Raw genomic sequence first — 57,671 nt, 5'->3', positions numbered from 1 at the left:
CCTGCACAACGTGCAGAACATCCGCCGGCGCCTGTCGCCGGACCTGCCGAAGAACCTCGAAACCGCCGAACAGCTGGGCATTGAACTCGACACGGTCAACCGCTACCTGCAGGGCCGAGAAGTCCCGAAATTGCTCGATGGCATTCAGCAGGCCGGCGCCCGGGCGGCGAAAATCGTCACCCACATGCTCAGCTTCAGCCGTCGTAGCACCCGGCAACTGGCCCCGTGTGATTTGCCGGCGCTGATTGATCAAGCGGTGGAAATCGCTGGCAACGACTTCGATCTGGCCATCGGTTTTGACTTCAAGGGACAGGCGATCATCCGTCAGTTCGACCCTGCGCTCGGCCCGGTTCCAGGCACGGCCAACGAACTGGAACAAGTCCTGCTCAACCTGCTGAAAAACGCCGCGCAAGCGATTCACCAACGCGAAGACGACAGCGAACCGGGGCGAATCACTTTGCGTACCAGGCTCAATCCACCGTGGGCCGAGATTCAGGTCGAGGACAACGGCATCGGCATGAGCGAGAACGTGCGTAAACGCATTTTCGAACCGTTCTTTACCACCAAGGAAGTCGGCCAGGGCACAGGCCTTGGGTTGTCGGTGTCGTACTTCATCATCACCAATAACCACAAAGGGCAGATGGAGGTGCAATCGGCGCCGGGCCAGGACACCTGCTTCACCCTGCGCCTTCCGCTGGCCCAACCTGCGCCCGTTGCGGCTCAAACCCATCAACTATCGAGGTAACCCATGGGCTTTCGCCTGTCGAAGATTTACACCCGCACCGGTGACACTGGCGAAACCGGCCTGGGCGATGGCCGCCGCGTGCCGAAGGATCACCCACGCATCGAGGCGATTGGCGAAGTCGATACGCTGAACAGCCAGGTCGGCGTATTGCTGGCCGGCCTGATTGCCGAGCGCGAGGCCTATCCGAGCCTGAGTGAACTGATCGAGGTATTGGCGCCTTGTCAGCATCGGCTGTTCGACTTGGGTGGCGAGTTGGCAATGCCGGAATATCAGGCGCTCAACGCAGCGGAAATCGAACGGCTGGAAACGGCGATTGATGTGTGGAATGAGGAGTTGGGGCCGCTGGAGAATTTCATTCTGCCGGGCGGTTCGATGCTGATCGCTCAGGCCCATGCGTGCCGAAGCCTGGCCAGGAGTGCCGAGCGACGCTGTCAGCATTTGAACGCCATTGAGCCGTTGGCCGGGGTTGGGCTGGCATATATCAATCGGCTGTCGGATTTGTTGTTTGTCGCGGCGCGGCTGATTGCGCGGCGGCAGGGGGTGGCGGAGATTCTTTGGCAGCCTGCTGCAAAACCTTCAGGACAGTAGCGCCTGAGCGGACGCCTTCGCGAGCAAGCCCCCAGTTGATTGCATTCCAATTAAAGGAACCCGATCAACTGTGGGAGCGGGCTTGCTCGCGAAGAGGCCAGCAGCATCACCACATATTTCAGCTCTCTGGCCAGAACGCCCGAATCCCCGCCACACCCTGAGCACCAACCCCCCAAGCCTTCTCCCGCTCCGCCGGACCAACGCCGCCGAGCAGGAACACCGGTTTGCTGCAACCTTCGATCAACGCTGAAGCCTGCTCCCAGCCCAGCGGCGTCGCATCCGGGTGAGTCAACGTCGGCTGCACCGGCGACAGGGTCACGAAATCCACCCCCATCTGCTCGGCCAGAGCCAACTCTTCTGCGCTATGGCAAGACGCCGCCAACCAACGCTGCGCCGGCAACGGGCGACCCGCCGCGGCGTATTTGCGCAACTGCGCAGAAGTGATATGCCAACCCGCAGACGGGAAATCACCGAGCCATTCGAACGGCCCTTTGATCATCAACTGCGCTTTACCGGCACACAGACCGGCGGCGTCTACTGCCAGATCGCGGTACTTCGGGTCATAGCCATTGGGCGCGCGCAACTGGATCAGCTTGATCCCGCCAGCAATCGCCTTCTGGATGCCGCGCAACAACGCCGCAGTTTCCAGGTCTTGCGGGGTGATCAGGTACTCAGCAGGTAACCGCGCCGCCGCAACGATCGGCTGGTTGGCGGCCGGGAACTCATAATTCGCCAGTTCCTTGGCGCTCACCCAGACCAATGGCTGGCCTTCGGCGCCATGGGGGGCGCCGCTGAAGCTCGAGACTTCCCAGACATCCAGCAGCACCTGCTTGTCCGGATAGTCATGGAGCACTTTGATCAATGGCCGGGCAGCGCCAACGACGATACCCAACTCTTCCTGCAGCTCACGGGCCAGCGCGCTTTCAACGGATTCGCCAGCCTCGACCTTGCCACCGGGGAATTCCCACAAGCCCCCCTGATGCTGGGTATCGGCACGGCGGGCAATGAGAATCTTGCCACTGTCGTCACGGATGACGGCAGCAGCGACGTGTACACGCTTCACGGGTTCAATTCCTCCAGTCCAGCCTTCTGCCAGGCCTTGAAGGCCGGCCATTGGTAGACGGTTTCAACATAGGCTTCGTCAGCCGCGGGCAGCTTCACCTGATAGGTGCGCAGACGCACGGCAATCGGAGCGAAGAACGCATCGGCCAGGCTCACGCGGCCAAACAGGTACGGCCCTTCTTCTGTGGCGACAGCACGGCATTCGGCCCACAACGCGAGCATGCGTTCGATATCGACCTTCACCTCCGGCGGCACCGGGTTCAGCGGCGCATCGTGGCTGAGGTTGAACGGCATGTGGTTACGCATGGCGAAGAAGCCGCTGTGCATTTGTGCACAGGCGGATCGGGCCTGGGCGCGGGCCGCGATGTCAGTCGGCCAGAGTGACTCGGACGGGAACTGCTCAGCGAGGTATTCGGCAATCGCCAGCGAATCGGCGATGGTACCGCGCGCGGTTTTCAGCAGCGGCACCTTGGCCGTCGGTGAATGCTTGAGCAGTTGCTCACGGGTGTCGGGCGTGCCGAGTTTGATCAGTTCTTCGCTGTAAGGCGCGCCGGTCAGCTCAACAGCCAGCGCAGCACGTAGCGACCATGAGGAAAGCAGTTTGTCGCCGATGATCAGGTGCAGGGACATGGTTTTGGCGCCTTTTCGTCAGAGGAAAAGCTTTGGGACTTGTGGTGTCTGGACTGCCGTCTTCGCGGGCAGCTCATACCCGGCCTGTGGATCAGGTCCGGTATTCGGCGTTGATCTTCACGTATTCATGCGACAGGTCGGTGGTCCAGATCGTTTCGCTGCAATCGCCGCGACCCAGCTCGATACGGATCGTGATCTCTTCCTGCTGCATCACCGCCGAGCCTTGCGCTTCAGTGTAGGTCTCAGCACGAGCGCCACGGCTGGCGATGCACACATCACCAAGGAACACGTCGATCTTGCTCACATCCAGTTCCGGCACGCCGGCACGGCCGACAGCGGCCAGGATGCGACCCCAGTTCGGATCGGAGGCGAACAGTGCGGTCTTGATCAGCGGCGAGTGTGCCACGGTGTAACCGACGTCCAGACACTCCTGATGATTGCCGCCGCCGTTGACTTCAACGGTCACAAACTTGGTCGCGCCTTCGCCGTCACGCACGATGGCCTGGGCCACGTCCATGCACACTTCGAACACCGCTTGCTTGAGTTTGGCAAACAGTTCGCCTTCGGCACGGGTAATTTCCGGCAGAGCCGCCTGGCCGGTGGCAATCAGCATGCAGCAATCGTTGGTCGAGGTGTCGCCGTCGATGGTGATGCGGTTGAACGACTTGTTGGCGCCGTCGAGCATCAGATTTTGCAGCACGTCGCGGGCGACTTTGGCGTCTGTCGCGATGTATCCGAGCATGGTCGCCATGTTCGGGCGAATCATGCCTGCGCCTTTGCTGATGCCGGTCACCGTGAGGGTCACGCCGTCATGCTGGAACTGGCGGCTGGCACCCTTGGGCAGGGTGTCGGTGGTCATGATGCCGGTGGCGGCCGCTTCCCAGTTGTTTTCCGACAGATCATCCAGCGCGGCTTGCAGCGCACCTTCGATTTTCTCGACCGGCAGTGGCTCGCCGATGACACCGGTGGAGTACGGCAGAATCTGATTGGCGTCGACGCCAGTCAGCTCAGCCAATCTGGCGCAAGTGCGCTCAGCCGCGGCCAGGCCTGGCTCGCCGGTGCCTGCGTTGGCATTGCCGGTGTTGGTCAGCAAGTAGCGCACAGCGTTCTGCACGCGTTGTTTCGCCAGGATCACAGGCGCAGCACAAAAAGCGTTCAACGTGAACACGCCCGCCACGGTCGAACCCTCAGCGCAGCGCATCACCACAACATCTTTGCGCCCGGGGCGCTTGATGCCGGCCGAGGCGATACCGAGTTCAAAACCGGCAACCGGGTGCAACGTTGGCAAAGGACCAAGACCAACAGCCATGAATGCGCTCCTTACTCAATGATGTCAGCACCGCCCATCGTTGGGACGGTGGCTTGAATGGCAAAACGCCGCGACGGCAGAAGCCGGTCGCGGCGCGGGTATTTCAGCCGTTGTAACGGGTTTTACTGGATCTGCCCGTGGCAATGCTTGAATTTCTTGCCCGAACCGCAGTAGCACAGTTCGTTGCGGCCCAGCTTCTGCTCGTTGCGCACCGGAGCGGTGGCGAGGGCCACATCGACCTCTTCACCCAACGCGTCCGGTTGATCCAGACCAGGAGCTTCGGCATGTTCGAACTGCAAGCGGGCAGCCAGTGCCTCAGCTTCCTCACGCAGGCGTTGCTCTTCGGCTTCCGGATCTTCGCGGCGCACCTGAACGTGCGACAGCACGCGGATCGAGTCGCGCTTGATCGAATCGAGCAGCTCGGAGAACAGCGTGAACGACTCGCGCTTGTATTCCTGCTTCGGGTTCTTCTGGGCGTAGCCACGCAGGTGGATGCCGTGACGCAGGTGATCCATGGTCGACAGGTGATCTTTCCACAGATCGTCCAGCACGCGCAGAACGATTTGCTTCTCGAAGGAGCGCAGTGCTTCGGCACCGGCCTGATCTTCTTTCTCGTTGTACGCAGCGATCAGCTCGTTCATCAGCTTCTCGCGCAGGGTTTCTTCGTACAGGTGATCGTCTTCATCGAGCCATTGCTGGATCGGCAGTTTCACCCCGAAGTCGCTGGCAAGCGCTGCTTCCAGACCGGCCACATCCCACTGCTCTGGCAGGGACTGCGGCGCAATATGGGCGCTGATGGTCGCGTTGAGCACGTCCTGACGGAAATCGGCGATGGTTTCACCGATGTTGTCGGCGGCCAGCAACGTGTTACGCATGTGATAAATCACTTTACGCTGTTCGTTGTTGACGTCATCGAACTCGAGCAGTTGCTTACGAATGTCGAAGTTACGCCCTTCAACCTTGCGCTGCGCCTTCTCGATCGCGTTGGTCACCATGCGGTGCTCGATCGCTTCGCCCGGCTGCATGCCCAGGGCTTTCATGAAGTTCTTCACCCGGTCAGAGGCGAAGATGCGCATCAGGCTGTCTTCCAGCGACAGGTAGAAGCGGCTGGAACCGGCATCACCCTGACGGCCGGCACGACCACGCAACTGGTTGTCGATACGGCGGGATTCGTGACGCTCGGAGGCGATGACCTGCAAGCCGCCGGACTCCAGCACTTGCTGGTGACGCTTTTGCCAGTCGGCCTTGATCTGGGCAATTTGCTCAGGGGTCGGGTTTTCCAGCGAAGCGACTTCAACTTCCCAGTTACCGCCCAACAGGATGTCGGTACCACGACCGGCCATGTTGGTGGCGATGGTCAGTGCGCCCGGACGACCGGCCTGCGCGATGATCTCGGCTTCTTTTTCGTGGAACTTGGCGTTCAGAACCTTGTGTTCGATGCCTTCCTTCACGAGCAGTGCGGACATGTGCTCGGAGGTTTCGATGGTGGCAGTACCCACCAGCACCGGACGGCCAGCGGCCATGCTTTCCTTGATGTCCGCCACGATCGCCGTGTATTTCTCTTCGGCGGTGAGGAATACCAGGTCGTTGTAGTCTTTACGCGCCAACGGTTTGTTCGGCGGAATGACCATGACTTCCAGACCATAGATCTGGTGGAATTCGAACGCTTCGGTGTCGGCGGTACCGGTCATGCCGGACAGCTTGGTGTACAGACGGAAGTAGTTCTGGAACGTGGTCGAGGCCAGGGTCTGGCTCTCGGCCTGAATATTCAGGTTTTCCTTGGCTTCGATGGCCTGGTGCAGGCCTTCGGACAAACGACGGCCCGGCATGGTACGGCCGGTGTGTTCGTCGACCAGTACGACCTGGCCGTCCTGCACGATGTATTCAATGTTGCGATTGAACAGCTTGTGCGCACGCAGACCGGCATAGACGTGGGTCAGCAGGCCCAGGTTATGTGCCGAATACAGGCTCTCGCCTTCAGCCAGCAGGCCAACGCGGGTAAGCATGTCTTCAATGAACTGGTGACCGGCTTCGTTGAGTTCGACCTGACGGGTCTTCTCATCGACGGTGTAATGGCCGGCCTTGGTGACTTCGCCTTCGACTTCTTCAACGTGCAGTTCCAGCTGCGGGATCAGTTTGTTGATCTCGATGTACAGCTTGGAGCTGTCCTCGGCCTGACCCGAAATGATCAGCGGGGTACGCGCTTCGTCGATAAGGATGGAGTCGACTTCGTCGATCACGGCAAAGTTGAGTTCGCGCTGGAATTTTTCTTCCATGCTGAACGCCATGTTGTCGCGCAGGTAGTCGAAACCGAATTCGTTGTTGGTGCCGTAAGTAATGTCGGCAGCGTAAGCCGTGCGTTTTTCTTCCGGCGGCTGGAACGGCGTCACGACGCCGACAGTCAGGCCGAGGAACTCATACAGCGGACGCATCCAGTTGGCGTCACGGCGGGCCAGGTAGTCGTTCACGGTCACAACGTGCACGCCCTTGCCGGACAGTGCGTTGAGGTAAACACCCAGGGTAGCCACGAGGGTTTTACCCTCACCGGTACGCATTTCGGCGATCTTGCCTTCATGCAAGGTCATGCCACCGACGAGTTGTACGTCGAAGTGGCGCATGCCCATGATGCGCTTGCCGGCTTCACGGGCGACCGCGAAGGCTTCTGGCAACAGCTTGTCGAGGGTTTCCCCTTTGGCGATGCGGGCCTTGAACTCATCGGTCTTGGCGCGCAATTGATCGTCCGAAAGGGCCACCATTTGCTCTTCGAAGGCATTGACGAGCTGCACCGTCTTGAGCATGCGTTTGACTTCACGCTCGTTCTTGCTTCCAAAAAGTTTCTTTAACAAAGGCGCAAACATATCGGCAGGATCTTCCACACTAAAGGGATGGAGGGCGGCCCCGTGAGTCGCCCGTGCAGCCCTCATGGCCGCATGCGAACGAGCATTCTACCCGGAAACGGTGGTGAGGAAAGTGGCGATGTTCCACGATGCTGGCACTGCGCTTTGACGGGGCTCACTTGAAATAGGGGCGTTTTGCTCAACTTCAAGTCATGCAGAAAAGAAGTTAGTGGTTGATTTAATGGGCAAAGCAGGGGCAAAAGCAATGGGCGAGTGATCTCGCTGCTTTCTGCTACCATGGCGCTTCTGTTACTTCAGGTGTTCGATCATGGCATTTCGCCCTCTTACGGCCAGAGCACCCGCCGTTCTACTGCGCGAAGCCAAGCCGCTCAAAGCCATCCTCGGCCATGCCCAGCGTTTGGGTCATTTGCAGCGTCTACTTGAAAGCCAACTGCAACCCGCTGCCCGCGAACACTGCCATGTCGCTTCGTGGCGTGAAGGCAGTCTGTTGCTGATTGTCACCGACGGCCACTGGGCCACACGCCTGCGTTATCAGCAAAAGCGTCTGCAACGGCAATTACAAATGTTCGACGAGTTCGCCAGCCTGACGCGGATTCTGTTCAAGGTGCAACCGCCAACGGTTCAGCGTGGCGCGAGCGGGCATACCATGGACCTGTCGACGGATGCAGCGGCGACGATTCAGGCGACGGCGGACGGGATCACTGATCCGGGTTTGCGCGCAGCGCTGGAGCGCCTTGCCGCGCACGCCAAAGCCAAGACCTGACATCGATCTGACGGGGAGCGAGCAAGCCCGCTCCCACCGGTTGATCAGCGGCGTTTGCTGCCGCCGAGCAGGGAGCCCATCAGGCCGCGTACCAGTTGCTTGCCCAGGTTGTTGGCAGCCTGGCGCATGGCCGATTTCAGCGCCTGCCCTGCCGCCGTACCAAGAAACTCCCCTGCCCTGTCGGCCAGACCAGGCTCTGGTACTGCTGGCTTGCCCGCCGGTGTTTCAGGCTCCGGCGCCAGGTTTTTGCGTCCCATGAGAATTTCATAAGCCGACTCCCGGTCAATCGGTTTGTCATACCGGCCCTTGAACGGTGAGCCGGCTATCAGCATCGTGCGCTCGGTTTGCGACAACGGCCCGATTCGTGACTGCGGCGGCGCGACCAGCACGCGCTCAACCATTTGCGGCGTGCCCTTGTCCGCGAGTGTGCCGACCAGCGCCTCGCCGATACCCAACTCAGTCAGCACCGACAAACTGTTGAACGCAGGGTTGGGCCGGAACCCGTCCGCCACTGCGCGCAGGGATTTCTGCTCTTTGGTGGTGAAGGCGCGCAACCCGTGCTGGATGCGCAAACCAAGCTGCGCCAGCACATCGTCCGGCAAGTCAGCCGGTGATTGGGTGACGAAATACACACCGACACCTTTGGACCGAATCAACCGCACCACCTGTTCCAGGCGCTCTTGCAAGGCTTTGGGTGTGTCGCCGAACAACAAATGCGCCTCATCGAAAAACAGCGCCAGCAGCGGTTTATCCGCGTCACCGCGCTCTGGCAGTTGTTCGAACAACTCGGCCAGCAGCCACAGCAAGAACGTCGCGTAGACCTTCGGCGCCTCATGCACCAGACGGCTGGCGTCAAGCAGATGAATGCGCCCACGGCCATCGGCGGCCGGTTGCAGGATGTCTTCAAGTTGCAGTGCCGGCTCGCCAAACAAGGCTTCTGCGCCCTGCTGTTCCAGGGTTGCCAGCCGACGCAATAGCGCCTGACTGGAACCGGTGGTCATCAGCGCGGCGTCGTCTCCCAACATTTGCGGATTGTCTTTGAGGTGATTGAGCAGCGCTTTCAGGTCCTTCAGATCCAGCAACAACAGCCCCTCACGATCCGCGACTTTGAACGCGGCATACAGCGCCGCTTGCTGGCTGTCGGTGAGTTCCAGCAGGCTGCCGATCAGCAGCGGGCCCATCTCACTTAACGTGGTGCGCAGCGGATGGCCCGACTCGCCGTGGATGTCCCACAACGTCACCGGATAAGCCTGCGGTTTGTAGTTGAGCCAAGGCATCCCGGCAATGCGCTCGGCGACTTTGCCCTGGGGGGTGCCGGCAGCACCAAGGCCGCACAGATCACCCTTGATGTCGGCAGCGAATACCGCCACGCCCGCGTCGCTGAAGGCTTCGGCCAGACGCTGCAAGGTGACGGTTTTACCCGTACCGGTCGCGCCGGCGACCAGCCCGTGTCGATTCGCCAGACGCATGGCCTGGGCGATCGGTTGCCCCGCGAGATCGGCGCCGATTACGAGTTGCGATGAGTCAGGCATTTTGTCACCCGTTGGTTAATCTTTGATTCTGCATGGCCGATAAAGAAAGGTGAGAGCCCGACCAAAAGTCAGGACAGACATTTCCCTAAGGAGAGACGGAAATATCAGCTTACTTTCATCCTTGCCCATTGCGCATGTTTCTATAAAAGCACGCCCTGGACATTAAGACCTTAGCGGAACCCCAAGCCATGAACAAAAATCTGCGCTTCAGCCATAAAATCTTGCTTGCCGCCGCCCTCATCGTCATTGCTGCCTTCGCCTCGTTCACGCTGTATAACGACTGGCTCCAGCGCAATGCGATTCGAGATGACCTGAACAACTACCTCAACGAAATGGGCGAAGTCACCGCCGGCAATATTCAGACGTGGCTCAGCGGCCGCATTCTGCTGGTCGAGAACGCCGCCCAAAACATCGCCATCAACCCCGAACCCGCCAATGTCGCCAGTCTGCTGGACCAGAAGGCCCTGACCTCGACGTTCATGGCCACCTACCTGGGCGATGCCACCGGTCATTTCACCATCCGCCCGGACGTGAAGATGCCGGACGGTTTCGATCCACGGGTTCGCCCTTGGTACAAAGGTGCCGAGAGCAGCAGTACCCCGACCCTGACCGAGCCCTACATCGACGCGGCCACCGGCCAACTGATCATTTCCATTGCCACCGCCTCGAAAAAGGCCGGCCAGAGCGTCGGCGTGGTTGGCGGCGACTTGAGCCTGCAATCGCTGGTCGACACCCTCGCCGCCCGGGACTTCGACGGCATGGGTTATGTGTTCCTGGTCAGCGCCGACGGCAAGATCCTCGTGCACCCGGACAAAGCGCTGGTGATGAAATCGCTGAAAGAAGCGTATCCGCAGGACACCCCGCGCATCAGCAGCGACTTCAGTGAAATCACCGTCGATGGCAAAACCCGCATCGTCACTTTTGCCCCGATCAAAGGCCTGCCGTCGGTGAACTGGTACATCGGCCTGTCGGTGGACAAGGACAAAGCCTTCGCGATGCTCAGCCAATTCCGCGCCTCGGCAGTGATTGCGACGGTTATCGCGGTAGCCATCATCATTGCCCTGCTCGGCATGCTGATCCGTATCCTCATCCAGCCACTGCACGTCATGACCCGCGCCATGGAAGACATCGCCGATGGTGAAGGCGACCTGACCAAACGCCTGACCATCGTCAATAACGATGAGTTCGGCACCCTCGGCACCGCGTTCAACCGCTTCGTCGAGCGCATCCACCGCTCGATCCGCGAAGTGTCGTCGGCCACAGGGCAAGTCAACGAAGTCGCGCTGCGCGTGGTCGCCGCGTCGAACTCGTCGATGTACAACTCCGATCAGCAAGCTTCGCGCACCAGCAGTGTCGCCGCCGCGATCAATGAGCTAGGTGCCGCGGCTCAGGAAATCGCCCGCAATGCCGCGCAAGCCTCGAATCAGGCCAGCGATGCCCGCGGCCTCGCTGAGGACGGCCAGCAAGTGGTGGATCGCAGCATCAAGGCGATGAATCAACTGTCGAGCATGCTCAGCGCATCGAGCAGCAACATTGAGTCGCTGAACAGCAAAACCGTGAACATCGGCCAGATTCTCGAAGTGATCACCAGCATTTCCCAGCAAACCAACCTGCTGGCACTCAACGCTGCGATCGAAGCGGCGCGTGCCGGCGAGGCCGGTCGTGGTTTTGCCGTGGTGGCGGATGAAGTGCGTAACCTGGCACACCGCACCCAGGAATCAGCGCAACAGGTGCAGACCATGATCGAGGAGTTGCAAGTCGGCGCCCGTGAGTCGGTGAGCACCATGAGTGACAGCCAGCGTCACAGCCAGGACAGCGTGGAGATTGCCAACCTCGCGGGTGAGCGTTTGAACAGTGTGACCCAGCGCATTGGCGAGATCGACGGGATGAACCAGTCGGTGGCCACCGCGACCGAAGAGCAAACGGCCGTGGTCGAGTCGATCAACGTGGACATCACCGAAATCAACACGCTGAATCAGGAAGGCGTTGAGAACCTGCAGGCGACGTTGCGTGCCTGTTCGGATCTGGAGCAGCAGGCTTCGCGGTTGACGCAGTTGGTGGGCAGTTTCCGCATTTAAGATCAAAAACCTCCCCCCTCACCCCAAGGTGTGAGGGAAAAGGGCGCCGATCTTCAAGCGTTTCAAACCTGAGTTGGGCTCAAACTCTCAGGTCGATGTATCAAGCCCAAACACTTCGCGCAGCCCTCTCCTTCCGGGAGAGGGCTGCGCTTCGTTGCACCGCACAAATCCCGACCGAACATCTATTGTGGATAAAGGTCAACCAAAGGAGAGCAACGCTGCGGAGGGACGATCACTGTGCACATCGCCGATATCACCATGTTCTATGCCCCGGCCAGCGGTGGCGTACGCACTTATCTTGACGCCAAACACCGCCGGTTGGGCGTCAAACCCGGGACTCGTCACAGTCTGCTGATCCCGGGCGCGCATTTCGGCGAAAACGATGGTGTTTATACGGTTCCCGCTCCCGCCCTGCCCTTTGGCAAGGGATACCGCTTCCCCGTGCGTTTGGCCCCTTGGCGAAACGTCCTGCAGGACTTGCAGCCCGATCTGATTGAAGTGGGCGACCCGTACCTCACCGCATGGGCCGCACTGGATGCCCGGCGCCAACTGGATGTACCGGTGATCGGTTTTTACCATTCCGACCTGCCGCTGCTGGCCAGTAACCGCATGGGACATTGGGTTACGCCCAACGTCGAGGCCTATGTCACCAAGCTCTACGGCAACTTTGATCGGGTACTGGCGCCGAGCCAGGTTATGGCTGACAAGCTGACGGGCCTGGGGGTGCGCAACGTCTTCGTGCAACCGCTGGGCGTTGACCTGCAAAACTTCCACCCGGGCGCCGCTGATCCAGGCTTGCGCGCCCAACTGGGGATCGCCGAAGACACGCGCCTGCTTATCTTCGCCGGGCGCGGCTCGAAAGAGAAAAACCTGCCGGTCCTGCTCAAATGCATGCAACGCCTCGGCCCGCGCTATCACCTGCTGCTGGTGGGTTCATCGATGCCCGCCGTGGTGCCGGACAACGTCAGCGTCATCAATCAATTCTGCCCGGCACCGACCATTGCCCGACTGATGGCCAGTGCCGATGCCTTGGTGCATGCCGGCGATCAGGAAACCTTCGGTCTGGTGATCCTCGAAGCCATGGCCTGCGGTATTCCGGTTGTGGCGGTGGCGGCCGGGGCTTTTCAAGAGATCGTGCCAGAATCCTGCGGCCTGCTGTGCGCACCGAACAACCCACAAACCATGGCCAACGCCGTGCACGAGTTGTTCAGTCGCGACAGCGCAAGACTTGGCCAACAGGCGCGCCAACATGTCGAACGGCATTACGCCTGGGACACCGTGGTCGACAGTTTGCTGAGCCACTACCACGCCGTCCTCGGCCATGTGACACGGAAGGTGGCCAATGGCTGATTCCCTGAATCGCCCCGCCGTACTGCTGACGCTGCACGACGTGGCCCCCTCTACCTGGGCGGATTACCGACCTTTTGTAGAAACAGTCGATGCTTTAGGCAACGTGCCGATGACCTGGCTGGTGGTACCGGATTTTCATCGCCGTGATGCCCTTGACGCTCACCCGGACTTTCGTCGACTGCTGAGTACCCGCCTCGCACGCGGCGATGAACTGGCTTTGCACGGTTATTTTCATGATGACCAGGAACCTGACCCGACCACGCCACGCGATTGGTTCATGCGCCGTTTCTATACCCATGAAGGCGAGTTCTATCGTTTATCCCACAACGCCGCGCTCGCCCGCCTGCGCACCGGCATTGAACTGTTCCAGCGCTACGATTGGCCGCTGCACGGCTTCGTTGCTCCAGCCTGGTTGATGAGCGAAGGCACGCGACAAGCTCTGCGCCAATTACCGCTGCGCTACACCAGCGATCCTCAGCACCTTTATCGTCTGCCGGACTTCACCCCTGTCGATGCGCCGGGGCTGGTATGGAGTGCGCGCAGCGCCTGGCGTCGTGGTCTGTCGAAGATGGTCAGCGATCAGCGCGAACACCGCTGGCGTCACGCCCCAGTGATTCGTCTAGGCTTGCACCCGGTGGACATGCGTCATGGCTACTCCCGCGATTACTGGCTCAATACCCTCCTGCGGCTGCTGGCGTCAGGACGAGTGCCGATGACCAAGGTGAACTGGCTTGCACAACAGCGCGGTCAACGGGAACGTGCCACATGAGTCGCGGCCTTGTGTTGTTGCTTGGTCTGTTCGCAGCCGTGCTGATCCCGCTGCTGCTCGGCGGCAGCGGAATCTGGGCGCGCTTGCAAAACTTTCCGCTGCAATGGCTGCTGATCATGTTCGCCATGATTCTGCTTTGCTGGGGCATCAACACCCTGCGTCTGCGCTTATTGCTCGGCGATCAGCGTAATCGCATCACGCCGATGAAGAGCCTGGGCGTGGTCATGGCCGTTGAATTCGCCTACTGCGCGACACCGGGCGGCAGTGGCGGCCCCCTGACGATCATGGCCCTACTGGGCCGCTGCGGCGTGCGCCCGTCCCGCAGCAGCGCCGTGTTTGCCATGGATCAGTTGAGTGACCTGCTGTTCTTTCTGTGCGCCTTGAGTGGCATTCTGATTTACGCCGTGTTCCGGCACCTGAGTGATCGTCTCGAATGGCTTTTAATCGTCAGCGCCGTATCGTTGTTCGGCGGGCTGTTCAGTTGCGTACTGCTGGCGCGATACCACCGCCCACTGATTCGCCTGAGCGGACGGCTACTGGCCAGAATGAACGTGCCCGCGAGCACGCGCCGTCGCTGGACGCGCAAGGTGCTGCACTTTCTCGCCGACTTCATCAATGCTCTGAAGTTGCCCTGGCAGACGTTGAGCAAAGTGTTCGCCCTCACCTGCGTGCATTGGCTGCTGCGCTACAGCGTGCTGTATCTGGCGTTGCGTGGACTGGGCGCGGACTTGCAGTGGGCCTGGAGTTTTCTGGTGCAGATGCTCTCGCTGGGCGCCGGACAGCTCAGTCTGTTACCCGGTGGCGCGGGCGCTGCGGAGTTGACCTCGGCGGCACTGTTGGCGCCAATGGTGGGAAAATCCACCGCGGCGGCGGCCATTCTGATCTGGCGGGTGGTGACGTACTACTTCTATCTACTGGTCGGCGGCCCGGTGTTCCTGTTGATGCTAGGCAGACCACTGCTCAAGAAGCTGATGAAGGCGCGGCAGGCTTCTTAGGCCCATCCTGCTCTTCTTTTATTTGCTCCCACAACTCGGCGGCGCCGGGAAACTCCGTCCCATCCTCCTCCCTCATGTCATCCGGGTCATAACGGCTCAAACAACCTTCCCCCAAGGTGGCAGGCGCTTTGGAAGTGGCTTTGTCCAGTGGATCGCTCATGGCATTTCCTCAAGGGCTGAAACGGCGAAGGGCCTGGAGCGATTGAACGCCCAGGCCCTTCGATATTCAAGCATGCGTGAGTTCGATCAGAACACCACGGTCTTGTTGCCGTGCACCAGCACCCGGTCTTCCAGGTGATAACGCAAGCCGCGAGCCAATACCATTTTCTCGACGTCACGACCGAAACGCACCATGTCTTCGATGCTGTCGCTGTGGCTGACGCGGACAACGTCCTGCTCGATGATGGGACCGGCGTCCAGCTCTTCGGTCACGTAGTGGCAGGTCGCACCGATCAGCTTCACGCCGCGCAGAGAGGCCTGGTGATACGGTTTGGCGCCCACGAACGACGGCAGGAAGCTGTGGTGAATGTTGATGACCTTGTGTGCGTATTCACGGCACAGTTCCGGCGGCAGGATTTGCATGTAGCGCGCCAGCACCACCACTTCAGCGTCGTGCTGTTTGACCAGACGCGACACTTCGGCGAACGCCGGTTGCTTGTCCTGTGGATTGACCGGGACATGGTAATAAGGAATGCCGTGCCACTCGACCATACTGCGCAGGTCGTCGTGGTTGGAGATGACGCAGGAGATTTCGCAGTCCAGTTCGTCGCTGTGCCAACGGTGCAACAAGTCAGCCAGGCAATGGGATTCGCGGCTGGCCATCAGCACAACGCGCTTCTTCTGCTCGGTGTCAGTGATGCGCCAGTCCATCGAGAACTCTTCGGCGATCGGCGCAAACTTCTCGCGCAATACGTCGATACCGAACGGCAGCGAATCGGCACGAATCTCGTGACGCATGAAGAACCAGCCGACCTGATTATCCGAGTGGTGGCTTGCTTCAGTGATCCAGCCATTGTGGGCTGCCAGAAAATTACTGACTTTGGCAACAATGCCAACGCGGTCCGGGCAAGAAATCACCAGCCGAAAAGTGCGCATGAGGGGGAACTCCAGAACTTCGCAAAGGCCGCCATTCTAGCGACTGCGCAGGAAAACTGCAGTATTGATGAACGCAGGCATCGAGGCGGCCCCTGACGCACATTTTTGTGCGCAGGGCGATCATTGTTTGATCAGATAACTGTGAATATCCGTGATGACTGCATCACATTATTTAACTGAACATTCAATCTGCAGCTAAATCCCGTAACTAATTTAAATAAAAACGCCGGTTAAATGTTTACTTGATGAAACAGCCTGACTATTATTGCGGCACTGTCCCTGCCATTCAGCACTTTACTAAGGTAGTAATCATGTCCTTGATCAACGAATATCGCGCCACCGAAGAAGCTATCAAAGAGCTGCAAGCCCGTTTGAAGAACCTGTCCGAAGACGACAAACTGCAAGCCGAGCTGGAATTCGAAGGCAAGCTGCGCACCCTGATGGGCGAATACTCCAAATCCCTGCGTGACATCATCGCGCTGCTGGATCCGGATTCGAAAACCAAAGCCCCACGCGGCGGCGCAGTAAAAACTACCGGCACCAAGCGTGCTCGCAAAGTTAAACAATACAAAAACCCGCACAACGGCGAAGTCATCGAAACCAAAGGTGGCAACCACAAGACTCTGAAAGAGTGGAAACTCAAGTGGGGCGGTGACGTGGTTGAAGGCTGGGCTACCCTGCTGGGCTAAGCCGCAGCGCCTTCGCAGAGCAATCCGCGAAAAAAGAAACGCCAGCCAATGCTGGCGTTTTTTTATGCCTGGGATTTAGACCCGGTCATGTTCGATTTCAAAGATTCAATCGTTTGCGTAATGCCTGGACATGATTCTGCCATTCATTGAGAACCACTCTCTGCTCCGGCGTGGCATTAAGCGTCCATTGCTCTGCGCTCTCTGTAAAAGATTGAAAGGTATTCGGTGCGCCCCATTCCGGCTCGGACAACCGTTGCTGACAAAATATTCTCCAGCGCTCTTGCTCTTCAAAAGTCAACGTTTCAGGAAAGTTGCGTGCTCGATAGCGAAAGAGTAATTCAGGCAAACGTTCATCATCGAAAGGCCATTGCTCTTGCGCTAATTGAGCAGGATCGGCCGCTCTCACTTGCTCACATAGACGCCGGTCGCGGTCACCGATAAATCCGTCGTACAACTGTTGTTCCGGATCCTCGCTCGGGGTGAAATCTTCGCTGGCATAAATTGCCGCCACTTTATCTTTCCAAACTTGTTGTGCGTCAGTTAGCCGCAGCGCTCGCGCCTGATAAAGCGCCATGTCCAACCCCAACCGTTGCTGATCCTGTGCACGCAATACCGACAGTGGCGCCACCACCGGGCAACGGTTGATATGAATCAGCTTGAGCGGCACTGGTAACTCACCTTCCAGCAAATCGTCACGACGGGTGTACAGACGCTGCCGCAAGGCGTGTGCATCCAGGTCGAGCAGGCCCTGCGGATCAAGGTGCAGGTCGCAGACGATCAAGGCGTTGCGGTTTTTCGGGTGCCAGGCCAGCGGCAGTACCACACCGACATAACTGCGCGCCGCCGAGAATCGCCCGCTAATGTGCACCAAAGGCTGCAACAGGCGAATCTGATCCATGACTTTTTGCTTGCTGCGTAACTGGAACAGCCAGTCATACAGTTTTGGCTGTTTCTCGCGGATCAACCGCGCCAGGGCGATGGTCGCGCGCACGTCCGACAACGCTTCATGGGCATTGCCATGATCAATATTGTTGGCGGCCGTCAGACGTTCGAGCTTGAGCGTTACCCGCCCCTCTTCATCGGTCGGCCAGACCAGGCCTTCCGGGCGCAGCGCACAGGCGGCACGTACCACGTCGATCAGATCCCAGCGACTGTTGCCGCCCTGCCATTCACGGGCGTAAGGATCGAAGAAATTGCGATACAAGCTGTAGCGCGTCATCTCGTCGTCGAAGCGCAAGGTGTTGTAACCCGCACCGCAAGTGCCAGGGGCGGCCAGTTGCGCGTGCACCCGGGTCATGAAATCGGCTTCGCTCAAACCCTTTTCGGCGAGTTGGCCTGGGGTGATGCCAGTGATCACGCACGCCGCCGGGTGCGGCAGGATGTCTTCGCTGGGTTGGCAGTAGAGGTTGACCGGCTCATCGATTTCGTTGAGGTCGTGGTCGGTGCGAATCCCCGCAACCTGCAGCGGACGGTCGCAACGGGGATTGATGCCAGTGGTTTCGTAGTCGTACCAGAAGATGGAAGTCACGGGCGGTTCCTGAACTGAAGATCGGCAAAGTCTAGGCGTTCAACCGCGGTGGCGGCCAGCCTTGCGTCATTCAAGCACTTCGCGCCACACGCGGTGCAATACATAGTTATGTCGTTTTCCCCCGAGAGGCTGCTAGCATCGGGTTCACTTGCACCCCGAACAGGCGAACATCAGGTAGCCCATGCTCGAACCCACAGCACCGCCAAGGAAAGCATCGCTGGCCCCGCCGCTGGATACGCGGCATCAGGTCGAAACACCGGAAGGCATCGACTTGCCCTTGCGTCCGGCCGGGTTGATGGTGCGGTCCATCGCCTTCGCGATTGATCTGGGCCTCCGCGGCGTGCTCATGGGCGTGCTGTTTATCGTGCTGGCATTTCTCGGCAAGCTCGGCATGGGCCTCGGCTCGCTTTTGCTGTTCGCGATCAGTTGGTGGTACATGGTGCTCTTTGAAGTGCTGCGTCAGGGACGTTCGCCGGGCAAACAATGGATGGGGCTTCGCGTGGTGCACGATGACGGCACCCCCATCGGCTGGTCGGCCTCCCTGCTGCGCAACCTGCTGCGCTTTGTCGATCTGCTGCCATTCGGTTACTTCCTCGGCGCCATCAGTTGCCTGCAACACCCGACCTTCAAACGTCTGGGCGACATCGCAGCCGGCACATTGGTGGTCTACAGCGAACGCCCGCTCAGTCGTCCGCAACTGTCTGATGCCGAACCTCGACGCTCACCGGTGCCCCTGACACTCGCCGAACAACGCGCCGTGCTGGGCTTTGCCGAGCGCCAAGGAGAGTTATCGCCTGCACGGGTCAATGAACTGGCGGCCCTGCTCGCCCAGCCATTGCACATTCCAGCGCCCAAGGCTGTGGCTGAACTCAATGGCATCGCTCGCGGCTTGTTGGGCCCGACATGAAACAAAGCCTTTTCGAAACGCGGCACAAGGCCGAATGGGAGCGTTTTGCACTGGCCCTTGAACGCCTTGAGCGCGGCAAGGAGACTTCGCAAGTCGCCGGTTTCCCCAAAGCCTACCGCCGGCTTTGCCAGCATCTGGCGTTGGCGCAGGAACGCGGCTACAGCAGTTTCCTCATTGATTCGCTGCAACAACAAGTGCTGCGTGGGCATCAACAGCTTTACCGTCACCGCAGTCGACTCGGCGCCAATCTGCTGAGTTTCATCCTCGCCGACTTCCCCCGCCTGGTCCGTGCCGAATGGCCCTTTGTGCTGGTCGCCAGCCTGCTGTTCTTCGGCAGCCTGATGGGCGTCGGCGTGTTGGTCTATTTCTTTCCCGAACTGGTGTACAACCTGATCCCCGCCGATCAGGTGCGCGAGATGCAAGGCATGTACGACCCGGTCGCCGGACACCTCGGGCGCCCCGCCGAACGCGCGGCCAGCGAAGACTGGGTGATGTTCGGTTACTACGTGATGCACAACATCGGCATTGCCTTTCAGACTTTCGCCAGTGGCTTGTTGCTAGGCGTCGGCAGTGCGTTCTTTCTTTTTTACAACGGCATGGTCATCGGCGCGGTGGCCGGGCACCTCAGCGAGATCGGTTTCGGCCAGACCTTCTGGTCATTCGTCATCGCCCATGGCGCCTTTGAACTCAGTGCCATCGCCCTCGCCGGGGCCGCCGGCCTGGAACTCGGCTGGGCATTGATCGCGCCCGGGCGGCTGACCCGCAGCGAAGCGCTGAAACGCGCCGCACGCAAAAGCGTGTTGCTGGTCTGCGGCGTGATGTTGTTCCTGTTGATTGCCGCGTTTATCGAAGCTTATTGGTCGTCGAAAACCAGCGTCACACCACTGACCAAGTATCTGGTCGGCGCCGCGCTTTGGGCTCTGGTCGCGGTCTATCTGTTGTTCGCCGGAAGGACCCGCCATGCGCCTGAGTGACGCCACTGTGGTGATTCGCCCGCGCACGACCTGGGAAGCCATGGACCTGGGCGTGCTGATGAGCCAGCAACATCGGCGTCTGCTGATGACCAGTTGGGCGATTGTCACCCTGCCGCTGTTCGCCTTGCTCAGTCTGTTGCTGTGGAATTCGCCGTCACTGGCGGTGTTTATCTTCTGGTGGCTGAAACCGGCGTATGAACGCCTGCCGCTGTATATCCTGTCGAAAGCGCTGTTTGGCGAAACGCCGACACTCAAGCAAGCCCTGCGCGAATGGCCGCGCCTGCTCAAACCGCAACTGCTGGCCAGCCTGACCTGGCGCCGTCTGAGTTTCAGCCGCAGCTTCCTGCTGCCGGTGGTACAACTCGAGGGCCTCGACGGCAGCGCCAGACAACAGCGTCTGCACGTGCTCCTGCAACGCAACGCAGGTAAAGCGCAGTGGTTGACCATCATCGGCGTGCACCTGGAAACCGCGTTGTGGATCGGCCTGATGGTGCTGTTCTACATGCTGCTGCCGCAGCAAATCGAAACGGACTGGAGCTGGCAGTCGCTGATACTCGCGGCGGATCAAGACTGGCGCTGGCTCGAACACCTGACCAATGCCTTCTACGCGCTGGTGCTGGTGGTGTGGGAGCCGATCTATGTCGCCTGCGGCTTCAGTCTTTATCTGAACCGGCGCACACAACTGGAAGCCTGGGATATCGAACTGGTGTTTCGTCGCTTGCGACAGCGCCTGAACAACGGTGTATTGGGAGTGCTGCTGGCAGTTTTTCTGGTGCTGCCGAATGTGCCTTCGACCTGGGCTGATGAACCGGATGACAGTCCACAGGCACCGCGACTGTTGAATCAGCCTCTGACCAGTCAGGCCTCACGGGACAGCATCAAGGCACTGCTTGAGCAACCGCCGTTCAAGAACAAGGAATCCGTCACCCGCTATCGCTTTAGCGACGACCCGGCGAAACCTGCCCAAGCGCAAACACCGGGTGAAGCGCCGCAGTGGCTGAAAACCCTTTTGGGCTGGCTCGACGGGCAACACTTGAATGGACTGGCGAAGATTATTGAAGTGCTGTTGTGGGGCACGGTGATTGCTGCGTTCGGCTGGCTGATCTGGCGTTATCGCGACTATCTGCAAGCGTTCGTCAGCCGCCGCCCCAGACTGTCTGCCAAACCGAAACGCGCGCTGCCGCAACAAGCCTTCGGCCTGGATTTGAACCGCGACACCTTGCCTGACGACATTGCAGGCAGCGCCGAACAACTCTGGCCAAGCCAACCCCGTGCAGCGCTGGGCCTGCTGTATCGAGGGCTGCTCAGCCATCTGCTCCACGACTTCGATATGACCCTGAAACCCGCCGATACCGAACTTCAGGTACTCGCGCACGTTGAACAATTGCAACGCCCGGAACTGCTCGCCTTCAGCCGCAGCCTGACTACCCATTGGCAGAACATGGCCTATGGGCATCGCGTCCCGGCAGCCCCCTTGAAGCAGGAGCTGTGCGATGGCTGGCGTGCCTTGTTTGGTCCCGGAGCCGCCCGTTGAATCGCCGGACACTGTGGTGGGTGGCTGCGTTGATCGCCCTGTTGATCGGCACGCTGAGCGTGTTCCTCTACCTCAACGCCACGCCTTATCAGGAAGAAGTCGATCACGGCCCCTCTCCCGCCGCGCAAGCGAATCCGTATCTGGCTGCCGAGCTGTTTTTACGTGAACGCGGGCTCAACGTCAGCCATGCCGAAAGCCTCGCGGCACTCCCCGATATCGATCCACGCCGCCACACGTTGCTGTTGTTCAACGACCGCTCACGCATGACCCCGCGTCAGGTTGACCAAGTGTTGAACTGGACCCGGGCCGGTGGGCGACTGGTGTTCGTCGCCGAGTCGCTGTGGGATGAGCAGAGCAAACAAAGCAACGATCTGTTGCTCGATCGCGTGCAACTGCATCAATCCCTGAGCAAGGATCTGAAAGACGTACCCGCAGACGCTGAACCAGAGCGCTTCCCGAAACTGACCAAACTCTATCTGGAAGACGAAAACGCACCGGCCTACGCCGGCTTCGACACCGACTTCCACCTCGACGACCCGAAGAACCTCGCGCAAGCCTGGGCCAACAGCGCCAAGGCCACGCACATGATGCAACTGCCCTATAGCCTTGGCACGATCACCGTGGTCACCGACGCCGAGTTGTGGAAGAACAAGACCATCAGCCAATACGACAATGCCTGGCTGCTCTGGTATCTGAGCGCTGACACCGATGTCACGCTGATCTACAACACCGAGCACGATGGCCTGCTGAGCTTGCTCTGGCGCTACTTCCCGCAAGCCATTGTCGCCTTGCTCGCGTTGATCGGTCTGTGGCTCTGGCATGTCGGCGTGCGTCACGGCCCACTGCAATTACCCGCCCCGAGTGGACGCCGGCAATTGCAGGAACACCTGCGCGCCAGCGCCGATTTTCTGTTGCGCCACAACGGCCAGCAGGCGCTGCTGCAAGCACTGCAACAGGATGTGCTGCGCCGCGCCCGTCGCCGTCACCCCGGCTTTGATCAATTGAACGTTGCCGAACAATGGCTGGCGTTGTCGCGCCTGACCCGACAACCCACCCGCGCCATCAGCCAGGCCCTGAGCCCGGTGTCGGATCGGCGCTTATCCAGTGCCGATTTCTGCCGCCAGGTCGCCCACCTGCAAACCTTGAGGAACACGCTATGACTGAACAGATCGAGCCCGGCAGCGCCAGCCACGCCGCCCAGCAACGCCAGCGCGCCAGTCAATTGGCTCAAGCGGTGCGCGGCGAATTGCACAAAGCCGTGATCGGCCAGAACGCGGTGATCGACGACGTGCTGACCGCGCTGATCGCCGGCGGCCATGTGTTGCTTGAAGGCGTTCCCGGTCTGGGCAAAACCCTGCTGGTGCGTGCCTTGGCCCGGTGTTTCGGCGGTGAGTTCGCGCGCATTCAGTTCACCCCGGACCTGATGCCCAGCGACGTCACCGGCCACGCCGTGTACGACCTGCACACCGAGCAGTTCAAGCTGCGCAAAGGCCCGTTGTTCACCAACCTGTTACTGGCCGACGAAATCAACCGCGCCCCGGCGAAAACCCAGGCGGCACTGCTCGAAGCCATGCAGGAGCGTCAGGTCACACTCGAAGGTCGTGCCCTGCCCATCGCGCAACCGTTCATGGTTCTCGCCACGCAAAACCCGATCGAACAGGAAGGCACTTACCCACTGCCCGAAGCCGAGCTTGATCGCTTCATGCTCAAGGTGCGCATGGACTACCCCGACGCCGATCAGGAGCTGAACATGGTGCGTCAGGTCAGCCGCTCGACCCGCGCCGACATGCTCGATGTGCAGCCGCTGCGCACGGTGTTGCAAGCCAAGGACGTGCAGGCCTTGCAGCGTATTGCCAGCGATTTGCCGCTGGACGATCAGGTGCTCGATTACGCCGTGCGTCTGGCGCGCAGCACGCGCACCTGGCCGGGGCTGACCCTTGGCGCCGGGCCACGCGCCTCGATTGCGCTGGTGCGTTGCGCCCGTGCCCGCGCTTTGTTGCGCGGCGGCGAATTCGTGATTCCCGATGACATCAAGGGCTGCGCACTGGCCGTGCTGCGCCACCGCGTGCGCATCGCGCCAGAACTGGACATAGAAGGTTTGCAAGTCGATCAGGTACTGCTGCAACTGCTCGACCAAGTTCCGGCGCCGCGCCTGTGAAACCCTCGCGCCTGCTGCTGATCTGGCTGGCTCTGCTGCTGCTCATCGGCACACTGCTGGGCACCTTGCAGGCATTGCAGATCGACCTCCCGGCCAGCCTGATTTCAATCAACTGGGGATTGCTGCTGGCACTGCTGGCATTGGCGACGCTCGACGCCCTGCGCCTCAAGCGTCTGCCGGCATTGCGCATCACACGGCAGATGCCCGGCAGTCTGGCGCTCGGGCGCTGGGGTGAGGTGCAACTCAAGGTTGCACATGACTTTGCCATGCCACTGAACATTGAGCTGTTCGACCATGTGCCGGATGGCCTGAGTTTTGAAAACCTGCCACTGAACGTCGAGCTGCAGCCCGGTCAAACCAGCCAGATCAGCTATCGCCTGCGCCCGTTGCAACGCGGCCATTTCAGCTTCGAGCATTGCGAAGTGAACCTGCCGAGCCCGTTGGGATTATGGTCAGGCAAGCGCTTGCTCGACGTGATCGACAACACCCGCGTCTATCCGGATTTCGCCAGACTTTATGGCGGCGAACTGCTGGCGGTGGACAATTGGCTCAGCCAGCTCGGCGTGCGCCAGCGGCAACGTCGCGGTCAGGGCCTGGAATTTCACCAACTGCGCGAATTTCGTGAAGGCGACAGCCTGCGCCAGATCGACTGGAAAGCCACCGCACGCCAACGCTCACCGATTGCCCGTGAATATCAGGACGAGCGCGATCAGCAGATTATCCTCATGCTCGACTGTGGCCGACGCATGCGCAGCCAGGACGATGAACTGTCGCACTTCGACCACGCGCTCAATGCCTGCCTGTTGCTCAGTTATGTGGCCTTGCGTCAGGGCGATGCGGTGGGTTTGAGTACCTTCGCTAGCGATCACCCACGCCATCTCGCGCCGGTCAAAGGCAGCGCGCAACTGAACGTACTGCTGAACACGGTTTATGACCTCGACAGCACGCAGCGCCCTGCCGACTATCAGGCCGCCGCCAATCAACTGCTGACGCGACAGAAGCGTCGGGCCTTGGTGGTGCTGGTAACCAACCTGCGCGATGAGGACGATGAGGAACTGCTGAGCGCGGTCAAACGCCTGAGCGCACAACATCGGGTATTGGTCGCCAGTCTGCGCGAAGAAACGCTGGACACGTTACGCCAGACCACGTTGCAAACGCTGCCCGAAGCGCTGGCTTACTGCGGCACGGTGAGTTACCTGAATGAGCGGGCAGAACTCCATGAGCGGTTGAGCGCTCATGGCGTTCCGGTGGTGGATGTCCGGCCCGCAGAGTTGGGGGCCGAACTGGTGACGCAGTATCTCAGTTGGAAAAGGAGCGGAACCGCATGACCCCCTACTGATTTCTGTACGAGGTTCAAGGCAACTCCGAGTCAAAGAATTGAAGCCGGAATACTTCCTCATCAAGTACCGCCCCCTGCTCATCGACAACAGAAGCACGAATGGTCTTGTAGCCAACCATTCCTTGCGACGAATAACTTTTTCTCACCCATCCATCTTCCGTTGAAAATGATGAGCCATCGGGAACACTGTTCAGTCCCCAGAGAACTTTCTGACCGACAATCGGCTTGCCGTCGGGGATCGAGACGATCCTGAATGAGACAGGCACAGATTGATCCACCGGGTAACTGCCACTGCCTCTGATCTCAGTCATCATTCGCTCGTGCGCTTTAAGCGTAAAAGGAATCGAACTGACCTCCCATCCAGCCAAGCCCCCCCGAACGCCTGCATCGAGAAGACCGGGTTGAAGAGCCGAAAGTCGGAACACAACATTGGCGATACCTTCGCTATCGGTTGTCGTCGGCGCGATGTCGACTCCAGGGAATTCCCAATTGACCTCAACGTTTGCCAAGGGATTACCGGTAATGGCCGAGACGACGTAAACCCGGGCTGAAACTTCCTGCCCCGGATAACCGGTCAGATCATCGCTGAACAGTTCCTTGATCTGTCGAGGTTCATGCAGGAAATACGGCAATGAAATCGCTTCCGAATACTGCGCATCCCCCACCGTCGCGGTCAGTTGCGCCGCTCCGGGAGTCCTGGGCACAAAGCGGATCCGCGCCTCGCCGTAGAAGTTGGTGGTCGTCGTCACCTCGCCAAGATCCGGAGTGCGCCAGACAACATTCATCCCCGCCATCGGCCTGCCGCTGATGGTCGAAACAACGGTGATCTGCTCGGACACAGCCTCGCCCCAGTACAGCGTCTGGCTAACCCTCGAACGCTCGGCGATCTTCACCACTTGCGCGCCTTCACCCACCGACATTGCATTGACAGGTGACCATCGAGCCAGGCTTTCGCAGGCCAGAAACAAGCCGAAACTGCCGTTACGCTTGTCATCGACCATGAAGGAATCGGTGAATCCCGCCTCGCGGCTAAAGACCCTTGGCAAACCGAGTACTGGCTGAGTAAAACGAATGCCGAGTGCCTCAGGCCCGGTGCCGACCATGCCCAGCGTCAAATTTCGACCGGACAAGAAGGTGTCTTGCGGGGCAGTTACGTCGATTCTATGGGTCAGTTTGCGACGCGCAAAACCGGTGTCCTGGCCGAAAGGCTGTGCAGGCCCGTTGTCCATACTGAACTGCAATCGAGCCCATGGATCGTCGGCCAGCGAACAGACCTCCATCGAACGTGTATCTGTAGCATTGTCATACGGACTGCTGACAGACACCTCAACCGTTGCCGATCCGCCTGTGGTTGCCCCATACGCAAAGCCTGCCCAGCCATCGTCAGCAGTCACATGTTCTTCAGAATGACCATCCACCTTCCACTGAGTTGGCACTTGAACCATGGCAGCTTGCGAGAAATCCGAACGTACTTTCGCCCACATCCATGCTGGGTCCTGACCCACGATCGGGAAAACGGCAGACTCACGTACGGTTTCAATGCTGAGTTTGTTGTGGCCCAAGTGCATTCTGGTGACATCCGTCGAGCCATCCCACGTCAAGAATTTCAGACCGAACGCCCCGCCCCCCCGACTATCTGAACAATCCAGTGTCCAGGTCATGCCACTTTCATCAATAACATTGTGGCTATGTGGAGGCGGGTCGAGAACGATATCCAACTCTGACGCTGGAGTTCCGTTCCATTGCAAATCCATGGCAAGCCCCACCAGGGCACTCAGTGCGTTAGTTCTGAAAATATACCGGTGTACGGCACCCAGGCAGGGATACAGCGACTGACCTCGGTCGGTGCTCATATGATCCAGTTCCAGAGTGAATTCATCGTAAATGTCCGGTGAAACCAAGCGGCCGAGCAACTCTCGATCTTCCAGTGAATTGGTCAACAACCGCAGTCCGAACATGCTGCTGCGGCTCTTGGCGAATTCAGAGCTCAGGGTCCAGATCAGCGGTTCATCTGCCCGCAATACCCTGGGCTCGCCAAGTTCACTCACCACCAGCCCGATGCCTGGTTCGTCGATGCCCCATGCCAACGTAATTTCCTGGCCGATAAGAGGACTGCCGGCGAGGGCAGTGACCTCCAGGGAATGGGTGAGACCTCGTTTGCAGGCAACCCCTCGATCCTGGTTGATCAGACCACGATCAAATGTGATGTTGACCTTGTCTTTCCAAGAACTCCTGGCCATCGCGGTCACGCTGAATTCGCACTCATGCGGCGCAGCAGATTCATGCGCCCGGACCGCTGCGGTGATCGCATGAGTCCCGGGTTCTCTGGTGTAAAACTTCAGGCTCCCCCAACCACCGATTCCCGTTTGGCTTTGCACGACGCTGTCGGCGGTTTGCCACTCGACCAGCGCACCGATCACCGGTTCGCCGTCGCCCTGATCAGTAACATGCACCACTTGCAAGCGCAGGTACGCACTTTCGTGTTCCTCCACCACCGGACTATTCTCGGCCTGGCGTACCTCTTTGATCCTGATCCTGTTGCGCGCCAGCGACATGCGTTTTCTGGGCGACGGCAACAACAGCTTCGAGCAGACCAGTGACAACTCGAATATCCCGTCGCGCCGGTCTTCGCAGTTCAGCGTCCAGGATGCAGTGCCCCCTCCATCGATCGGCATGGGCACCGATGTTTCCAGTGGCGGACTGACCACGACACCCAGTTGCCCTGGCTTGTCACCGTGCCAATGCAAATAGAAGTCGCTGCCTCGCAGACGACTGTTGGTCTCTAGCATTACATCAATGAAATGGGTAGAACCCCGGTTCGGATAACTGTTATCAATCCAGTCCCTGATTTCGTTGTTTTCACGGACAGTCAACCGTGCCCACGGATCCTCGCCCAGTACCAGTACGTCAAACGTCTGAGTCCACACACCCTGCTCGTAATAAAGGCTGACCACAGAGGCTTCAATAACGAAGTCCCCTGCTGCCTTCGCCTCATAATCGAAGTAAGCCCAACCTTGTTCACCAGTAACGGTAGCCGCCAACACCCCATGCTCGGCGGTCGCCCAGTTCACCGTAAGCCCGGCAAATGGCTGGCCGGTGTAATACGACGCTACTTGCACACCCAAACGGACACTTTGCTCAATCAACGGGTAATAAGCGGCCTCGACCACCTCACGAAAAATCAGTCGATGATGCCCCAGCGATACGAGGATCTCGTAGGCCTGCGCGGTGTAACGGTTGCGCAAGCTCAGGGTGAATTCGTAGTCCTGATCATCGATTAACGGGCAATCGAGCGTCCATGGCACGTCCAGCGATTGCTGGGTGTCCCAAGCAGGCGTCGCGACAATCGCGCCCTGCGGGTTATTGTCGATGCTCAATTCAACCGGGGTGCCGTCCCAAGGGTTATCCGGCACAGGTACAAAACCGAGTACGTGGGGCGTGATCAATGCATTGCTGCCAAAAGCTCCGCCCCTGCTGGCGCCCTGACACAGGTACATTTTGCGCAAGGGCAGAAACGACACGCCGTCCAGCCCAATTTCCTGCAACTCAAGTGGCGCGAGTTTCAACTCGACTTTGACGCGTGTAACCCAGAGTTCGCCAAATGGACTTGAAGACTCTGTCGAGCTGTATATTTCGATGCGCAGCGGCTTTGAGCTTGAGATGTCCGATGTCAGTTGCACTTCATGCAGGGTCGGACTGAATCGCCTCTCTGGCCCTGATCCGAGACCCTCGCGATGTTGTACCTGATCAGGTTTACCGACGGGTTTGAGTTCGATGCGGTAATGCTCGATTTCTCCCTGAGAAATCCTCACCCAGCCTGATTGGCTGAAACTGCTTTCCCACAGAAAACTCAGCCAATAAGCACCATTGCCATCAGGATCTCTTGGAAGTGTGACGTCCTGCGTGACACCCGTGCCCTTCGGCGCTTTGATGTGTTTGACAGGCGTGTTGTCGTAATACGCCAGGCCTATGGCAACCGCACCCGTCCTTGCCCAACATTCGAACCTTTCTTCGAAATCACCGTTGCACACCAGGTTTTCATTGACCTGAACGATAGGATTATTCATGACTGCGCACTCCCTTGCCCTTGCCGGCCAGACGCTCTTGCTTGTGCTGCATTGACCAACTCCTTCACCGAATCGGTAAACGACTGATCTCCGCTCTTGCACGTATAGCGAATGCGCAAGATGCAATCGTTCATCGAGCGCAGCATGGCCTTCTGCGGCGGTTCGTTATGCCATGGACATTTCAGCTCCCAGGCAGACACCGCACCGGTATTTTCAAATGGAAAGAGCAAACCTTCGTCTGGCTTCGCCGCCGCCATGCCGTTGTCGGCAATCCCCACCGACAGGGCGATCTGCTGGCCCGGACGCAAGTTGAACAGCACATCGGAAGGGGCCACTTCCCCAGGATCAGGTTTATGCAAGTACTGCACTGACTGCACCGAAGCCCGGCTGGCGGTCATGCTGCCAACCTGCAGCAACGTCACGCGCACGTCCTCGAAAGGACCCGTCAGCACTGGCAAGTCGACTTCCACCGAACTGATCTGCCGGCAGTAATGTCCCGGATAATCCCGATCGAACAGCAATTGCGTCAGTCTGAACTCCAGCGAGCCGGTCGTCTGCAATTGCGCCAATGCAGCCTCCCAACCACCAACGCCCTGAGGGTCAGTTGCGTCATTGAACAGGCGACGCAACGAGATGGTTTTCACCAGTTCAAGCCGTCGCTCGGTGCGTTGCAAGTACTCACGCTCCATACGCAGCAGGTGCGCGCGCAGATGCTCGCCAGCAGTCAAACCGTGACGTTGATCCTGCCAGACCTGCGGCAAGGGAATATGTGAATCGTAATCGCCGGTTTCGGCGCTCATCGCCGTTTGCGCGCTGAGGCAAAGACTGACCACCGCGTCGTAAGCCTGATAGTGCAAGGCCTTGAGCTGGCCCAGCATCCAGCCGAACAATTCGGCATTGGTTGCGCGCTTTTTAAGATAGTTGTACATCGTCAGCGCCTGAGCGTTAGCTCGCAGCGTTTGCGCAAGGTTGGTTCTAGCCGCATCAACCGCATGGTTCTGCGCGACGATTTGCGCATCGATGGCCGCGATTTCTGCCAGCGCCTGATCGCGTTGCAGCCCCCATTCATTGCGGCGACGGCGATAACCTTCGGTGGTGGCTTGCTTGTCGGCATCGATTTGCAGCATCGACGAAGCTATCTCCAGGCCAAAGCAGATGGCATCCGTAACTTTGTCGATACGAAACCCGCCGTTCGCCATACCGAAGATATTGGGCGCGGCCGCCAAGGCCGCGCCTACCGGTTTGAGGATTTTGGCAGTCAGCGCCAGCTCTTTGGACTGGTCCAGGTTTGCCATGACCTGATATTCGACAGCCGACACGTTTTCGTCATAGCGGGCTGCGTAAGCAGCAGCCCGTTCCCGGGCCACTGTCCGGCTCTGCTCGAGCGCCGTCATGCTCGCTTCCAACTGAGCGATGGATTGCTCCTGCACGGTTTTGGCGTAGTTGCCCAACTCCACCAGATGGTTTTGCTGCAGCTCTTCCTGCTCGGCACGATCACGCCGCTCAAGCAGATTGAGTACTTGGCTGCCGTAATCCTGCAAGACCTGCACCGCACGCAAGGCAACCTCGAAGATCGTACGCCAGCGAAACGCAATCACCACCAGCCGTCCGCCCATCGGTCTGGCACCACCGACACCACCTGCGGCCAGAGCGCGCAGCAATTGGTTCGGGTCAGTCGGTGGGTTGAACAACGGCAGGAGCATTGGCTTGCCATCAATGGTCAAGTTGTTGCGCAAGTTGTTCATGCGGTACTGCGGCTCGTTGAACCACGCGAACAACTCATCATTGATGGGTGCCCTGAACGGCGGACACCCCAACATGCCCAGCATGGGAGCCGTATCGGAGCCGCCCGGAACATCTGCCAGGCTGTAATTCAATGTCTGCTCGAACGCTTCCAGTGCCGTACGCGTGCAACTTTGGGCCAGAAGGTTCCCCAGCGTCGCGGTCTGCCACAAGTTCACCGTTTGAGTCAGAGGCGGTTTGCCCATCAATGATCCCGCTTGTACATAGCACAGCTTCGCCGCCACCAGGCTTTCGCGGGTCAGTTGGCGGTAATGCCAGTCCCCCCAGGCCATGAGGTTCTTCACATATTCGATGAACATCAGCAGCCTCAGATGCACAGGCGCCGAATATCCAATCGCATCCGGGTCGGCGGGCGCTGCGGCTTCACAACCGGCATGCCCCAGATCGTTGATCAAGGGGCGGCAGCGCCAGAAACGTGGTTTCTCGGGTACCGAGCTGCTGTCGGCAGGGGCCCGGGGATCGAAAATGAAATGCAGCCACGTCTGGGCTTCGGCAAACCGCTCTTCATCACGCAAGCGTGTCGCGATCAAATGCGGCAGATGGAAAAACAGCTCCCAGAAAAACAGCCCGTTGGCACCGTCGAAAGCGCCGTTGCGCTCCTCGAAATCAACATTGGTAGGCGGCGGCTCTGACAGATGCTGGGAGTCCAAATTAATCAGAGTCGCCGCAGAGACAGTGGAGCGCGTGACCAGCTCGGGGCCGAACAGCGAATTGAGCCGAACGTATCGCAACGCCCAGTCATCACCCAGTTGAAAGTCGAGGAACTGGGCGGCATCCGTGGCGTTTTTAAGCAGCGTTGGCGGGAGGAAATACGGGAGGTCGACAATCGTCAGGGCAAACTGTTTACCGCCAAAGCCGTCAGTATCGTTCTTTAGAGTGAACCTGACGTTGCTCCACGTCCCCTTTGGTCGAGTGAAAGTACCCAAAAAATTCATTGTCCAACCGCCGGCTGTCGACACCGCACGCTTCACCGGCGCGGGGTCGCCATTGGCGGGATTTTCCAACTGCAAGGTAAAGTTTGTATTTTTCTCTGACAAACCTGTGGGCCGGCAAAAACCCTCAACCGTCAGCACATCATTACTACCCGATCGCATGGCGAAGACGTTCAGCCCCAGAAAAGCTGCCATGGAGCCTGGCGGTGACTCACTTGGGACCACAGTAACCTCAAGACCCAAGGGGTGCTGAACCGTCAAGGCAGAAACAAATCGCTCAGTCTTGGCCAGCTCCAGCCAGTTACCACCGTCTTCAACAACGGGGCGCATCAGCACATCGATGATCGCGGTCTCTTTCAAGGCAGCTGTGCCGGTTTTATCATTGTCCAGCAATACCCCGAGCTTGCCTTTGGGATTCTGAGAGTCGACCCACACGGTTGCAATCAACCGGGCACCCGCAGAGAGATCCTCATCAAACTCGCCATGGCGTAAATTCAAAGGCGCCGACCACTGGCCGTTCTGCCTCATGAAGGCCACATTGATATCCAGCTGATGGGGCACGAATCGGGATCTGTCGTCCTTTGAGGGATCCGCGGGGACGGCTTTGATGAGCTCGCCGACCTTGTCCCGCCACTGCGCCCAGACCAGACACAGTCGGCCATTCCAGACCACCGGACGCATGTCCAGCACCCGCCCGGCAGGTTGAACATCCACCGCTTTCCATTCACTCCACGCCGCCGGGTTGACGGCCACACACGTGGGCGTGATCTCGATTTGCGCCTTGCGCCAGAAGTACTGGAACGGCGGCACCCGCTGACGCCCGAGAAAGTAATAATCGGCGCGCTCCGGGGTCGTGCCGTCCATGTAGCCACTGACAACATCCAGATCGCAGATCTGTTCGAAGGCTTGCAAGTAATCCTGTAGCGCGGCTTGAACCGAATCGCTGTTCAAACGGGCCTGGTTGAGGTTGTTTTCAAGGGCCTTGAACAGATCCGTCTTACGCTGACGGACGAACGGATTGATGTAGTTTTCCGGGTAGAGCGCGATCATCTGCACTGCGGCCCAGTCCGAGTAGTTGTTGTACAGCGCCCAGTTTTCAAGCTGTTCAGGGGGAAACTCGTGGTTTTCGAAACCGGGCTCCATTTTGTTGTACACCGCACTGATATATTGCTGCGCACAACTGATCGCTTCGGCCACCCCCGACGTCTGCACTCGAGCACTGTCCAACGGGTCGATGCGCAGCAATTCGAACACGTCCTCCGGGGTCCGCAAAGGCGGGTAACGCTCAGCCTTTACTTGCCCGATGCAATACTCAAGCAACGCGGTACGACGTTTTTCCTGCAACAGACCAATGTTGTTCGATGTCATGATCCTTGCTCCGTGGAAGAGGTTCCCGAGTCACTGGCGGAAGGCGTTGACGCTTGTTCAAGCGAGTGGCTGCGGCCTTGCGTCACCCCAAACCTGATGGGTTCGAAGAGTGTCCCCAACCCGCTTGCCAGGCTGCGTATACCGACTTCGAATTCACCGCTGAAATCGCTGGTGATATAAACCGTGGTTTGACCTTGCTGATTGGTGAAACCCTGTGCCGGACGGATCGTTGGTCGTTCTTCGGGATCTGTATCTCCTTCCCAGGCCCAGTCCACCAGCATGTTGGCCCCAAGGTTTGCGTACTGGTCCACCATCGTGGCGTAGAGTGTGATTTCCTGACCAAGCGGCACGACCTCCGTTGGCACCGGAGACATCAGCCCGGTCGGGAAACTCATGCTCTCGGCGTGAGCGATGACGTTGATGCTCACTGCCCACTCAGGCTCGAGCAGGCTCATGGAAAAATAAAGGCTGTCCGTGCCCAAGACTGTGCCCGGAAAATACTCAGCCGTGAGGACTCCATTGGGATCGGTGATGCCCGATTTGATGGTCCCTAGCTCGGAGTGCCAATCAACAGCGATGCCTTTCAACGCTGCGCCTCGGGCGTCGGTGAGCGTCATCGTAATGATCGCTTTCTCATCTTTTTTACTAGCGAAGACTTCCGTCGGTTCTACTGCGCAAGTCATCCTGACCAACTGCTTCAGTTCGCCCGGTGCTTGCACGACAGGCACAGGCGTCTGGGTCTGACTGAGCAAAGCCAGTTCAGCTGCCTGGGCATAGGCCTCGCTGGCATCGGTTGTCTCCGGCAAGGTACCGATCCGCAAAATGGTCCGGGCATCCATACCGGTCTGCATCGACAACTGGTAAACGCGTATCAGCAGATCCAGTTGTTCCAGGGTTTTCAACACTTGGGTTTCAGGATCGATATGGCGAACACATTCGCTGACTTCCTGCGCGCTCCAGGCAAAGAATTCAGCCAGTTTGATGGCTGCTGCCTGCTGCACCACCCGCAATGCATCCTCGCTGGGTCGGGCAGGAAGCGAATGGACCTGACGCAGATAGTCCAGCAATTTCTGTTCCGGCTGTTCACTCATGCTGAACGCGCGGGTCAGCGTGGTCATCGCGTAAAGTATGCGCACCGAGAACACAGATTTTTGAGAGGGATCGATGATGCTTTGGTCGACCCACGCCTCATATCCATAATCCAGATAATCCCGGAGCAGGGCCGCACTCAAACCCAGCATTGAAACGACTTCGGCGCGCTGGCGCACAACAGCCAGCAATTGGAGTAACGGATCTGAAGGTTCGTCGCGCCTGCGCTGCGTCGCTGGCGGTTCGAGGTCAGTGCGGTCATACACCTGGCGCAACAGTTGGTACACCGAAGCATCGACCCAGTTCAGCACCAGAACGGCCAATTCGCCCTCAATGCCGGCGTAGACTGCCAGCGACTCCCTGACCAGCGACACTTGAGCGTCTCTGGCCTGCAGAAGAACGGCGAGCATGATCTCGGCCAAGACGCTGACCTGGGCGTCCTCAATGTCCAGGCCGTTCCTGACGGCCCATTCAAGCTTCTCGCGGGCAAAGGCCGAATAATCCTCCGGCGTCATGGCAGTGGCCAGTATCAGCCCATTGACATCGACAACCGGCGCCAGCCCCTCACTGTCAATCGACAGTAAATCCAGCCAGTCGCTTTCTCCGGCCGGCGGAATACCGGCTACGAGAAAAGAATTATTGGATAACCGCGCGCTGGGCAGGAGGGTGCCGATCTTGTCGAAGAACTGTTGGTCCTGCTGGGAGAAATCGCTCAGACGCAGTGGTGCACTCACGTGCTGCAACATCCACAGCACCGACATGTTGCTTTGCTCGCACCATTGCACGCAGGCCTGCATGGCTTCGATCAGGCTCAGCACACCCGGATCGCCAGCCGTGGCGTCAATGCGGCTGTCATCACCCGCCACGTCGACAATACACGGCGTGCCCGCCAGCCCTTTGAGCCAGGTTTCTCCCCCCAGCACACTGAGCATCAACACGCCTTCGACCGGCGTGATATTCAACAGCCGGGGCAGTTTTACCAGACGGTAAAAACTGGAAATGACCGGCGAACTGCGCACCAGACTATCGGTAAGATCATGAGCCTGGGCTATCGCCAACGCCAGGTAGTGGTAAGTCTGAAGATCAATGCCCAAACCACTGCATAGCTGGCTGACCGTCAGATTGTCTTGGTCCGATGTCGGTATCAGCGCAAACGGTGTGCCGTCGAGTCTCAGCGGCTCGCGATAATTATCTTGATTGTTGAAGACCTGATCGAACTGCGACAGTGCATCACCGCGACCGTACAGTGACAGTTCATCGAGAAACACGGCGAAATCCGCTGCCGTGCAGTTGTAGCGTTCACGCAGTCGCTGAAACAGGCCCAACGCATGGATCACGTTGACCGAAATCGCCCACACCTCAGGCTTTTCGGCTCCACGCGCTTGCGCCCTGATCGCTGCCACCAACAGGGCGTCAGTCTGCTCAGGGGACAGATTCAGCCATTTGTCCAGGCGCAACTTGCGGTTGAGTCGATCAAATGTATTCAAGCCTCTTGGGGTATTGGGATTCACGATTATCCGATGAAAACTATTCCCTGACTGCGTGGTGATACCGATAGCGGGGTGAGCATTATCATTGATGTAAACCGAGCCGGATCGGCCGCCTTCCGGGACATCGGGCTCACTGGAGTAATTCACATTGGCCGAACGCCGCGGCGCGTAGTCCCCAACCGAAAAAAGACTTGTAATCTCCTCGGCCACAAGATTTGTACGTTGAGCCAAATAAAATATCTGATTGAGATTCAGATACTCAGTGTCTTCGGTGCCAAAGTTCTCCAGATAGAACTGATACATATCCTCGGGATATGTGTATTCCTCAGTAAGAAGCTGCTGCTGGTAAGGGCCCAGCCGAGAGGCATGAGCCAGAGCAGCAGCGGCAAGCCTGGTCAGGGACGCGGAGTGCAAGAAGTTGGGGAATTTCCTGTCAACGATGTTGGCAAAATCCCCCACTGATCGTCCGCTGAAACCCGCAACCCCATCAACCGTGACCCAATGCTGGTAATACGGCAGACCGTTGGGATAGCGTGCTGTGATCAATGCCTGTTCAATTGGAACCACCGTGTTCGCAGCGATGAACGCCTGTAGCACGCGTACGACCACGTCGACTGATGACTCCGGCGCGTTCACCGCTTTACTGTCGACCGTCAACGTCATCAAATCCGTGCGACGCTCATGCAACGGCAGCTGGGTGTCGTCACCAACGGATTCGATCAAGTCGCGAATCAAGCGATACAAAAAGACCAGATACGCCGAAGGCCCGAACATGGACTCCAGAGAATCCGAGGGGCACTTGGCTCTCAATTGCAGATCGAATATTCGCTCCAGTTGCGGCCCGTCAACGAGCGACATCAAACCACTGGACGGTCCTATCGACCCGGCTTTATCCCTCTCCACGTGATGTTCAATAAACCGACGCCGCACATAGCTCGCCAGGCTGTTGGCCCGGCGCAAAAAACGTCGCGCCTCTTCCTGCTCAAGTCCGTACTCGCCGACCAGCACCGGAATACCCTTTTCGACCAGTGGGAAAAACGATCCCCCTTCCTCAACGTAACTCCAGAGTTTCGAAAGCCGGTTTTGCGCAGTGGACGTTTGCTGACCAAACAGCTGAATGAACAACTGCGCAGCGGGACGGAGTGAATCAGCCATGGTCACATTCCTTGAGTCGATAACGGGCCCGGCCCGCCTGACTGTCGTGTCAGGCGGACCCAGCGTTCCATAAGGATTTAGCGCTTGAACGCAGCAGCCGCCAACTGTCATAAATGACAGGTTTAATGCCCGTTCATCGGAATTTTACAAGTGTGATTTACCCGTCGGTGCTGATTCGATTTCAAACCGCTCACTGGCGACCCAGTCGGAACCCAGCGGATCGCTATCGCTTGGTTGCAGCTTGAAACGGCACCAGTTGCCACCCAACGGTAGCGCTTGGTCAGACAGGCCTTGCCAGTCAGGGTCGACCTGAATCGACGCTGCCCATGTCTTGTCCGGGTTGAAGGGGTCGACCAGAACACCGACACCTTGACGGCCTGTGCCGGCAAACAGCACCGGGTTGCTGACCCAGCGTCCCGGCGCGGGTATCTCAATGGTGGGCAGATAAGTTGCCAGCTGAAGCGTGCGTTTCGCGCTATCGGATTCAAACCCTTCGTAAGCCGCCACAACTTCGAGTTCATGATTGCCTTCGTTTTGCCCAGGCTTCAGCGTTACCGACCACGTCCGGTTTTCCCGCACCTCGACGCTTGCCTGGTCGCTACCCAGCGTCACGGTCACGGTGTCGCCGGGCGTCGCGAAACCCGACACCACGACCCGTCGGCCGACATGGTCATCGGCAGTCGGGGTTTCGATAAACGGAGCCGCCGGCACGACCTTGTAACGCAAACGCTCATTGGGCTGAGAGCGTTGTGGAGTGCCATTGTGGACGAAGGTTTGAAAAGCCCAGATGGTTGTGTTTCCCACCGGCAGACTCACTTCGGCTTCCCAGCTGTCTGACGCGTTCACTTCAATATCCGTCAGCAATGGCTCAGTAGCGCCTTCCAGCCAGACCTCCACCCGCGCGCCAGGTCGGCCAGTGCCAGCAATTTTCGAGGTGCGCGGCGCTTTCCCGCCAGGGATCGGCGTCGTGAATCGAGGCGGCGGCACCACCACCTTGAGTTCGTGCACAGCGCTGTTGGTCGACTCTTGCCCGTTAAGTATCTGTTGCGCGTGGAGGAAGTAATGCCTCAGCTCCAGATCGCGTAGTTCGATCGACCATTTGCCCTCCTCAAGCAATTCGAGCGGAGCGCCCAGCGTTCCTCCCATCTGGCTGTCATGCAATTGCATCATCGCGCCCTGCATGCCGTTATCACCTTCAATGGTGACGTCGTACCCCACTTCTGAGCCGGATACCGGCGCGACGATGAGCGGTTGCAACATGACTCTGTGGACAGTGAAGGTTTTCGATGCCGGCACTGAAGGGACATCGACAACGATCTGGGTAACGGTGACGCGGTGGAGGACTCCCGGTTCAAATGCTTTGGTTCGCTGAAATGCCCAGCGCTCGCCCTCCACATCCGCTTCGTACTCCGAGCCGTCGTCGCTGAACCGGAGCTTCACCACCGCTTCAGACCAACAAGTGCCACTGAACATCGGCTCCAGCCCCTCCTCGGAAGGATCATCCAGGCCTGGCGCCAGCGGTGGAATCGTGACGTGCAGTATGAAAGGACGTTGCGAGGGATGGTCTCCCAGATGCTGTGTAATGTGGACTTCCCGCTTGTTGGTTGGCCCCCACTTCACCAATGCCGGGGTCGACCATTTGCCGTTCACGACCGCTACACTTCGTGCAGCCTCGGTTGTATCGGGAAACCTGAGCGAGACGGTGGCGCCTGTGTAACCTTCACCGCTGAAGACGGGTAGATACTCCTCGGTGTAGCTCGCCTCGGTGATATCCGGCATGTTGTTGTGGACTTCGAATTCAAGCGGCAGCGATTCGATCCAGCCATTGGCGTTGTCGGCGATTTTTTGAATCACCTTCATCTTGTAGGAGCCAAGAGGCCAGACAACGGGGGCGGTTTCCCACTGACCCAGCCCATCGACGCGGATGTTGGGAGGTAAAGGCAGCGAGCTGTCGCTGGCAGAGAACTGGATTTCGGTGGAGAGGTTTTGATCGAAATGGCCCGTGCCGGAGAACTTCAAGCTTGTATCCGGGAGTAAGGTGACATCAGGTTTTTCCAGTTCGGGAGGGCGGATTCTGAAGGCTCGCGGTGCACTGCGTTCGGATGACACACCGCCCAGATCCTGTTCGACAACGAGACTGATCGGCCCTGGTGGCAAATCAGCGACAGAAGCAACCCACGAACTACCTTTCTCAGGCACAACCGCCGAGCCGACCAGCGAATTGGTGAGATCCAAATACACCGAAATACTGGCGCCGCTTACACCGTTGTCCCCTTCCAACACAAAATTCGGCTCCTGCGTAGAAGAGGGTCCTGGTTTGAGCACTTCAAGCACGCCGACGGCAACAAACGTGACCGCTCTTGAGTATCCGTGGCTGATATTGGGGTGTGTATACTGTACTTCAACAGTGAGTTCCCCAGATCGGATGCGTTCTTTTAATGGTGCCAACTTCCAAGAATCGGAAGCAGTTACTGAAGCTTCACTTAATACGTCATAGTGATCATCTCGACTCACTACCTGAAGTCTTAATCCGCGATGCCCCTTGCCACTGAAACTCAACTCGGACGTTCGCAAGACTTGCCCTTGCCGGGGAGACTCCAGCTTTGGCAAATATAAATAAAACATTTCTCTGACTGCAGATAAGCGAAAGTACTGACGATTCTTATAACGAGCCGTTTGGAACATCCCAATGGATTTTTTTCCTGGGGGGTACACCGTATCAAGCGGCGCAACCCAAGTCTGACCACAATCCACTTCAGCACCAAGTGCGTTGTGACTCCCGGGACCCACCTCCAACGCAAAAGCCGTCGTTCCGCCCCCCCCATAACCGCGAATGGTAAAGTCTTCTGAAATATCTTCGAAACTTAAAACGTCATGAATAATGTAGTAATCGAGATACCTGTAATCCGAAAATTCATCTCCGAGACGCCACTGGATGCGTAGCGACCTTGCGCCGTCGCTCGTATACGCTGTATTGACGACATTAACAACACGCCCGGGAAACCACTCGGAAACCTGATGATGAATGACGCCATCGACCATGTAATCTATCCATACTTGATGGGTTCCGTCCCAAGGAATTCGGAACTCCAATTTGAACGCCCATCCTTGAATGACAGAGCTATATGGCGCTAACAACTCTACTGGGGGAGGTTTCGACATAGAGGAAGCAAGATCATCACTCGATTGTTGCGGCCCCGCGCCAGAAACCAATGCATCTTCAGTTACTTCGCGAAGATCAGTTTGATTGACGAGTTCTTTGTCTTGCTGCCCGGAAATTTCCAGACTGGATTTGTCGCTGTCGTCGGAAGTCATTCACGGGGCTCCAATTGTCGGCGTCGCTAGTGGCGGGTCGTCCTAAGTTACGGCGGCCTGACTTACGCGCGCACCTGTCAACTTTGACAGTCCCGACCAACGGTAACTTTTCTCACGCTACAACATACGGATGTCCTTCAGCTACTAACACCCGGCTACACCAGGTTGCGCAGTTGCCGACAACTCACTCAGAATCCGCCGGCTTGTGCGCTTTAAAGTTGCCCCGGTCAGCATTCTGCTGCTCGACCTGGCCGACAACCTCGATGACAGGCCAAGGCATCTGGCGATGGCGATCTATCAGATGAGTGAGATGGGGTTATTGCTGGCGGAAGAGGCGCTGGATCAGGAGCGGGCGATCGCGGTGGCCTGGTTTTGGATCACGGGCGCCTTTGAAGACGCCATCGCCAGCAAGCCCGCTCCCACAGGGTCTGCGTCGACAGCAACATCCATGCACAATGCAAAACTGTGGGAGGCGGCTTGCCAGCGATGGCAACAGCGAGCGCCGCCGAAATCAAGCCGAAGCCGGCAACGGCTGAAAACTGAAATAACGCTGCAACGCCTGCACCAGTTCCCCATATTCCGGCGGCGGTCGCTGCACAACGAACCCGGCGTCGTAATGCAGCGGCGTGGCGTCTTCATGGCACCACACGCAATACGCGGTGAAGTCGATGACTTGCTGGCAGCCATCGCTGGCGGGGATTTTCAGATGCAACTGGAAATCCACGCCAACCATCATGGGCAAATGGCTGATCAGCATCAGCCCGTCTGCGGACACGTTGCCGAGAAAACCGATGGGCTTGTCGGTAACGCTATTGAACACTCTAAGGAAATACGGCAGCTGATGCCGTTCAATCCGGCGGTCGGTAAACATGCGCAGTTCGCCATGCAAGGCTCCGTCACAGAGCCGCACCTTTGCTTCGGAACGTGCCTGAGTCGCAGGCACGCTCTCCCCGCTTCCGGTGTGACGGTCGCTACGTCGCCGTCACCTGACCACTTGCCAGTCGCAGGTGTTGCTCCGGGTTTACAGATTCGGCTCTAAACCCGGGTTAATCGACTATAGCTCAGCTTGTACACACAGCCAGATTTTGTCTGACAACTTCCATTAAAAGCGGGTTGGCCGCACGGCGGGGGTGGCGACCGGGATCGGGTAATGGCCCAGGCTCTGCAAGGTTTCCAGGCGCGCGCGTGCGCGGTAGGCGTATTCGCTGTTGGGGTACGAGGCGATGATGAACTGATAGGTCTGCGCCGCGTCGACAAACATTTTCTGACGTTCCAGGCACTGGCCGCGCATCATCGACACTTCCGGCCACACGTACGGGCGGGCACGGCTGGCGCGTTCGACCTTGGACAGTTCAAGCATGACCTGCTCGCAATTGCCGCGATCATAGGCGCTGTAGGCGTTGTTCAAATGATGGTTCATCGACCAACGGGTACAGCCCGTGACGGCGAGGACGCTGAGGGCAAGGGCGGCAATGGGCAACAATCGCATGAGGGTTCTCCTGTCTTGTGCTCTGTATCGACCCCTGCTCGGAAATCTTCAGGCGCGTTTGTCCCAAAGTTGCCGAGTTCAATAAAGAAAAGATTAGAACGAAGCGCTTCGCAAAAAGTAGTGCAAACGAACAATGACTACACCCGTCGAGCATAGTAGCCTTCGCTAGCGCTTGAACTCAGGAGTCTTTGCATGTCCGTCCGTCGTACCAAAATCGTCGCTACCCTTGGCCCGGCCAGTAACTCGCCGGAAGTTCTCGAACAGCTGATTCTGGCTGGCCTGGACGTTGCCCGTCTGAACTTCTCCCACGGCACCCCCGACGAGCACAAGGCTCGCGCGAAACTGGTGCGTGACCTCGCTGCCAAGCACGGCCGCTTCGTCGCCCTGCTGGGTGACCTGCAAGGCCCGAAAATTCGTATCGCCAAATTCGCCAACAAAAAGATCGAGCTGAAGATCGGTGACAAGTTCACTTTCTCCACCAGCCATCCGTTGACCGAAGGCAACCAGCAAGTGGTCGGCATCGACTACCCGGATCTGGTCAAGGACTGCGGCGTGGGCGACGAGCTGCTGCTCGACGACGGCCGCGTGGTGATGCGCGTTGAAACCGCCACGGCCACCGAACTGCATTGCGTCGTGACCATCGGCGGCCCGCTGTCCGACCACAAAGGCATCAACCGTCGCGGTGGCGGCCTGACCGCTCCGGCCCTGACTGAAAAAGACAAGGCCGACATCAAGCTCGCCGCTGAAATGGAAGTCGACTACCTGGCGGTGTCCTTCCCGCGTGACGCCGCCGACATGAACTACGCCCGTCAACTGCGCGACGAAGCCGGCGGCACTGCCTGGCTGGTGGCGAAGATCGAACGCGCCGAAGCCGTGGCCGACGACGAAACCCTCGACGGCCTGATCAAGGCCTCCGACGCGGTGATGGTTGCCCGTGGTGACCTCGGTGTGGAAATCGGCGACGCCGAACTGGTGGGCATTCAGAAGAAAATCATTCTGCACGCACGCCGCCACAACAAGGCTGTGATCGTGGCGACCCAGATGATGGAGTCGATGATCCAGAACCCGATGCCGACCCGCGCCGAAGTGTCCGACGTGGCCAACGCCGTGCTCGACTACACCGACGCCGTGATGCTTTCGGCCGAATCCGCCGCTGGCCTGTACCCGCTGGAAGCCGTGCAAGCGATGGCGCGCATTTGCGTCGGCGCTGAGAAGCACCCGACCGGTAAAACCTCCAGCCACCGCATCGGCAAGGAATTCACCCGCTGCGACGAAAGCATTGCGCTGGCGACCATGTACACCGCCAACCATTTCCCGGGCGTCAAAGCGATCATCGCGCTGACCGAAAGTGGCTACACCCCGCTGATCATGTCGCGTATCCGTTCTTCGGTGCCGATCTACGCCTACTCGCCACACCGCGAGACTCAGGCGCGTGCGGCGATGTTCCGTGGCGTGTACACGATTCCGTTCGACCCAGCCTCGCTGGAACCGCACGAAGTCAGCCAGAAGGCCATCGACGAACTGGTCAAACGCGGCGTTGTGGAAAAAGGCGACTGGGTCATCCTGACCAAGGGCGACAGCTACCACACCACCGGCGGCACCAACGGCATGAAGATCCTGCACGTGGGCGACCCGCAGGTCTGAGTGACCGGATGCTGAAAAAAACCGCCATGTGAATGGCGGTTTTTTTTCGCCCCTGTAAAGGCCGACACTGCAATTATTCATGCGTCAACTGTCAGGTCTTACAGTAAGGAGCCTGCCAAGGTCGATGCCTGCATCCCATCAAGAACGAAAGAAGGCCTTGCCTTCCTGAAGCCAAACAGATGAGAGCCAGCGGCACCCCATCGAAAAAGCACTGTTTCGGATGGCGCTGAACGGTACTGCGGACGCTACCTTCGGCAACAATGGTTTAGTCATCGTCGATCTACCGGCCACCCGCTGCGCATCAACACCTGCAACTGACCGTCAACCCAATAACGATCAGGCTCAGGCATCAGTAATGCCCGATGGCAAAATCCTTTTGCTGCAGAACCTGGACAGCCCATTCGGCGTCATCACTGTGCTGAACAGCGATGGCTCGCCGGACAAGACTTTCAACAAAACGGGTTATCTGAGTGTTGGTGAAAAAAATGAATACTTTGCAATTCATCAATTGGCCTTGCAGCCCAATCAACGCGTTTTTGCCATCGGTGAAGCTTCTGCAAGCGTCAGAAAAGGATTGCTGATCAGTCGAGAGCCAAACGGCAAAGCCAATATTCAGTTCAACCGCACACAACCGCTCAAGACAGTGCTCGACTATGCAGAAACCGGGTGGCTTGCGGGCACAGCGCAGAGCGACGGAAAACTTCTCGTGGCAGGGAGAGCAGACTTGCCGATGGAGGCCACACGGAACGTTGTGATAGCTCGCTTGATCAGTGACGGCACACTCGACAGCTCATTCGGCAAAGGCTCCGGCTCCCTGCATTTCCCGCAGACCACGGGCTCATCACTCGCCATCGCGTTCATGCCTGACAACGTACTGTTTTTCAGTTGGACAACCGATACGAACATCAAAATCATGCGCGGCCTGCTTGGTTGAAGGTATGCAATCTCCTCTGACAACCTCTTCAACCATGGGTATCGATAGCGTCAGGATATGGGTCCACCTGACTTTCTGAAAAATAAGCCCCGCCATTTGAATGGCGGGACTTTTTGCGTCCGGGTCAGGCAGGTGTGGCGCCTGTGCCGGCCTCATCGCTGACACAGCAAGCGTAAATCACAGAGTGACATCCCCCGTCTACTGTCAGACCTGACAGTAGACGGGGGATGGTGAGGGGTAGCTACTTGAGTCGCCCCCTACTCAAGGACAGCCACATGAACCACTCAGATCGATCTGTGCAGGCCGCAGGGTCGCTTGATGAAAGTTTTGCAGATGCAGGTATTTTTCGTCTCGACCTCGCGCAATTGGGCTCTGAAACAACCATCCTCGGCGTCACCACAGCCCTGGAGCACCTGTATTTCACCGGTCAGATACGACGTGGTGTCACCCATTCGCCCTACCTGCTGGGGCGCTTGCTGGCTGACGGAACGCTGGACAACCGCTTTGGCACGAATGGCGTCGTGACCGGTTTTTTTGCCGGAACAAACGAGTCCCGGGGGAACGCCGTGAGCGTTCTCAGTGACGGCAAAATTCTCGTGACCGGGTCTGTAGGAGGCGCACGTGATCCGGCATTGGCCCGATACCTGCCCGACGGAACGCTGGACGTCGAATTTGGAATGGCGGGGCATGTCGTACTTCCGCGACCTCAAGAGCTCAATGCCCTGATGCTCATAGACGTGGGGGGAGGTAAAGATCAGAGCGTGCCGGCAAACGTCTTGCCCCTCGACAATGGAAAAATCCTGATCGTAAATTCTTACGTCATCACTCATCTGGCGGACACCCGCGCCTTTATTTTCCAGCTCAACAACGATGGCTCGCTGGACACTTCTTTCAATGACAAGGGGTATGTCCAGGTCATTTATCCGGGTGCCGATCCTGCTGACGTCAAAGTGCATGGCGGTTTGATCGATCAGGACGGCAACATTGTCGTCTGCGGCCAACTGGCGCCACGCTCAGGCACGTCGGCGCCTCTGTTCGCGCGCTACGGACTCAACGGCAGCCTCGATCAAGGCTTTGGCAATGGCGGGTTTGTCATTGTGCCAGTGTCGGAGTCCGCCAGACTGGTGGCCATTATTCAACAACCGAACAACCGTCTGCTGGGCATCGGCAGAACCGAAACGCCCCAAGGTCTCTTGATCGGTCTGGAACCGGATGGCAGCGCCAATCTCCAGTTCAATCGAGGTCAACCCTTGCTCACCCGATTGAATAATGAGCCCACCTACTGGGCCGGCGGACTCATGCAACCGGATGGCAAGATCGTTTTGATAGGCAAGCAACTGGATGACACAGCGCCAGCCGTCGTCGCAAGAATACTCAGTGACGGTTCGTTTGATACAACATTCGCGGGCGTCGGTTGGGTGGGTACGGACGTTGGCGGCAGAACAACTTTCTACGCTGTCACGCTACAGAAGGATGGAAAGATCGTAGTGGCAGGAACCGGGACTACCCCGCAGTTTCAAGGTCAGGTACTGCGCTTGCACGGACTTGGCTGATTGTTACTTCAAGCGAGCAGAAAGCAAAAGCCCCGGCCGATGAATGACGGGGCTTTTGCTTTCTGCATGCGGCGCTCGAAAGGCAGCGCCCCTTGACCGTGAGGCGCGGCACGCACAACGAACAAACCAGTGTCAACTGTCAGACCTGCCAGTAGACGCGGCAGGATGATGGGCAGCTACTAAAGCCGAAAACAATCCATTCAAGGAGCGTTACATGGCCACTCCAAGCCCATCAGTCCGACAAGCCGGTTCACTGGATGAAAGTTTTGGTGAGAAAGGCATTTGGCACCTGAACATCCCTAACCTGCGGTCGCAAACCACACTTTTAGACGTTACAGCGCAATCCCTTTCGACACTGGAACGCCTTTATTTTACTGGCGATGCTTTTCATGATTCCGGAGGGCACTACATATTGGGCCGCTTGTTGCCTGAAGGATCGCTGGATAAATCGTTTGGCGTGGATGGCATTGTCAGCGGTTCACTTGGCTCTGCACCGGTCTCCATCGGCAATTCCATCATCCTGCAGGCCGATGGCAAGATTCTACTGATTGGACTGTCAGGCAACGTCCCCGTACTGGCCCGTTTCTTCTGCGACGGCAAACTGGATCGCGAATTCGGCTCCAACGGTCTTGTGACTCTGCCAATACCCCAAGGCTTGCAGGCTCAGTTCCCCGGTCAATCGAAACGTCAGGATCAAGACTCTTCATACAGCGTAAGCGCATCGACTGAAGGCAAGATCCTGATCGTAAAAACCTTTAATAATGGCTTGTCCCCCAGCCCCCTCGCCTATTTGCTGAACATCGATGGCTCTCTGGACACTTCCTTCAATGGAAAAGGTTATGTCCAAGTGGTTCATCCGGAACATGACCCCAATGCCATAACAATGAACAGCGGATACATCGACGAAAAGGGCAGGATCATGGTCGGTGGCAATCTGTTGCTAGCTTCGGGTCGCTCAATGCCATTATTCGCGTGCTACACCCCTGACGGCCGGCCCGATCCCGCTTTTGGCAACGGCGGATTTGTCGTCCTTTCATCGCCGTCAACACAGTTCACGACCGTCAGAGAAGTGATTCGCCAGCCGAACAATCGGCTTCTGGCGTTAGGGTGGGCAGGCAGCGCTGAACAGGGCCTTTTGATCAGCCTCGAACCGGATGGTAAAGCCAATATTCAGTTCAACCGTGGACAACCTTTGCTGACCCAAGTGGATGGCCGCAACACCACATGGCGAAATGCAGTCATGCAACCTGACGGAAAAATCGTGCTGCTCGGCAATAACCACTGGCCAGGAGAAGATAACAACGTGATAGTGGCCAGACTTCTGAGCGATGCGAAAGACGATCTCTCTTTCAACGACCAAGGTTGGGTCATTACTTCACTAGGGGCGGTTAATCGTTTCGACGGCCTCACTCTGCAGGACGATGGAAAAATCGTGATCGCGGGCTTTCTGTCAACGTCGGTGACTCAGGGCGTGATCCTTCGTTTCCACGGGAAGAGTTGAAGCCGACACACAGTCTGTCTGCAATTCAATGTCGCCCCGTCATGTGAATGGCGGGGGGCTTTTGTCTTTCTGATCCCAGAGGGGTTTTGACTGATCAAATGCAATCGCGAGCCTGCTCACTACAGGGGAATGAATTTCAGATTTGGGAGGACGCTTGCTCCCGAAAGGCCGCTACCGTCAGCGAAAATTCAATGCCGCTTGATAAACCCGGTCAACGCCGCCAGCGCTTCGGGTGAGCGCAACCGCTGAGTAAACAGTGCGCCCTCCTCTTCGATCACTTGGCGGATCTGCTCGCGATCCGGCGCTTTCATCAATTGTTTGCTGATGCGCACCGCTTCGGGCGGTAATTCGTCGAAGCGCAGCGCCATCTCCCGCGCCTTGGCCAATGCCGCTTCGCCGCTGCCCAACGCTTCGCTGGCAATGCCCCAGGCCGCGGCCTGCTCACCGCTGAAACCTTCACCGAGCAACAACAACTCTGCTGCTTTGGCCTGGCCAAGCAAGCGCGGCAGGATCAGGCTGGAGCCGAACTCGGGGCATAACCCAAGGTTGACGAATGGCATGCACAACCGTGCATCGCGACTGACATAGACCAGATCGCAATGCAGCAACAGCGTGGTGCCGATGCCCACCGCTGCGCCGGCCACAGCCGCGATCACCGGTTTTCGGCATTCGAGCAGGCCCTGCATGAAGTGGAACACCGGGCTGTCGAGGTCACTGGGCGGTTGCTGGATGAAGTCGGCGATGTCATTGCCGGCCGTAAAGCATTCGCTGCTGCCGGTGATCAGTACGGCGTTGATGTCGGGGTCGCTGTCGGCCTGCTTCAACGCCTCGGCGAGACGGCTGTACATGGCGCGGGTCAGGGCGTTTTTCTTGTCCGGGCGATTGAGGCGCAGGGTCAGTAAACCGCGCTCGCGTTCCAGCAGGATGGCTTCGGTCATGGCGTGTCTCGCGTCTGATGGATCAGCGCTCAACCACGGCTGAGGAATACGTCGGCCAGCAGTTGATTGCGCGGCAATCCGGCCAGGTACAGACGCCGGGCGAAGGCGTCGACACTGGCCGTCGAGCCGCAGACTAAGGCCAGGGTTTGCCGGGAAACAAGGCGCAGTTGCGCCAAAGCGGCGGGCGCCTCGGCCGCCGTCCATAGCTCGACGGTCAGGTTTTCACGCTGGGTGGCCAGTGCGCCAAGGGGTTTGGCCAGATAATGCTCACTGGCGTCATGGGCCAGGTGAATGACGCGGATGGCGCCCTGGTGATCCTGACGCAGCGCTTCACGCAAGACACCGAACAACGGGCCGAGGCCTGTACCCGCCGCCAGCAGCCACAACGGTCGGGTATGCCAGTCGGCGTCGTATTGCAACGCACCACCGCGCAGTTCGCCGAGGCGGATCGGGTCGCCGATCTGCAGACAACGTGCCGCGTCGCTGAACTCCCCGGGCTGGCGGCAATCGAGGTGAAACTCCAGAAAACGGTCTTCTTCCGGCAGGCTGGCCAGCGAATACGGACGTGCGATGTGATTGATCCACAACACCAGATGTTGCCCGGCGCTGTAGCGCAGCGGGCGCTGCGGACTCAGGCGCAAACGCAGAACGCTGTCGCTCAGCCAGTCCAGCGCCTCGACAACTGCCGGGCGTCCGTCCGTCGCCGGATCGAAGGTGTGCACCTGCAAGTCTTCGACAACCTGGCACTGACAAGCCAGCCGCCAACCCTGCTGGCGCTGTTCGGCACTCAAGGCATCCGGGCGATTGTCGGCCGGCAGGCCTTGCACGCACTGCACCAGGCAGGCATGACAACGGCCGGCGCGGCAGCTATATGGCACCGGCACGCCGTTCTGATTGAGGGCATCGAGCAGGTTGCTACCCGCCGCTACCGACCAGTTCTGCTGACCCACACGAAGCTCAGGCATCTACGTTCTCCCAGGCTGCCGCACAGCGATTGCGCCCGTCACGCTTGGCTCGATAGAGCGCCTGGTCGGCGCGCTGCAAGGCGTCATCCAGATCATCGCCCAAGGTCAACAGGGTCATGCCGGCCGAGAGGCTGAGATCACGCACATTCACGCCGACCAATTCGACGTCGGTAAAGGCCACGCGCAGACGTTCGCAGCAGGCGGTCAGGCGTTCGGCGTCGCAGTCGGGCAGCAACACCACGAATTCCTCACCACCATAACGCGCCAATACGTCGCCGTCGCGCAGACACGCTTGGGCGACACCGGCAAAGGCCTGCAGCACCTGATCGCCGGCGGCGTGACCGTGCAGGTCGTTGATGCGCTTGAAATGGTCGAGGTCGATCAGCGCCAGGCCGTGCACCGCTTCGCTGTCCATCGCATTCAGTTCACGCGAGGCCAGACGCAAAAAGTGTCGACGATTGAACAGCCCGGTCAACTCGTCGGTGGCGACCAGGTCTTCGAGCTGGCGCATCATCCCGCGCAAGGTGTCCTGATGTGCCTGCAAGGCAAACCGGCGCTGGCGTATGCGTTGACGCGAAACCTGAACAAAGCGCGCATAAATCACCAGCCACGCCAGCACCATCGCCAGGATGCACACTTGCAGCACGGCGAGCGCTGGCTCCGGCAGGCGGAAGTGGTAACCGTCCCACAGGGTAATCGCGCAGAAACTGAAGAACACCAACAGAGCACAGCGGATGAACGCCCGTCGGCTCAGATGAAACAGACCGAACAGCAGGATCAGCACGTAGAACACCAAAAACGCGCCCCGGGCCTCGTCCAGGTGAGCGATCAGCCACGTCTGCCAGCCGAGCCCGAGCAGCACTTGCGCTTCGGTGAGGCTGGGGTCGGCAAAACGCATATTGCGTCCGCTCCAGAACAGGCCGAACAAAGTGGCTTGGCTGATCACCACCAGCACACTGCCGATGGTCACAGCACGCAGGGACTCGCCGAAATGACCGGTAAAAAACGCCAGCCACAGCAGCAGCAAAGCCAATCCATAGGTGGCTGCAGCGAGGGCGAAGCGTTTAAGCAAAAGACGTTGAATGGCGTTATGGGTCAATCGTTGACTCACCGTGCGTTTGGAGGCTGACCGAGTGTCCTACCCTACAGACCGGCTGCCACTTTAGTGGCGTAGTCGATAAATGACCATTGATTTTCGGGCCGGATAATTGGCGTCAAAAGCGTGGCCTCAAAAGCCCCTCACCGCCCTGGGAGACAGGGCCTGACTGAGGGGCAAGGATCTCGATTTGCCAATGCAATCCCCCCCACCCCATCAAGCCATTCGACCAACGAATGAATCCCGGCGCGTGTATGCCCCACCGAGGCGCGGTATACTGCCGCGCCTTTTTAGCGTCGCGCCAGCAGCCCCGGCGTGCCCGGCCCAAAGGGCCAGCTTCAAGTTGCAAGCTCAAGGCCGCAAGCTCAAACAGTCCACGTACTGCCTTTGACTTGCCGCTCGAAGCTCGAAGCTCAAAGCTGCCCTATTAAAATGTTCCCGTCTTTTAGAGGAGCGCGACTCATGACCGTGATCAAGCAAGACGACCTGATTCAGAGCGTTGCCGACGCCCTGCAGTTCATTTCCTATTACCACCCCGTGGATTTCATCCAGGCGATGCACGAAGCCTACCTGCGCGAAGAATCGCCAGCGGCCCGTGATTCGATGGCGCAGATCCTGATCAACTCGCGCATGTGCGCCACCGGCCACCGCCCGATCTGCCAGGACACCGGTATCGTCACCGTGTTCGTGCGCGTCGGCATGGACGTACGCTGGGATGGCGCCACCATGGGCCTGGACGACATGATCAACGAAGGCGTGCGTCGCGCCTACAACCTGCCGGAGAACGTCCTGCGTGCCTCGATCCTCGCCGACCCGGCGGGCGCTCGTAAAAATACCAAGGACAACACCCCGGCAGTCATCCACTACTCCATCGTCCCGGGTAACACCGTGGAAGTGGACGTGGCGGCCAAGGGCGGCGGTTCCGAGAACAAATCGAAAATGGCCATGCTCAACCCGTCCGACTCGATCGTCGACTGGGTCCTGAAGACCGTTCCGACCATGGGCGCTGGCTGGTGCCCACCGGGCATGCTCGGCATCGGCATCGGCGGCACCGCCGAGAAAGCCGCGGTCATGGCTAAAGAAGTGTTGATGGAATCCATCGACATCCACGAACTCAAGGCCCGTGGCCCACAGAACCGCATCGAAGAAATGCGTCTGGAACTGTTCGAGAAGGTCAACCAGTTGGGCATCGGCGCCCAGGGCCTCGGCGGCCTGACCACCGTGCTCGACGTGAAGATCATGGACTACCCGACCCACGCCGCCTCCCTGCCGGTGTGCATGATCCCGAACTGCGCTGCCACCCGTCACGCGCACTTCGTGCTCGACGGTTCCGGCCCGGCTTCGCTGGAAGCGCCACCGCTGGACGCCTACCCGGAAATCGTCTGGGAAGCCGGCCCGTCGGCCCGTCGCGTCAACCTCGACACCCTGACCCCGGAAGACGTGCAGAGCTGGAAGCCGGGCGAAACCGTGCTGCTCAACGGCAAAATGCTCACCGGTCGCGACGCCGCGCACAAGCGCATGGTCGAGATGCTCAACAAAGGTGAAACCCTGCCGGTCGATCTGAAAGGTCGCTTCATCTACTACGTCGGCCCGGTTGATCCGGTCGGTGACGAAGTGGTGGGCCCGGCAGGTCCGACCACCGCGACGCGGATGGACAAGTTCACCCGTCAGATCCTTGAGCAAACCGGTCTGCTGGGCATGATCGGCAAGTCCGAGCGCGGCCCGACTGCGATCGAGGCGATCAAGGACAACAAAGCCGTGTACCTGATGGCGGTCGGCGGCGCGGCTTACCTGGTGGCGCAAGCGATCAAAAAGTCCAAAGTGCTGGCGTTTGCCGAACTGGGCATGGAAGCGATCTACGAGTTCGAGGTCAAGGACATGCCGGTCACCGTTGCGGTGGACAGCAAAGGTGAGTCGGTGCACATCACCGGCCCTGCGATCTGGCAACAGAAGATCAGCCAAAGCCTGGCGGTAGAAGTGCAGTAAGCGCTTCGCCTCCATGAAAACGGCCGGTTCATCCCATGGATGATCCGGCCGTTTTTTGTTTGTACAAACCGAACGCGATAGAAACTCCGTCAATGCATACAAAATGATCTTGCGCACCTGTCAGATCTGACAGGTTCATTTCAATGCCTTTCTTGTTAGCGTCAGCCCATTCACGCCCACCCCGTGCGCAATGGATTCGACCATGCCTGATCAGCAAGAATTGAGCATCACCACACCCTCCATCGCCAAAAGCGCATCGATCGCCACCATCGGCAAAAGTTGGGGCGCTGTGGGCCCGACCGGAGCCGCCTCGTTCGAGTTGCCGATTCCAACGTCTGCCGGGCGGGGCTGGGATCCTCAGTTCTCGCTGAGTTACAGCAGTCAGAGTGGCAACGGTCCATTCGGCCTTTCCTGGCAGCTGGCCGGCGTGGGTCAGATCAATCGCAGAACCAACAAAGGCGTGCCACGTTATACCGATCACGACGAGATCGTTGGTACCGATGGCGAAGTGTGGATGCCGGAGCTGGATGAAAACGGTGAAATCAAATTCCGTGAAGAAAACACCTACAACGGCGTCGACATCGGCCCGTACAGAGTGGTGCGTTACTGGCCGCAAATCGAAAGCGACTTTGCCTTGCGCGAGCGTTGGCAGCGGCAGACCCGAGAAGCCGATCCACCGGTTTTCTGGCTGATACACGGCGCCGACGGCTCACTGCACCTTTACGGCAAGACCGAAGCGACACGCGTCGCCGACCCCGACGCTCCCGGACGCATCGCCGCTTGGCTGCTGTGCGAAAGCATGAACGCACGTGGTGAACACATCTGTTTCGAGTACAAGGCCGATGATCAGGATCCCGACCCGCTGCATGACTACCGCGCCCAGCGCTATCTGCGCCGCGTGTGCTACGGCAACTTCACGGCCAGCAGCAATCTGTATAGCTGGACCACGGACAATCCGACCGAACTGGACTGGCACTTTCATCTGCTGTTCGATTACGGCGAACGCAGCACATCACTGACCGATATTCCTGCTTACGACGGTGACACCCTGAAACCCTGGACAGTCCGCCCCGACCGTTTTTCAACCCATGGTCGGGGCTTTGAACTGGGCACGCGCAGACTGTGCCAGCAAGCGTTGCTGTTTCATCAGTTCTCCAAGGAAAAAACCGAGCAACCGAAACTGGTACGCCGCCTGCTGTTGGAATATCACCAACCGCAAAATATCGCGCAGTGGGCCTACAGCCAGATCAGCGCGGCGCACTATCAGGCATTCGATGCGAGCGGCATTGTCGAAAACACGCCGCCGGTCGAGTTCGACTATGCCCCCTTCGACATCAATAAAACCCCGGCGCGCTTCTTCGAAACCGATGTCCAGCCGAGTATCGAGGACGGTGGTTTTTACCAGTGTGTGGATCTTTATGGCGAAGGTGTGCCGGGTTTCCTCTGCCGTTATGACCAGGCCTGGTACTACCGCGAACCATTGCGTGCGACCAAGGGCACCGATGAAATCGGCTATGGGCCATGGACCGCACTGGAAAAGATTCCGCTCGCCGATCGCAACCGTCCGGTCCAGCAACTGCTGACCGACCTGACCGGTGACGGTCGGCTCGATTGGGTCATCGCGCAACCGGGTATCAGTGGTTTTCGCACCCTGACAGAACAACGCGAGTTTGCCGACTTCGTCCCCTTCGGCAAATTCCCACCAGAGTTTTTCAACACGCTCTCGACACTTGGCGACTTGAGCGGTGACGGCTTGAGTAGCCTGGCGTTGATCGGGCCCAGCTCCGTGCGGTTGTATGCCAACGAGCGCGAACAAGGCTTCGCCGCGCCTGAAGAGGTGCTTCACCAACCCGACGACGACCGCTTGCCACTGTTCAGCAATTCGCGCACAGAACTGGTGCTGTTGGGCAACCTGCTGGGTAGCGATATGCTCGAGCTGTGCCGGATACGCCATGACGAAATCCGCTGCTGGCCGAACCTGGGTCACGGCCGGTTTGGCACAGGCCGCAAGATCAGCGCGTTGCCTTTCAGCTACGAGCAATTCGATTCATCCCGCGTACGTCTGGCCGATCTCGACGGTTCCGGTGCCGCATCGCTGATTTATCTGATGTCGGATACCTTCGAGATCTACCTGAATCGCGGCGGCAACGGCCTGGAGCAAATACCGATCAGCGTGCCGTGGCCCGACGGCGTGCGCTACGATCGCCTCTGTCAGGTGAGTTTCGCCGATCTGCAAGGCCTGGGCTGCGCCAGCCTGATCCTGACGGTGACGCACATGCAGCCGCAGCATTGGCGCTACGATTTCGTTTCGGCCAAGCCGTATCTGTTGACCAGCAGTAACAACAACATGGGTTGCAGTGCCAGCGTGGTCTACCGCAGCTCGGCGCAGGAATGGCTGGATGAAAAACGCCGCTTGCCCAGCCTTAGACGTTTTCCGGCTTGCCACTTGCCGTTTCCGGTGGCAGTGGTCAAAAAGCAGCAGCAACTGGATGAAATCACCGGCAACTGCCTGACGCAGCGCTTCACCTGGTGCGAAGGTTTTTACGACCGCGTTGAGCGCGAGTTCCGCGGTTTCGGCTTGCTGCAGCAAACCGACAGTGAGAGCGCCAGCAACGATGAGGGAGAAGGCTTCAGCGAGCCGATGCGGGTCTTCACCTGGTTTCATACCGGGCAATCGATGAACCGGTCGCGTGACGACTATTTCAATCACGACGCACATTCGGTGCCACTGGGCGATACGCTGTTCAGCCGATATCACGAGGCGGACGACTGCGAGGAACAGCTGGATTCTTCTGACGCCGACACTCGCTACCAGATCTGCCGGGCACTGGTCGGCTCGGTCACGCGCATCGAGACCTATGCCGATACTGGCGAGGATGTTCCGCGGATCACCACGCCTTATACGGTCGAAGAAATGCGTTATCGGGTGCGTCAAGTGCGCGAGCAAGGCGCCTATGCCGCCGCAGTCTTGCTGCCGCTGGTGGTGGAAAGGATCAGCTACCAGTACGACGGTTTCGTCGATGACCCCATGTGTCGCAACGATGTGGTCCTGCGCTACAACACTTACGGCCAACCGACGCATTCAATCACAGTGAGCTACGCCAGGCGGCTCACCGAAACCGATACGCCACCGTTCGACGATCTTGATCAACAGCAGTGGTGGTACGACGCCCATGACCCGGCACAACGGTCGTTCTACCTCAATGAAAGCCGTTCTGTGTTCATCGATCTGGACAAGGATCCGCAGCATTGGCGTCTTGGTTTGCCCTATCAACAGCGTGGCAATGCATTGGTCTTGTCGTCCAATGGCACACTTCCCACCGGGCTTACACCTGCGCAGGTGTCCTATGAATGCCTGATGGAACATGAGGATTCGGCGTACTGGAATACCGAACGGGTGCTGACCACACAGTCCGTGCAGCGTTACGTGAGTACCGATGGCAAGTTGCTGGACGATGGCATTGCCGGATTCGAGGCATTGACCGGCCCCATGGAAGTGGCCCAACTGGACAAAGCCGCGCTGGACGCTTACAGCGTTTTAGCGGATTTTGACGTACGCGGCGAACTGGAAAAGATCGGTTACCTGCCGATGCCTTTTCTGTTCTGGGAGGACTCCTCGGGCAGCGCCGAGCACAATCTGTGGTCGGCAAATTACAACTGCGCCGAATACGCCGGCCTCGACGGTTTCTACAAGGTGCGCCGCTATCGCGAAACCCTCAGCCATGGCTTCACTCACGCCGTATACGACGCGTATGCGCTGGCTGTCACCCTCGTGGAACTGCCGGATGGCTGTACCACCTGCATCGAGTACGACTACCACGCGCTGCAAGCGCTGAAAATCATCGATGCCAACCTGAACACTCATCAGGCGTTGTATGAACCTTCCAATCAGCCCCTGGCCACCAGTTTTTATGGCTCAGAGAACAACAGGGAAGCGGGTTTCAGGCCACTGAGCGAATATAAACTTCCGCAGGACCGGAGCCCGGCTACGGCAATTGCCAACCCGACCGATGCCGTGCAAAAAGCCGCGAGTACCCTGCGCAAGGATCTGTTCAGCTGGATGGGGCAAATTGCCAACCACACCCACGCCACTACGACATGGATTGCCCGGGGTTATCTGCTGCCCAGCGGCCACATCAGGGCCAGTACACGCCGCCAACTGACCCGGCGCAGCGGCGCCTTGACGCCTGATGAACAGGCGCTGCAAGACGCCATCGCAACAGTGCATCGCGAACCAGTGCACAGCGTGATCCTCAGTGCCGACCGTTACCCCGACGATCCGCTGGCGCAGATCCAGATCACCAAAGCCTGCGTCGACGGTTTTGGCCGGGCTCTGCAAACCCAGCAATTGGTCGACCCGGGCAAGGCGTATGCCGTGGACGACGACGGCTCGCTGATTATCGAGGATGGTCAGATCAAAGTGGTCGATGCCAACCCGCGCTGGCGCATCAGCGAGCGGGTCGAATACAACAACAAAGGCTTGCCCGTTCGTCAGTACCGCGCGTTTTTCGCCAACACCTATACCTACGTCAACGATCAGTCCCTACGCACACTGAGCCATCACGATCAGCTTCGCTATGACGTCAAGGGCCGCCAGGTCGGAATGGTCAATGCCAAGGGCGACTTTTCCCGAGAGACGTACCACCCTTGGTATCACACCAGCGAAGACTTCAACGACACCGCCGAGCTGTCATCGCCAACCAAGGCATCGCAGCCATGATTGCCAACGTGCATCGCCGTACACCTGCACTGGCGGTAAGCGATGCGCGTGGTTTGCCAGTGCGGCAGGTCGGGTACTTGCGCAGTGTGACGGCCGACAGCCCCGTAGCGCTGGTAACCCGTCGGCAGCATGACTACGCCGGGCGTCTGGTCGAGCAATGGGATCCGCGCTTGTCGGCACCCTGCCTGACCACGGTTTACAACCTGGACGGCACGGTATTGAAATCCGACAGCGTCGACGCCGGCTGGCGCCTGACCCTGCCGGGTCTGGCCGGCGAGCCGTTGCGGCGCTGGGATCAGCGCGGTAGCCATTGGCAGACGATCTTCGATGAGCAACTGCGGGTGGTCGCGGTCGAGGAAAATGGCCAACCCGATGTCGACGTTTTTACTTACGCCGACGCCTCGGCCGAAGCCGGATACAACCGTCGCGGCCAGTTGCTGGAACAGAAAGACCGTTCCGGTTCGCTGCTCACGGACAGTTATTCCCTGACCGGCCAGCCGCTGCGGGAAACCCGCACGTTCCACGACGGTGAGCCGTTCACCACTCACCATGTGTTCAGCTCGCTCGGCGCGCTGCTCGAGCAGACCGACGCCGGTGGCCATCGGCGACGCTCGCGCTACGGCCTGGCCGGGCACCTTCGGCAGGTACAACTGTTGATCAGCGGCCAGAGCCAATGGCAGCCCGTGTTGCTTGATGCGCAGTACAACGCCGCCGACCAGATCA

The 57,671-nt window shown here is 58.7% G+C and carries 37 protein-coding genes and 3 pseudogenes (1 of these 40 running past the window's edge); 23 read left to right on the top strand and 17 right to left on the bottom strand.

Features of this window, described 5'->3' with window-relative positions:
* Together AACY18_RS14790 and AACY18_RS14785 are read left to right on the top strand one after the other, a co-directional pair.
* On the top strand, positions 1-745 hold the end of the coding sequence (locus AACY18_RS14790) for a sensor histidine kinase (protein WP_339465245.1). Its footprint begins 1,292 nt before the window's first position; 745 of the gene's 2,037 nt are visible here — the last part of the coding sequence; its start codon lies off the left edge, out of view; it ends in the stop codon at positions 743-745.
* A gap of 3 nt (positions 746-748) precedes the next feature.
* Positions 749-1,333, top strand: a complete 585-nt coding sequence (locus AACY18_RS14785; protein ID WP_339465244.1) for a cob(I)yrinic acid a,c-diamide adenosyltransferase — start codon at positions 749-751, stop codon at positions 1,331-1,333.
* Positions 1,334-1,451: 118 nt separating this feature from the next.
* Here the strand turns inward: AACY18_RS14785 and AACY18_RS14780 are convergent, their stop codons facing one another.
* The 4 genes from AACY18_RS14780 to secA form a co-directional block, all read right to left on the bottom strand.
* On the bottom strand, positions 1,452-2,396 hold the full coding sequence (locus tag AACY18_RS14780) for a Nudix family hydrolase (RefSeq protein WP_339465243.1): 945 nt from the start codon (positions 2,394-2,396) through the stop codon (positions 1,452-1,454).
* Complete coding sequence (locus AACY18_RS14775) at positions 2,393-3,025, bottom strand: glutathione S-transferase family protein (RefSeq protein WP_339465242.1); 633 nt, start codon at positions 3,023-3,025, stop codon at positions 2,393-2,395. Before AACY18_RS14775 ends, AACY18_RS14780 begins: the two co-directional genes overlap by 4 nt.
* A 91-nt stretch (positions 3,026-3,116) precedes the next feature.
* Complete coding sequence (gene argJ / locus AACY18_RS14770) at positions 3,117-4,334, bottom strand: bifunctional glutamate N-acetyltransferase/amino-acid acetyltransferase ArgJ (RefSeq protein ID WP_339430988.1); 1,218 nt, start codon at positions 4,332-4,334, stop codon at positions 3,117-3,119.
* 122 nt (positions 4,335-4,456) lie between these two features.
* Positions 4,457-7,192 (bottom strand): preprotein translocase subunit SecA, encoded by a 2,736-nt coding sequence (gene secA / locus AACY18_RS14765; RefSeq protein ID WP_339430989.1) that lies wholly within the window; start codon positions 7,190-7,192, stop codon positions 4,457-4,459.
* Positions 7,193-7,499: 307 nt separating this feature from the next.
* Here secA and AACY18_RS14760 point away from each other — a divergent pair, with 307 nt between their 5' ends.
* Positions 7,500-7,955, top strand: coding sequence for a DUF721 domain-containing protein (locus AACY18_RS14760; protein WP_339430990.1), 456 nt, complete (start codon positions 7,500-7,502; stop codon positions 7,953-7,955).
* 44 nt (positions 7,956-7,999) lie between these two features.
* Here AACY18_RS14760 and AACY18_RS14755 read toward each other — a convergent pair whose 3' ends face one another.
* Complete coding sequence (locus tag AACY18_RS14755) at positions 8,000-9,487, bottom strand: helicase HerA-like domain-containing protein (protein WP_339465241.1); 1,488 nt, start codon at positions 9,485-9,487, stop codon at positions 8,000-8,002.
* A gap of 188 nt (positions 9,488-9,675) precedes the next feature.
* On the opposite strand from AACY18_RS14755, the pseudogene AACY18_RS28070 reads away from it, so the two are divergent.
* The 5 genes and pseudogenes from AACY18_RS28070 to AACY18_RS14735 form a co-directional block, all read left to right on the top strand.
* A pseudogene (locus AACY18_RS28070) lies at positions 9,676-10,707 on the top strand (HAMP domain-containing protein); the annotation flags it as partial.
* A gap of 93 nt (positions 10,708-10,800) precedes the next feature.
* Positions 10,801-11,565 carry a methyl-accepting chemotaxis protein gene (locus tag AACY18_RS28065; protein WP_401160180.1) on the top strand — a complete coding sequence of 255 codons (765 nt, stop codon included), beginning with the start codon at positions 10,801-10,803 and terminating at the stop codon, positions 11,563-11,565.
* Between the two features lie 237 nt (positions 11,566-11,802).
* On the top strand, positions 11,803-12,915 hold the full coding sequence (locus AACY18_RS14745) for a glycosyltransferase family 4 protein (protein WP_445261956.1): 1,113 nt from the start codon (positions 11,803-11,805) through the stop codon (positions 12,913-12,915).
* On the top strand, positions 12,908-13,684 hold the full coding sequence (locus AACY18_RS14740) for a polysaccharide deacetylase family protein (protein WP_339465240.1): 777 nt from the start codon (positions 12,908-12,910) through the stop codon (positions 13,682-13,684). Before AACY18_RS14745 ends, AACY18_RS14740 begins: the two co-directional genes overlap by 8 nt.
* Entirely contained in the window at positions 13,681-14,679 is a 999-nt protein-coding gene (locus AACY18_RS14735) for a lysylphosphatidylglycerol synthase transmembrane domain-containing protein (RefSeq protein WP_339465239.1), read from the top strand. The genes AACY18_RS14740 and AACY18_RS14735 overlap by 4 nt, the downstream gene beginning before the upstream one ends.
* On the opposite strand, the gene AACY18_RS14730 is transcribed toward AACY18_RS14735, so the two are convergent.
* Positions 14,645-14,839 (bottom strand): hypothetical protein, encoded by a 195-nt coding sequence (locus AACY18_RS14730; RefSeq protein ID WP_339430994.1) that lies wholly within the window; start codon positions 14,837-14,839, stop codon positions 14,645-14,647. The genes AACY18_RS14735 and AACY18_RS14730 overlap by 35 nt on opposite strands.
* Positions 14,840-14,925: 86 nt before the next feature.
* Positions 14,926-15,774, bottom strand: coding sequence for a formyltetrahydrofolate deformylase (gene purU / locus AACY18_RS14725; protein ID WP_221730666.1), 849 nt, complete (start codon positions 15,772-15,774; stop codon positions 14,926-14,928).
* 311 nt (positions 15,775-16,085) lie between these two features.
* Between purU and mvaT the strand changes: the two genes are divergently transcribed.
* Positions 16,086-16,463 (top strand): histone-like nucleoid-structuring protein MvaT, encoded by a 378-nt coding sequence (mvaT, locus tag AACY18_RS14720; protein WP_339430995.1) that lies wholly within the window; start codon positions 16,086-16,088, stop codon positions 16,461-16,463.
* 97 nt (positions 16,464-16,560) lie between these two features.
* On the opposite strand, the gene sbcB is transcribed toward mvaT, so the two are convergent.
* Complete coding sequence (sbcB, locus tag AACY18_RS14715; protein ID WP_339430996.1) at positions 16,561-17,991, bottom strand: exodeoxyribonuclease I; 1,431 nt, start codon at positions 17,989-17,991, stop codon at positions 16,561-16,563.
* A gap of 181 nt (positions 17,992-18,172) precedes the next feature.
* On the opposite strand from sbcB, the gene AACY18_RS14710 reads away from it, so the two are divergent.
* From AACY18_RS14710 to AACY18_RS14685, 6 genes are read left to right on the top strand one after another with little or no spacing between them, the layout of a single operon-like run.
* Positions 18,173-18,898 carry an RDD family protein gene (locus AACY18_RS14710; protein WP_339430997.1) on the top strand — a complete coding sequence of 242 codons (726 nt, stop codon included), beginning with the start codon at positions 18,173-18,175 and terminating at the stop codon, positions 18,896-18,898.
* Positions 18,895-19,872 carry a stage II sporulation protein M gene (locus AACY18_RS14705; RefSeq protein ID WP_339430998.1) on the top strand — a complete coding sequence of 326 codons (978 nt, stop codon included), beginning with the start codon at positions 18,895-18,897 and terminating at the stop codon, positions 19,870-19,872. The genes AACY18_RS14710 and AACY18_RS14705 overlap by 4 nt, the downstream gene beginning before the upstream one ends.
* A complete protein-coding gene (locus AACY18_RS14700; RefSeq protein ID WP_339465238.1) occupies positions 19,859-21,406 on the top strand; it encodes a DUF4129 domain-containing protein in 1,548 nt (515 codons plus the stop codon). The genes AACY18_RS14705 and AACY18_RS14700 overlap by 14 nt, the downstream gene beginning before the upstream one ends.
* Complete coding sequence (locus AACY18_RS14695) at positions 21,403-22,566, top strand: DUF4350 domain-containing protein (RefSeq protein ID WP_339431000.1); 1,164 nt, start codon at positions 21,403-21,405, stop codon at positions 22,564-22,566. The genes AACY18_RS14700 and AACY18_RS14695 overlap by 4 nt, the downstream gene beginning before the upstream one ends.
* The gene (locus AACY18_RS14690; RefSeq protein ID WP_339431001.1) at positions 22,563-23,564 is read left to right on the top strand and encodes an AAA family ATPase; all 1,002 of its coding nucleotides are present in this window, start codon (positions 22,563-22,565) and stop codon (positions 23,562-23,564) included. The genes AACY18_RS14695 and AACY18_RS14690 overlap by 4 nt, the downstream gene beginning before the upstream one ends.
* Positions 23,561-24,892 carry a DUF58 domain-containing protein gene (locus AACY18_RS14685; RefSeq protein ID WP_339465237.1) on the top strand — a complete coding sequence of 444 codons (1,332 nt, stop codon included), beginning with the start codon at positions 23,561-23,563 and terminating at the stop codon, positions 24,890-24,892. Before AACY18_RS14690 ends, AACY18_RS14685 begins: the two co-directional genes overlap by 4 nt.
* A gap of 25 nt (positions 24,893-24,917) precedes the next feature.
* On the opposite strand, the gene AACY18_RS14680 is transcribed toward AACY18_RS14685, so the two are convergent.
* The 4 genes from AACY18_RS14680 to AACY18_RS14665 form a co-directional block, all read right to left on the bottom strand.
* Entirely contained in the window at positions 24,918-28,970 is a 4,053-nt protein-coding gene (locus AACY18_RS14680) for a hypothetical protein (RefSeq protein ID WP_339465236.1), read from the bottom strand.
* Positions 28,967-33,073 carry a Tc toxin subunit A-related protein gene (locus tag AACY18_RS14675; RefSeq protein WP_339465234.1) on the bottom strand — a complete coding sequence of 1,369 codons (4,107 nt, stop codon included), beginning with the start codon at positions 33,071-33,073 and terminating at the stop codon, positions 28,967-28,969. The genes AACY18_RS14680 and AACY18_RS14675 overlap by 4 nt, the downstream gene beginning before the upstream one ends.
* Positions 33,070-36,807, bottom strand: a complete 3,738-nt coding sequence (locus AACY18_RS14670; RefSeq protein WP_339431005.1) for a Tc toxin subunit A — start codon at positions 36,805-36,807, stop codon at positions 33,070-33,072. Before AACY18_RS14670 ends, AACY18_RS14675 begins: the two co-directional genes overlap by 4 nt.
* Before the next feature lie 144 nt (positions 36,808-36,951).
* Positions 36,952-40,122: a hypothetical protein gene (locus AACY18_RS14665; protein WP_339465233.1), complete on the bottom strand. Its 3,171-nt coding sequence runs from the start codon at positions 40,120-40,122 to the stop codon at positions 36,952-36,954.
* Positions 40,123-40,348: 226 nt separating this feature from the next.
* Here AACY18_RS14665 and AACY18_RS14660 point away from each other — a divergent pair.
* A pseudogene (locus AACY18_RS14660) lies at positions 40,349-40,486 on the top strand (DUF6124 family protein); the annotation flags it as partial.
* Positions 40,487-40,633: 147 nt separating this feature from the next.
* Here AACY18_RS14660 and AACY18_RS14655 read toward each other — a convergent pair.
* Entirely contained in the window at positions 40,634-40,993 is a 360-nt protein-coding gene (locus tag AACY18_RS14655) for a PilZ domain-containing protein (RefSeq protein ID WP_339431007.1), read from the bottom strand.
* A 231-nt stretch (positions 40,994-41,224) separates the two neighbouring features.
* Positions 41,225-41,611 (bottom strand): tetratricopeptide repeat protein, encoded by a 387-nt coding sequence (locus AACY18_RS14650; protein ID WP_339431008.1) that lies wholly within the window; start codon positions 41,609-41,611, stop codon positions 41,225-41,227.
* Positions 41,612-41,803: 192 nt separating this feature from the next.
* Here AACY18_RS14650 and pyk point away from each other — a divergent pair, with 192 nt between their 5' ends.
* From pyk to AACY18_RS14630, 4 genes are all read left to right on the top strand, one after another.
* A complete protein-coding gene (pyk, locus tag AACY18_RS14645; protein ID WP_339431009.1) occupies positions 41,804-43,255 on the top strand; it encodes a pyruvate kinase in 1,452 nt (483 codons plus the stop codon).
* A 199-nt stretch (positions 43,256-43,454) separates the two neighbouring features.
* Positions 43,455-44,189, top strand: coding sequence for a hypothetical protein (locus tag AACY18_RS14640; protein WP_339465266.1), 735 nt, complete (start codon positions 43,455-43,457; stop codon positions 44,187-44,189).
* Between the two features lie 275 nt (positions 44,190-44,464).
* Complete coding sequence (locus AACY18_RS14635; RefSeq protein WP_339465231.1) at positions 44,465-45,742, top strand: delta-60 repeat domain-containing protein; 1,278 nt, start codon at positions 44,465-44,467, stop codon at positions 45,740-45,742.
* Positions 45,743-45,956: 214 nt separating this feature from the next.
* Complete coding sequence (locus AACY18_RS14630; RefSeq protein ID WP_339465229.1) at positions 45,957-47,243, top strand: hypothetical protein; 1,287 nt, start codon at positions 45,957-45,959, stop codon at positions 47,241-47,243.
* Positions 47,244-47,431: 188 nt separating this feature from the next.
* On the opposite strand, the gene AACY18_RS14625 is transcribed toward AACY18_RS14630, so the two are convergent.
* From AACY18_RS14625 to AACY18_RS14615, 3 genes are read right to left on the bottom strand one after another with little or no spacing between them, the layout of a single operon-like run.
* On the bottom strand, positions 47,432-48,181 hold the full coding sequence (locus AACY18_RS14625; RefSeq protein WP_339465227.1) for an enoyl-CoA hydratase-related protein: 750 nt from the start codon (positions 48,179-48,181) through the stop codon (positions 47,432-47,434).
* A gap of 29 nt (positions 48,182-48,210) precedes the next feature.
* A complete protein-coding gene (locus tag AACY18_RS14620) occupies positions 48,211-49,146 on the bottom strand; it encodes an iron-sulfur-binding ferredoxin reductase (protein ID WP_339434287.1) in 936 nt (311 codons plus the stop codon).
* Positions 49,139-50,245 (bottom strand): GGDEF domain-containing protein, encoded by a 1,107-nt coding sequence (locus AACY18_RS14615; RefSeq protein ID WP_339434288.1) that lies wholly within the window; start codon positions 50,243-50,245, stop codon positions 49,139-49,141. Before AACY18_RS14615 ends, AACY18_RS14620 begins: the two co-directional genes overlap by 8 nt.
* A 459-nt stretch (positions 50,246-50,704) precedes the next feature.
* On the opposite strand from AACY18_RS14615, the gene AACY18_RS14610 reads away from it, so the two are divergent.
* From AACY18_RS14610 to AACY18_RS14600, 3 genes and pseudogenes are all read left to right on the top strand, one after another.
* Positions 50,705-52,228, top strand: a complete 1,524-nt coding sequence (locus AACY18_RS14610) for a fumarate hydratase (RefSeq protein WP_221730643.1) — start codon at positions 50,705-50,707, stop codon at positions 52,226-52,228.
* Positions 52,229-52,430: 202 nt separating this feature from the next.
* Positions 52,431-56,948 carry a SpvB/TcaC N-terminal domain-containing protein gene (locus AACY18_RS14605; RefSeq protein WP_339465225.1) on the top strand — a complete coding sequence of 1,506 codons (4,518 nt, stop codon included), beginning with the start codon at positions 52,431-52,433 and terminating at the stop codon, positions 56,946-56,948.
* Positions 56,945-57,671, top strand: a pseudogene (locus AACY18_RS14600) (toxin); the annotation flags it as partial. The gene AACY18_RS14605 and the pseudogene AACY18_RS14600, both read left to right, overlap by 4 nt.

It is taken from the genome of Pseudomonas sp. EA_65y_Pfl2_P74, assembly GCF_963970575.1.
Taxonomy (GTDB): Bacteria; Pseudomonadota; Gammaproteobacteria; order Pseudomonadales; family Pseudomonadaceae; genus Aquipseudomonas; species Aquipseudomonas baetica_A.
The sequence above is the reverse complement of the archived record's forward strand: the minus strand, read 5'-3'. Positions and strand labels throughout refer to the sequence as shown.

What these genes read in the sequence shown, in the direction of transcription:
- AACY18_RS14785 (WP_339465244.1), top strand. Translation starts at nt 749, where the DNA reads ATGGGCTTTCGCCTGTCGAAGATTTACACCCGCACCGGTGACACTGGC.
- AACY18_RS14775 (WP_339465242.1), bottom strand. Translation starts at nt 3,025, where the DNA reads ATGTCCCTGCACCTGATCATCGGCGACAAACTGCTTTCCTCATGGTCG.
- argJ (WP_339430988.1), bottom strand. Translation starts at nt 4,334, where the DNA reads ATGGCTGTTGGTCTTGGTCCTTTGCCAACGTTGCACCCGGTTGCCGGT.
- secA (WP_339430989.1), bottom strand. Translation starts at nt 7,192, where the DNA reads ATGTTTGCGCCTTTGTTAAAGAAACTTTTTGGAAGCAAGAACGAGCGT.
- AACY18_RS14760 (WP_339430990.1), top strand. Translation starts at nt 7,500, where the DNA reads ATGGCATTTCGCCCTCTTACGGCCAGAGCACCCGCCGTTCTACTGCGC.
- AACY18_RS14755 (WP_339465241.1), bottom strand. Translation starts at nt 9,487, where the DNA reads ATGCCTGACTCATCGCAACTCGTAATCGGCGCCGATCTCGCGGGGCAA.
- AACY18_RS28065 (WP_401160180.1), top strand. Translation starts at nt 10,801, where the DNA reads ATGTACAACTCCGATCAGCAAGCTTCGCGCACCAGCAGTGTCGCCGCC.
- AACY18_RS14740 (WP_339465240.1), top strand. Translation starts at nt 12,908, where the DNA reads ATGGCTGATTCCCTGAATCGCCCCGCCGTACTGCTGACGCTGCACGAC.
- AACY18_RS14735 (WP_339465239.1), top strand. Translation starts at nt 13,681, where the DNA reads ATGAGTCGCGGCCTTGTGTTGTTGCTTGGTCTGTTCGCAGCCGTGCTG.
- AACY18_RS14730 (WP_339430994.1), bottom strand. Translation starts at nt 14,839, where the DNA reads ATGAGCGATCCACTGGACAAAGCCACTTCCAAAGCGCCTGCCACCTTG.
- purU (WP_221730666.1), bottom strand. Translation starts at nt 15,774, where the DNA reads ATGCGCACTTTTCGGCTGGTGATTTCTTGCCCGGACCGCGTTGGCATT.
- mvaT (WP_339430995.1), top strand. Translation starts at nt 16,086, where the DNA reads ATGTCCTTGATCAACGAATATCGCGCCACCGAAGAAGCTATCAAAGAG.
- AACY18_RS14710 (WP_339430997.1), top strand. Translation starts at nt 18,173, where the DNA reads ATGCTCGAACCCACAGCACCGCCAAGGAAAGCATCGCTGGCCCCGCCG.
- AACY18_RS14705 (WP_339430998.1), top strand. Translation starts at nt 18,895, where the DNA reads ATGAAACAAAGCCTTTTCGAAACGCGGCACAAGGCCGAATGGGAGCGT.
- AACY18_RS14700 (WP_339465238.1), top strand. Translation starts at nt 19,859, where the DNA reads ATGCGCCTGAGTGACGCCACTGTGGTGATTCGCCCGCGCACGACCTGG.
- AACY18_RS14690 (WP_339431001.1), top strand. Translation starts at nt 22,563, where the DNA reads ATGACTGAACAGATCGAGCCCGGCAGCGCCAGCCACGCCGCCCAGCAA.
- AACY18_RS14680 (WP_339465236.1), bottom strand. Translation starts at nt 28,970, where the DNA reads ATGAATAATCCTATCGTTCAGGTCAATGAAAACCTGGTGTGCAACGGT.
- AACY18_RS14675 (WP_339465234.1), bottom strand. Translation starts at nt 33,073, where the DNA reads ATGACATCGAACAACATTGGTCTGTTGCAGGAAAAACGTCGTACCGCG.
- AACY18_RS14670 (WP_339431005.1), bottom strand. Translation starts at nt 36,807, where the DNA reads ATGGCTGATTCACTCCGTCCCGCTGCGCAGTTGTTCATTCAGCTGTTT.
- AACY18_RS14665 (WP_339465233.1), bottom strand. Translation starts at nt 40,122, where the DNA reads ATGACTTCCGACGACAGCGACAAATCCAGTCTGGAAATTTCCGGGCAG.
- AACY18_RS14655 (WP_339431007.1), bottom strand. Translation starts at nt 40,993, where the DNA reads ATGTTTACCGACCGCCGGATTGAACGGCATCAGCTGCCGTATTTCCTT.
- AACY18_RS14650 (WP_339431008.1), bottom strand. Translation starts at nt 41,611, where the DNA reads ATGCGATTGTTGCCCATTGCCGCCCTTGCCCTCAGCGTCCTCGCCGTC.
- pyk (WP_339431009.1), top strand. Translation starts at nt 41,804, where the DNA reads ATGTCCGTCCGTCGTACCAAAATCGTCGCTACCCTTGGCCCGGCCAGT.
- AACY18_RS14635 (WP_339465231.1), top strand. Translation starts at nt 44,465, where the DNA reads ATGAACCACTCAGATCGATCTGTGCAGGCCGCAGGGTCGCTTGATGAA.
- AACY18_RS14630 (WP_339465229.1), top strand. Translation starts at nt 45,957, where the DNA reads ATGGCCACTCCAAGCCCATCAGTCCGACAAGCCGGTTCACTGGATGAA.
- AACY18_RS14625 (WP_339465227.1), bottom strand. Translation starts at nt 48,181, where the DNA reads ATGACCGAAGCCATCCTGCTGGAACGCGAGCGCGGTTTACTGACCCTG.
- AACY18_RS14620 (WP_339434287.1), bottom strand. Translation starts at nt 49,146, where the DNA reads ATGCCTGAGCTTCGTGTGGGTCAGCAGAACTGGTCGGTAGCGGCGGGT.
- AACY18_RS14610 (WP_221730643.1), top strand. Translation starts at nt 50,705, where the DNA reads ATGACCGTGATCAAGCAAGACGACCTGATTCAGAGCGTTGCCGACGCC.
- AACY18_RS14605 (WP_339465225.1), top strand. Translation starts at nt 52,431, where the DNA reads ATGCCTGATCAGCAAGAATTGAGCATCACCACACCCTCCATCGCCAAA.